This window comes from Rhizobium sp. R635 (assembly GCF_002211285.1).
In the GTDB taxonomy this organism is placed as follows: domain Bacteria; phylum Pseudomonadota; class Alphaproteobacteria; order Rhizobiales; family Rhizobiaceae; genus Rhizobium.
Window position 1 is genome coordinate 1 of the sequence record NZ_LOKX01000017.1, and the last position, 57,671, is coordinate 57,671.

Annotated in this window: 45 protein-coding genes and 2 tRNA genes (1 of these 47 running past the window's edge); 25 read left to right on the top strand and 22 right to left on the bottom strand. The window is 60.9% G+C overall.

Features of this window, described 5'->3' with window-relative positions:
* The first annotated feature begins 352 nt into the window (after positions 1–352).
* Positions 353–429, top strand: a tRNA-Met gene (locus tag ATY78_RS14750).
* A 201-nt stretch (positions 430–630) separates the two neighbouring features.
* On the opposite strand, the gene ATY78_RS14755 is transcribed toward ATY78_RS14750, so the two are convergent.
* The 7 genes from ATY78_RS14755 to ATY78_RS14785 all read right to left on the bottom strand — a co-directional run bounded on the left by ATY78_RS14755 (position 631) and on the right by ATY78_RS14785 (position 13,298).
* Positions 631–4,011: an AAA domain-containing protein gene (locus tag ATY78_RS14755; protein ID WP_088683068.1), complete on the bottom strand. Its 3,381-nt coding sequence runs from the start codon at positions 4,009–4,011 to the stop codon at positions 631–633.
* 124 nt (positions 4,012–4,135) lie between these two features.
* Positions 4,136–5,788: a GNAT family N-acetyltransferase gene (locus tag ATY78_RS14760; protein ID WP_088683069.1), complete on the bottom strand. Its 1,653-nt coding sequence runs from the start codon at positions 5,786–5,788 to the stop codon at positions 4,136–4,138.
* Between the two features lie 155 nt (positions 5,789–5,943).
* Entirely contained in the window at positions 5,944–6,435 is a 492-nt protein-coding gene (locus ATY78_RS14765; RefSeq protein WP_088683070.1) for a hypothetical protein, read from the bottom strand.
* A gap of 113 nt (positions 6,436–6,548) precedes the next feature.
* Positions 6,549–7,895: an HlyD family type I secretion periplasmic adaptor subunit gene (locus ATY78_RS14770; protein WP_088683071.1), complete on the bottom strand. Its 1,347-nt coding sequence runs from the start codon at positions 7,893–7,895 to the stop codon at positions 6,549–6,551.
* Between the two features lie 5 nt (positions 7,896–7,900).
* Positions 7,901–10,195 carry a type I secretion system permease/ATPase gene (locus ATY78_RS14775; RefSeq protein WP_088683072.1) on the bottom strand — a complete coding sequence of 765 codons (2,295 nt, stop codon included), beginning with the start codon at positions 10,193–10,195 and terminating at the stop codon, positions 7,901–7,903.
* A gap of 23 nt (positions 10,196–10,218) precedes the next feature.
* Positions 10,219–12,240 carry a hypothetical protein gene (locus ATY78_RS14780; protein ID WP_088683073.1) on the bottom strand — a complete coding sequence of 674 codons (2,022 nt, stop codon included), beginning with the start codon at positions 12,238–12,240 and terminating at the stop codon, positions 10,219–10,221.
* Positions 12,241–12,383: 143 nt separating this feature from the next.
* Complete coding sequence (locus tag ATY78_RS14785) at positions 12,384–13,298, bottom strand: fibrinogen-binding protein (RefSeq protein ID WP_088683074.1); 915 nt, start codon at positions 13,296–13,298, stop codon at positions 12,384–12,386.
* A gap of 825 nt (positions 13,299–14,123) precedes the next feature.
* Between ATY78_RS14785 and ATY78_RS14790 the strand changes: the two genes are divergently transcribed.
* Complete coding sequence (locus ATY78_RS14790; RefSeq protein ID WP_088683075.1) at positions 14,124–14,909, top strand: response regulator transcription factor; 786 nt, start codon at positions 14,124–14,126, stop codon at positions 14,907–14,909.
* 89 nt (positions 14,910–14,998) lie between these two features.
* Here ATY78_RS14790 and ATY78_RS14795 read toward each other — a convergent pair whose 3' ends face one another.
* Positions 14,999–15,319, bottom strand: coding sequence for a hypothetical protein (locus tag ATY78_RS14795; protein ID WP_088683076.1), 321 nt, complete (start codon positions 15,317–15,319; stop codon positions 14,999–15,001).
* A 387-nt stretch (positions 15,320–15,706) separates the two neighbouring features.
* On the opposite strand from ATY78_RS14795, the gene ATY78_RS14800 reads away from it, so the two are divergent.
* Genes ATY78_RS14800 through ATY78_RS14820 form a run of 5 tightly spaced genes read left to right on the top strand, consistent with a single transcriptional unit; the run spans position 15,707 to position 21,119 of the window.
* Positions 15,707–16,729, top strand: a complete 1,023-nt coding sequence (locus tag ATY78_RS14800) for a UDP-glucuronic acid decarboxylase family protein (protein WP_088683077.1) — start codon at positions 15,707–15,709, stop codon at positions 16,727–16,729.
* A gap of 1 nt (position 16,730) precedes the next feature.
* A complete protein-coding gene (galE, locus tag ATY78_RS14805) occupies positions 16,731–17,714 on the top strand; it encodes a UDP-glucose 4-epimerase GalE (RefSeq protein ID WP_088683078.1) in 984 nt (327 codons plus the stop codon).
* Positions 17,711–19,579 (top strand): glycosyltransferase family 2 protein, encoded by a 1,869-nt coding sequence (locus ATY78_RS14810; protein WP_088683079.1) that lies wholly within the window; start codon positions 17,711–17,713, stop codon positions 19,577–19,579. Before galE ends, ATY78_RS14810 begins: the two co-directional genes overlap by 4 nt.
* A gap of 37 nt (positions 19,580–19,616) precedes the next feature.
* On the top strand, positions 19,617–20,144 hold the full coding sequence (locus ATY78_RS14815; RefSeq protein ID WP_088683080.1) for a DUF995 domain-containing protein: 528 nt from the start codon (positions 19,617–19,619) through the stop codon (positions 20,142–20,144).
* A gap of 3 nt (positions 20,145–20,147) precedes the next feature.
* Entirely contained in the window at positions 20,148–21,119 is a 972-nt protein-coding gene (locus ATY78_RS14820; RefSeq protein WP_088683081.1) for a glycosyl hydrolase, read from the top strand.
* A 66-nt stretch (positions 21,120–21,185) separates the two neighbouring features.
* Here ATY78_RS14820 and ATY78_RS14825 read toward each other — a convergent pair whose 3' ends face one another.
* Complete coding sequence (locus ATY78_RS14825) at positions 21,186–22,472, bottom strand: ABC transporter substrate-binding protein (protein ID WP_088683082.1); 1,287 nt, start codon at positions 22,470–22,472, stop codon at positions 21,186–21,188.
* 146 nt (positions 22,473–22,618) lie between these two features.
* On the opposite strand from ATY78_RS14825, the gene ATY78_RS14830 reads away from it, so the two are divergent.
* The 3 genes from ATY78_RS14830 to ATY78_RS14840 are packed head-to-tail and all read left to right on the top strand — an operon-like array spanning position 22,619 to position 26,518.
* Positions 22,619–23,665, top strand: coding sequence for a LacI family DNA-binding transcriptional regulator (locus tag ATY78_RS14830; RefSeq protein ID WP_088683083.1), 1,047 nt, complete (start codon positions 22,619–22,621; stop codon positions 23,663–23,665).
* Complete coding sequence (locus ATY78_RS14835) at positions 23,655–25,511, top strand: DUF2264 domain-containing protein (RefSeq protein ID WP_088683084.1); 1,857 nt, start codon at positions 23,655–23,657, stop codon at positions 25,509–25,511. Before ATY78_RS14830 ends, ATY78_RS14835 begins: the two co-directional genes overlap by 11 nt.
* Positions 25,508–26,518, top strand: coding sequence for a hydroxyacid dehydrogenase (locus tag ATY78_RS14840; RefSeq protein WP_088683085.1), 1,011 nt, complete (start codon positions 25,508–25,510; stop codon positions 26,516–26,518). The genes ATY78_RS14835 and ATY78_RS14840 overlap by 4 nt, the downstream gene beginning before the upstream one ends.
* Positions 26,519–26,539: 21 nt before the next feature.
* On the opposite strand, the gene ATY78_RS14845 is transcribed toward ATY78_RS14840, so the two are convergent.
* The 5 genes from ATY78_RS14845 to ATY78_RS14865 all read right to left on the bottom strand — a co-directional run bounded on the left by ATY78_RS14845 (position 26,540) and on the right by ATY78_RS14865 (position 31,841).
* A complete protein-coding gene (locus ATY78_RS14845) occupies positions 26,540–27,817 on the bottom strand; it encodes a Gfo/Idh/MocA family oxidoreductase (protein ID WP_088683086.1) in 1,278 nt (425 codons plus the stop codon).
* A gap of 41 nt (positions 27,818–27,858) precedes the next feature.
* Positions 27,859–28,689, bottom strand: coding sequence for a sugar phosphate isomerase/epimerase family protein (locus ATY78_RS14850; RefSeq protein WP_088683087.1), 831 nt, complete (start codon positions 28,687–28,689; stop codon positions 27,859–27,861).
* Between the two features lie 27 nt (positions 28,690–28,716).
* A complete protein-coding gene (locus tag ATY78_RS14855; RefSeq protein WP_088683088.1) occupies positions 28,717–29,880 on the bottom strand; it encodes a dihydrodipicolinate synthase family protein in 1,164 nt (387 codons plus the stop codon).
* A 3-nt stretch (positions 29,881–29,883) separates the two neighbouring features.
* Positions 29,884–31,032, bottom strand: coding sequence for a Gfo/Idh/MocA family oxidoreductase (locus ATY78_RS14860; protein ID WP_088683089.1), 1,149 nt, complete (start codon positions 31,030–31,032; stop codon positions 29,884–29,886).
* 131 nt (positions 31,033–31,163) lie between these two features.
* Positions 31,164–31,841 (bottom strand): TetR/AcrR family transcriptional regulator, encoded by a 678-nt coding sequence (locus ATY78_RS14865; RefSeq protein WP_088683090.1) that lies wholly within the window; start codon positions 31,839–31,841, stop codon positions 31,164–31,166.
* A gap of 203 nt (positions 31,842–32,044) precedes the next feature.
* Between ATY78_RS14865 and ATY78_RS14870 the strand changes: the two genes are divergently transcribed.
* From ATY78_RS14870 to ATY78_RS14900, 7 genes are all read left to right on the top strand, one after another.
* Entirely contained in the window at positions 32,045–33,331 is a 1,287-nt protein-coding gene (locus ATY78_RS14870; RefSeq protein WP_088683091.1) for an ABC transporter substrate-binding protein, read from the top strand.
* 6 nt (positions 33,332–33,337) lie between these two features.
* A complete protein-coding gene (locus tag ATY78_RS14875) occupies positions 33,338–34,297 on the top strand; it encodes a sugar ABC transporter permease (RefSeq protein WP_190237463.1) in 960 nt (319 codons plus the stop codon).
* 1 nt (position 34,298) lies between these two features.
* Complete coding sequence (locus ATY78_RS14880) at positions 34,299–35,177, top strand: carbohydrate ABC transporter permease (protein ID WP_190237467.1); 879 nt, start codon at positions 34,299–34,301, stop codon at positions 35,175–35,177.
* Positions 35,177–36,274 carry a Gfo/Idh/MocA family oxidoreductase gene (locus tag ATY78_RS14885; RefSeq protein ID WP_190237464.1) on the top strand — a complete coding sequence of 366 codons (1,098 nt, stop codon included), beginning with the start codon at positions 35,177–35,179 and terminating at the stop codon, positions 36,272–36,274. The genes ATY78_RS14880 and ATY78_RS14885 overlap by 1 nt, the downstream gene beginning before the upstream one ends.
* Before the next feature lie 26 nt (positions 36,275–36,300).
* On the top strand, positions 36,301–37,377 hold the full coding sequence (gene ugpC, locus ATY78_RS14890; RefSeq protein WP_088683094.1) for a sn-glycerol-3-phosphate ABC transporter ATP-binding protein UgpC: 1,077 nt from the start codon (positions 36,301–36,303) through the stop codon (positions 37,375–37,377).
* A gap of 65 nt (positions 37,378–37,442) precedes the next feature.
* Positions 37,443–38,318 carry a phosphotransferase gene (locus tag ATY78_RS14895; protein WP_088683095.1) on the top strand — a complete coding sequence of 292 codons (876 nt, stop codon included), beginning with the start codon at positions 37,443–37,445 and terminating at the stop codon, positions 38,316–38,318.
* Complete coding sequence (locus ATY78_RS14900) at positions 38,319–40,769, top strand: FAD-dependent oxidoreductase (protein WP_088683096.1); 2,451 nt, start codon at positions 38,319–38,321, stop codon at positions 40,767–40,769. It begins immediately after the preceding gene.
* A 75-nt stretch (positions 40,770–40,844) separates the two neighbouring features.
* On the opposite strand, the gene ATY78_RS14905 is transcribed toward ATY78_RS14900, so the two are convergent.
* Together ATY78_RS14905 and uxaC are read right to left on the bottom strand one after the other, a co-directional pair.
* On the bottom strand, positions 40,845–42,302 hold the full coding sequence (locus ATY78_RS14905; RefSeq protein WP_088683097.1) for a mannitol dehydrogenase family protein: 1,458 nt from the start codon (positions 42,300–42,302) through the stop codon (positions 40,845–40,847).
* Complete coding sequence (gene uxaC / locus ATY78_RS14910; protein ID WP_088683098.1) at positions 42,299–43,714, bottom strand: glucuronate isomerase; 1,416 nt, start codon at positions 43,712–43,714, stop codon at positions 42,299–42,301. Before uxaC ends, ATY78_RS14905 begins: the two co-directional genes overlap by 4 nt.
* Before the next feature lie 167 nt (positions 43,715–43,881).
* Here uxaC and ATY78_RS14915 point away from each other — a divergent pair, with 167 nt between their 5' ends.
* The 3 genes from ATY78_RS14915 to ATY78_RS14925 all read left to right on the top strand — a co-directional run bounded on the left by ATY78_RS14915 (position 43,882) and on the right by ATY78_RS14925 (position 46,622).
* The gene (locus ATY78_RS14915) at positions 43,882–44,091 is read left to right on the top strand and encodes a SlyX family protein (protein WP_088683099.1); all 210 of its coding nucleotides are present in this window, start codon (positions 43,882–43,884) and stop codon (positions 44,089–44,091) included.
* A gap of 143 nt (positions 44,092–44,234) precedes the next feature.
* Entirely contained in the window at positions 44,235–44,861 is a 627-nt protein-coding gene (locus tag ATY78_RS14920) for a ribonuclease D (protein WP_088683100.1), read from the top strand.
* A 225-nt stretch (positions 44,862–45,086) separates the two neighbouring features.
* A complete protein-coding gene (locus ATY78_RS14925) occupies positions 45,087–46,622 on the top strand; it encodes a hypothetical protein (protein WP_088683101.1) in 1,536 nt (511 codons plus the stop codon).
* A gap of 77 nt (positions 46,623–46,699) precedes the next feature.
* Here the strand turns inward: ATY78_RS14925 and rpsA are convergent, their stop codons facing one another.
* Positions 46,700–48,403 (bottom strand): 30S ribosomal protein S1, encoded by a 1,704-nt coding sequence (gene rpsA, locus ATY78_RS14930; RefSeq protein WP_088683102.1) that lies wholly within the window; start codon positions 48,401–48,403, stop codon positions 46,700–46,702.
* Positions 48,404–48,579: 176 nt separating this feature from the next.
* Positions 48,580–49,227, bottom strand: coding sequence for a (d)CMP kinase (gene cmk / locus ATY78_RS14935; RefSeq protein WP_088683103.1), 648 nt, complete (start codon positions 49,225–49,227; stop codon positions 48,580–48,582).
* Between the two features lie 340 nt (positions 49,228–49,567).
* Between cmk and ATY78_RS14945 the strand changes: the two genes are divergently transcribed.
* From ATY78_RS14945 to ATY78_RS14965, 4 genes are all read left to right on the top strand, one after another.
* Positions 49,568–49,948: a TIGR02300 family protein gene (locus tag ATY78_RS14945; RefSeq protein ID WP_088683128.1), complete on the top strand. Its 381-nt coding sequence runs from the start codon at positions 49,568–49,570 to the stop codon at positions 49,946–49,948.
* Positions 49,949–50,097: 149 nt separating this feature from the next.
* Positions 50,098–50,173: transfer RNA gene (locus ATY78_RS14950), tRNA-Ala, on the top strand.
* Positions 50,174–51,806: 1,633 nt separating this feature from the next.
* Positions 51,807–52,448: a hypothetical protein gene (locus ATY78_RS14960; protein WP_190237465.1), complete on the top strand. Its 642-nt coding sequence runs from the start codon at positions 51,807–51,809 to the stop codon at positions 52,446–52,448.
* Positions 52,449–52,733: 285 nt separating this feature from the next.
* Positions 52,734–53,891: an alpha/beta hydrolase-fold protein gene (locus ATY78_RS14965; protein ID WP_088683107.1), complete on the top strand. Its 1,158-nt coding sequence runs from the start codon at positions 52,734–52,736 to the stop codon at positions 53,889–53,891.
* A gap of 81 nt (positions 53,892–53,972) precedes the next feature.
* On the opposite strand, the gene ATY78_RS14970 is transcribed toward ATY78_RS14965, so the two are convergent.
* Entirely contained in the window at positions 53,973–55,004 is a 1,032-nt protein-coding gene (locus tag ATY78_RS14970) for an AraC family transcriptional regulator (RefSeq protein ID WP_088683108.1), read from the bottom strand.
* Positions 55,005–55,242: 238 nt separating this feature from the next.
* Between ATY78_RS14970 and ATY78_RS14975 the strand changes: the two genes are divergently transcribed.
* Entirely contained in the window at positions 55,243–56,394 is a 1,152-nt protein-coding gene (locus ATY78_RS14975; protein WP_088683109.1) for an ROK family transcriptional regulator, read from the top strand.
* A gap of 14 nt (positions 56,395–56,408) precedes the next feature.
* On the opposite strand, the gene ATY78_RS14980 is transcribed toward ATY78_RS14975, so the two are convergent.
* The 3 genes from ATY78_RS14980 to ATY78_RS14990 all read right to left on the bottom strand — a co-directional run.
* Positions 56,409–56,768 (bottom strand): carboxymuconolactone decarboxylase family protein, encoded by a 360-nt coding sequence (locus ATY78_RS14980; protein ID WP_245313582.1) that lies wholly within the window; start codon positions 56,766–56,768, stop codon positions 56,409–56,411.
* A 190-nt stretch (positions 56,769–56,958) separates the two neighbouring features.
* Positions 56,959–57,501 carry a YbhB/YbcL family Raf kinase inhibitor-like protein gene (locus tag ATY78_RS14985; protein WP_088683111.1) on the bottom strand — a complete coding sequence of 181 codons (543 nt, stop codon included), beginning with the start codon at positions 57,499–57,501 and terminating at the stop codon, positions 56,959–56,961.
* Between the two features lie 38 nt (positions 57,502–57,539).
* A protein-coding gene (locus ATY78_RS14990) for a helix-turn-helix transcriptional regulator (RefSeq protein WP_088683112.1) crosses the window boundary here: on the bottom strand, positions 57,540–57,671 show its 3' end. 720 nt of this gene lie beyond the right edge of the window; 132 of the gene's 852 nt are visible here — the last part of the coding sequence; its start codon lies off the right edge, out of view; its stop codon occupies positions 57,540–57,542.

A 57,671-nucleotide genomic window follows, 5' to 3' on the forward strand; every position in this document is an offset into this window, starting at 1 on the left:
GCGGGAGAGTAGGTCGCTGCCAGGTCTGCAAAACGCAACTAAATAATCTTCTCAAAACAAACCAACGGCCCAAAGCCGAAAAAAGGGCCGCCCGCAAAGCGGCCTTTCGTGTTATGATGAAATAAGCTGCCAAGGAAACACGAGACAAATTGCAAGCAATTTGTTCGGGCAGTACGCGTAAATCGCCAAAGGCGCTTTACGCAGCCGCGACAAATCCAAAGGATTTGCGCTGGACGCGGGGTGGAGCAGCCCGTTCGGCCTAAGATCGATCCACTGGATCGATCTCTAACGGCCTCACCTCGTCAGGCTACGCCTGACAGCGCTCCCGGGCAGCACGTCCGGAATGAAATATCGCGGGGTGGAGCAGCCCGGTAGCTCGTCAGGCTCATAACCTGAAGGCCGCAGGTTCAAATCCTGCCCCCGCAACCAAACAAATTGCCCGCCATCAAGGCGGGCTTTTTGTTTGGTAACGGGTCGAGGATTTAACGCCTCATCAGGGGCCCCCAAGGAGGCAAAGCCGACGCAGAGGGACAGAAAAACTACAAATCCTGCACCCACAACCAAATCTCTTCTCAATTCCCTCATCACAAATAGCCCGCTGAAAAGCGGGTTGTTTGATTCTAAAAGACATCACACAAACAAGTCCGCTTGCCTCAGAAACGTCGAGGCTGAAACCGTCGCCAAAGCGGCGACTGTCTCCCTGAAATAGGGCAATCCTTCCCAAACAGCTCGATCCCCAACCACATAAAAACGACGCTTGGCGCGCGTCAGGGCTACGTTCAACAGATTCGGCTTCGATGCAGCCCAGCTGGCGGCTCCCCTGTGGTCGGCATCGGCGCCGAGCACCATGAAAACGATGCTCTCCTCCTTGCCCTGGAAGGTATGCACCGTGCCGATGCGTTCCTGCAGCCATTTCGACAGCTTCGGCGGGGAGTAGGTATGTCCGCCCGGATCGACCCATTCCGCGTGGGCGAGAGCCTGCTTCAGCCTGTTTTTGACTTCCTTGAACGGCGAGATGATGTAGAGATCGGGCAGCGTGCCGTCCCGGGCATAAGTGGCGGTGAGGAGATCGACGATGAAGTCGGTCTGTTCCGCAACGGCTTGTTTGCCCGATACCCTGCCCTTGATGTCGATCCAGGTGCTGTCGCCGTAAAACGGCGGCGCGTCGCCGGCCGGCCGGCGCTCTCTGAGCCCGAATACCATCTTGTCCTGATAGGCGATCCGATTGGCGAGGCTGAACATCGGATCGATGCAGCGCCGGTGCACCCTGAGAGGGCTGCCGACCCAGAGCCCGCCCGCCTCTTCGCTTGGGATGGTCGTCCCATAGCGGTTGGCGGCATCGGCCAGCATCTGCACCGACGTCTTGTTCGGTGAATATTCTCCCTCCGCGGTGTGCGGCGAAAGGGCCGAGGCGGCGTTGATCAATGCGCTCGGAAGCGTGAAGACCGGTTCGATCTGCTGGGGATCGCCGATCACCATGACCCGGCGCGCCCGTAACATTGCCCCGACTGTCGCCTGCGGCACGGCCTGGCCGGCTTCATCGATGAAAACCCAGCCGATCGAGGCGGTTCCGAGACCATGGAACTGCCGGGCGAAGGACGCGAAGGTCGTCGAGACGATCGGGACGATCATGAAAAGGCTCTGCCAGATCAGCGCGACGTGCTCGCCGTCGGCAGGACTGTTGTTGGACAGCAATTTGGTGATGGCGACGATGTTTCCGCCAAAACCTCCGCCCTTCCTGCCGACATCGGCCAGCCACGCCTCATGCAGCGTCAACGCCGCTTCCAGCAAGGACGAGCGCAGACCAGCCATTTCGTCCTGATGCCATAGTCCGTCGATCTGGAAGCGGTCCGTTTCGAGGTCGGCAAGACGTTCGGGTAAAACGGGATGGCCGAGGATCTCCCCGAGCCGGTCGAATTCGTTTCTGTTCTTGGACCAGGTTTCCCGTTGCGACCGCAGTGCCTGTTCGGCCCGCTTCCGTTCCCGCAAAGCTTTTTCCATCGCAGGGCGATGCGTGCTGGCGAGCCGATGTTCGCATTCCGCCAATGCCTTGCGCAGTTGCAGCTGTTTGCGCGCATTGGCGACGACATTCTGCCGATGCTGCCGTACCGCTTTGGTCGGCAGCGCTCTTTCCCACCATGAGGGAGCGCTACGGTCTAGCAGCTGTTCTTCCTCTTTATGATGAGACAGTTCTTCCTTGAAACCGAGCATTTCGCCCGTGGCCACGTCACATCGCTCCTGAGCATGCCGGAGATCGGCCGATGCTGCCTCGACTGCTTCAAGCGCCTCGCGGCAGAATGCATCCTGGGAAACGAAGGCGATTTTGCCGTAGAGATCGGCATAACGCACATATTGGCCGATCTTATCCCTCACCGCCCCGTCGGCGGCGTGAAATGCCACCGACGCTTCGGCGAAGGTCGGTCCTTCATAGCCCTTCAGCCATTCCCAGATGGTCTGCGGTTTGGCCGCGCCGGACCAGCCGGGCTTCGGCCTGTCGGCGATTTCCATGAAGGCGAAACGTTCCTTGAAGGCCCTGCGGTTGCGGGAGTTGCCGAGCGCGCAGGCGATCAGCCCCCATGGCCGGTCCTCCTCGGAGAGCTTGATAACGGCCCCATTGTTCTTCTGGCAGGCGATCTTGTGGGCGACCGTCTGGAGATATTGGAATGAAGAGGTTTCCGCGATCGAGCTCCGCTTGGGCAGGTCTCGCGAGATATTCTCCACCGCCGCATTATTCGAGGAGGCAACGACCATTTCGAATCCTGAAAGGGCCGGGATCAGCGCTGATAGCGAAACCGTGCTCCGATCCGTGAAGATCGCACGGCGCGGCGGCCCGTCAAAGGCGTCGCGCGCCGTCTTCAACGAGGCGAGAACACGGGCGCGCCGAACGATATTGTCTGCGAACAGGTCGCGCAGCAGCGTGGTCTTTCCCGTGCCCGGCGGGCCGTTGACGGAGAACAGCCCCGTTTCTCTGAGATCTCCGATCGCCGAATTGATGGCGAATTGCTGCATCAGGCTCATCGCATGGTGGGGTTCGCTGAGCCAGCGCCCGCGGTTGAGATTGCCGGGATGTAAGGCCCGAACGATCGCCCGGCGTCCATTCTCCGAATAGAGGTCGATCCGCTTCTCATGCGCGAGTGGGCTGAGGTATCGTCTGAGCGGCTCCGGGATCTCGCCCTGCTTGATCGAGGTCATCGCCCGCTCGATATCCTCGATGAAGAAGCTGTTCAGGATGCCGATCTCGTCTTTAGCGTTTTCGCTTTCGTCCTCCTCGTCTTCGCCGTTCAGCGCATGGTTTTCCTGCGGCGCCGGCAAGGGGATGAGATCGGCTTTCTCCCGCTTGTCGCGATAGCGTATTTCAACGGCGGCGATGGGCTTTTCCTGTTGCGAGGCAAAGCCGGCCCAATCGCGGAGCAATTCATAGAGCGTCTGGATTTCGGCGGCATTGATCGGTTGATCGGCCGTATCTTCGGAAGATGAAGAGCTCAGATGCCGTTGTGTGCGAAAGTTTTGCAGCAATTCAGCGAGCCGCCGCTTGCTGTCGGCAAAAGCTTCGGAACTCAAAGAGGAGAGGCCGGATTTCCGCACGCGTCCGAGAGCCCAGGGAAGCGTTGAAACCGAGAAGGTCTCGAAGATCGGCTGTCCCAGCGGGTTGAGCTGCAGGCTGGCAAAGCAGGTATCGCCGTCGAGATCGCTGCGTTCGGCATCCTCATACTCGTTGATATCAGCCGCGGCGCCGTCGAAATACCGGCGGATATCTGCAATTTCGGATTTGTCGAAAACGCCGAGAAACAGCGTAAAGCCCGTGATCTGCTTTTCCTCGGGTATGACGGGATGGCTGAGTGCTACGCCGTCATCCTCCAATGTTTTGGCATGCAGCCAGAAAACGCTTCGTCCTTCATCAGGAACGACGCGGCTGGAGAGATCGTAAGGAATGAAGAACTCGATCTTGTGCCAGAAATCGAGAACGGCAAGAAGCCGTTTCCTTTCGGCGTCATCTGCATTGGTCTGCATGACTTCTCACTGAGGAGTTGCAAATAGGCTCTTGCCTCTTTTAACAACGATCCCAGCTCAAAATCAAAGAGCATGCGGTTCTGCGTGAAACCGTCCGAACGCATTCCCCGAATGGCAAACCGCGTCAATGCAGGCGCGGCCGGCGCTTTTCGCCGAGATAGCGCCCCCGGTTCCAGCGCTCGATGGTTTCCGGCGGGATGTCCGTCTTGTGCGGGGCCGGTTCGGTGACTGAGCGGATACGTTCGAGGGCGATACCCGCCTTGGCGGCATAGTCGAGTGCGGTGGGATCGTCTGAATGCACCTCGCAGATCGCCGCGAAGACCGCTTCCGCCTCAGTCAGACGTTTGCTGGCAGCAAGCGCGATGCCGCGCTTGTAATGCGCCTGGACGAGATGCGGTCCGATCTGGCCGATCTGCCGGAAAGTCTCCGCCGCCTGGTCGTATTGATGCAGGGCAAGCTGCGTGTCGCCAAGCCGCATCTGGATCGGGCTCGGATCGGAAGCCCGCTCGACCAGCGTCTTATAGGCGGTCAAGGCCTCCGTCAGCTTACCTCGGTCGAACAGCAGGTTGGCGAGCCCGAATTCCGCGCCGGTATGGCCCGGAGCCGATTGCAGCACTTGATTGAAAGCGATCTCGGCTTTGCCCTTGGCGCCGTTGCGATACATGTCGAGCGCCTGTTCGTAGACGAAACGAATGCTGCGCGGGTTGAGCGCCCCATGCAGATTGACGCCGCTGCGGGTGCGGAAGAGGGTGCAACTGATCCGTCTTTCCTCGACGCCGAACATATATTTGTAAGGTTCGTTTCCGCGCAGGAAATCATAGGTCTTGAAGCCGTCCTCGATCGCCCGCCGGATGCAGTAGCCATGCAGGATGAGGCCGGGCGACGGCGTCTTCCAGCTTTCGTCGCGGCCGGTGATGTAAAAGAGGATGGCCTTCTTCTGCCGGTCGACGATATTCGCCAGCGCCCCGAGCGGCTGGTCGCCATGCCAGAGGACCGGCACGTCGAGATTGCCGCTGTTGAAACAGTCCATCAGCATTTCGCGCGTGGTGACGATCAGCCGTTCGGTTCGTTCCGCCCCCTTTCGCTCGCTCCATTTGATACGCCAGAGATTGAAAAGGATGTCGAGATCGCGGTCGATGGTCTCAGCGGTCGCCATCGTGATCCGGTAGATGTCGTCGCCTTCGACTTTGCGCAGGAAACGGCGGAGTTTCTGGCGCGTCTGGCTGCTCATGCGCTGTTCGAGATAGTCGTCGAAGCTCGCCGGCAGTGAAACGATAGGGCAGATCGTATTGTCGATATTCTCGCTGTTCTTGGGCGAACTGTCGTGAAACATCACCTCCGGCCCCTGCAGCGCCCGGATCATCTTCTCGCGCCGGCCGGCAGGGCCGCTGAAATATTCGAGTTTCAGCTCCGTCCAGTTCTGATGTCTGAGAAACGAGGCAAAGCCGGCAATGGCATGGTGTTCGTAGTCCGGCTGGACGATGAAGCCGGTATAATCGGCCGAGAAATTCCCTGCCATCATGATCTCGTCGTAGAACAGCCCCGTCTTCTCGTTGAGATGAGTGATGAGCCGCAGCGGAAAGAAAGCGACATAGGGTGCTTCGGGATCGCGCTCGCGCAACGCGAGGATGAACCAGCGGCGCCGGCGCGAGAGATAATTCCTGAGCCAGGTCCAGGAGAGGAAATGCTGCGCATCGGGATCTGCCATGAAGACCTGATCCCAGTTGTCGTGTACCGCCTCCAACCCGGCAATGGTATCGATGATATCTATGCGCATGCTGCCCCCAATACCCCAAACGCCACTCGGGAAATTTCATTCTAGTGGGAAACATCGATCTTCAAATAAACCGTCCGGATGATTTGCAGCGCTTAAATAGGGCTATTCATTAGCCGGCACATAAATCGGAGGCCCGCAGTCGCGCCTGCTGCCCTTCAGAGCTCTCCCGCTATCCGCGTGCTCGCATGAATGAAGGCCCAGAGCGTCCGGCTGATCGCGACGATTTCGGCGATCGACTTTTCCAGAAGATCGAGCTCGCGCTCGTCCATCTGCTCGATCTTGCCGTAGCGGATCTCCTTGTCGTCCTCGACGAGCCGCATCAGCTGGGTGCTCGATATCTCTCCTCTCTCGTCGAAGGAATAGATGCAGTGATTGTATTTGTTGCGCGTCTTGGATTCCTTCTTCAGCCGCGACATGGCTGAAAGGATTGCCTTGCGGTCGGCAGGAGAGGTCGAGGCGAGCTTGGCAAGCCTTTCGACGAGATCGATCCGAGCGCGCGTCGTGTTGAGGGTCAGGAACACGACGATGGCCGCCTCCTTCTCCACCCGGAGAAGATGGGCGATGATATAGATCAGCAGGCTTTCGGTATTCGTCCAGACATAGTTCAGGCGGCCGACCCGCAACAGGACATCGGACATCGCCGCCATGCCAGACCTCTTTCTCCCCGAAGGGTGCGACCCATCCCAAGGGATGCAGGCCGTCATTATAGCAGAACCGCGGATGATCCGTCATATCGGCGGACCGCTCGGATGAAGAGCGATCAGCGCTCCTTGAAGGCACGGGACATGCTGTCGGTGATCGGTTTGCTCAAATATTCGAAGAAGGTGCGCTCCGACGTCTGGATCAGCACTTCCGCCGGCATGCCGGGAACGGGATGGAAATTATGCACGCGCGCAATTTCGGAATCCGGTATTTCGACGCGCACGATATAGACGTCCTTGACCGAGAGGCCGGCATTCTCCTCGATCGAATCGGCCGAGACGTAGAAGACCCTACCCTCGAGAACCGGGGTCGTGCGCCGGTTGAGCGCCGTCAGACGGATCGAAGCCGTTTCCCCCTCGCGCAATTGATCGATGGAAGTGCGCAGCACCTGTGCTTCCAGGATCAGCGGCACATGCGCCGGCAAGATTTCCATGATCGGCTTGCCCGTCATAATGACGCCGCCGGCCGTGTGGAAATAGGAGCGCACCACCGTGCCCGATACCGGCGAGCGGATGACGGTGCGTTCAAGCACACCGGCGGCCTCGCGCATTTGCTCCCGCACGCTGTCCAGGTCGGATTCGGCGGTCTCGAGCGCATCGAGCGCCGCCTGCTTGTTCGAATTGACGGCGATGACGGCTTCCTGGCGGAATTTGGCGATTTCGGCTTCGCTCTCGTTGATCTCGCCGTTCAGCCGCGAAATGTCGCCCATCGCATCGGCGATCGCCCGCTCGATCGCCAGCAGATCCGTCTTGCGCATATAGCCGACCTTGACCAGCCGGGCCTTGGAATCGCGTTCCTCGGTCAGCAGCGCCAGCTGCCTTTCAAAGGATTCCCGCTGGCCCTTATAGCCGTCGAAGCGATATTCCAGCGACTTGATGTTCTTCTCGATCAGGTTCAGCTGCTCTTCGAGCTTGATCTGCTTGCTGTGGAAGACGACGTTCTGGCTCTGGATGATCGCGTAGATATCGGGATCGCTCACTTCCTTGGTGACGATGTCGGGAATGTGGAATTGCTTGAGGCCCTGCGCTTCGGCGCGAAGCCGCGCGACGACGGCCTCGAGGCGCAGGCGGCGAAGCTGCAGCATCCGTTCGTTCGAGCGTGATGCCGTGGGATCGAGGGTCAGCAGGATATCGCCCTCCCTAACCGTGTCACCTTCGCTGACGCGCATCTCCTTGATGATGCCGCCTTCCAGATGCTGGACGATCTTGTTGTTGCCGGTCGCGACGAAGCTTCCCTGCGCGATGATCGCCGAGGCGAGCGGCGCGGTTGCGGCCCAGAAGCCGAACCCTCCGAAGGAGACGAAGAGCACCGTCAGGCCGACGATGCTGTGCAGACGGATCGAGCGCGGCACCTCGCTATACCATTCGATCTGCGAGGAGCCGGATGCCTCCTGTTTTTTCCCCATGTCGTTCATCCCTCGATGCGAGGCGGTTGTTGGCCGCCATTGGCGTTGTTCTTGGAAAGCGCCTGCAGCACCTCGATCCGCTCGCCGAACATGGCGACCGTGCCATCCTTGAGCACGAGGATCTTGTCGACGCATTGGAGCAGAGCGGGGCGCTGGGTGATCGTGACGGTGGTGATGCTCTGCTTCTTGGCGTGGATCAGCGCCTTGGCGAGCGCCGCCTCGCCCTGCGTATCGAGGTTCGAATTCGGCTCGTCGAGCACCACGAATTTGGGATTGCCGAAAAAAGCGCGCGCCAGCGCGATGCGCTGCTTCTGGCCGCCGGAAAGCGGAGCGCCGTCGGCCGCCACGACGGTTTCGTACCCTTGCGGGAAGCCGGCGATGAGCTCATGCACATCGGCGAGCACGGCAGCGTCATAGATCTGGTGATCCTCGACGTCGTCGCGCATGCGGCAGATATTGGCCTTGATCGTACCGGGAAAGAGCTGCACGTCCTGCGGCAGATAGCCGATGCTTTCGCCGAACTGGCGCTGGTCCCAGTTGCGCAGATCCATCAGGTCGAGGCGCACATTTCCCGATGTCGGAACGATGGAGCCGACGAGCATCTTGCCGAGCGTCGTCTTGCCCGAACCGGAATTGCCGATGATCGCAAGCGATTCTCCCTTTTTGAGCGAGAAGGAGATGCCGTTGAGAATGACCTTCTTCTGCGGCGGCGGCACGAACAGAATGCGTTCGACGTCGAGCCGGCCTTCGGGATTGGGAAGGCGCAGGCGCGGGAAGTTCAACGGCGAGTTCAGGAGCAGGCTCTTGATCCTGGCATAGGCGGCTGCCGATTTGTTGAACTGGTGCCAGCCTTCGATGGCGCCTTCGATCGGCGCCAGCGCCCGTCCCGAAATGATCGAAGCCGCGATCACCATGCCGCCCGTCAGGTCGCCCGCGAGCGACAGGTGGGCGCCCCAGCCCAGGAGCGTCACCTGCGTGATCATGCGGCAGGCCTTCGAGATGCCTGAAAAGATGATGTTGCGGTCCTGCGCTTCGACTTGCGACTTCAGCGATCCCGCCGTTTCCCTGCCCCACATCTTCACGGCCTCGGGGATCATCGCCATGGCATTGATGATCTGCGAATTGCGCGACATGGAGTCGAGATGGAAATTCGCGCGGCTGAGATAGCCGTTGGATTCTGCGAATTGCCGGGCCGTGAATTTCTGGTTCAGGTAAGCGATGAGGAAAAGCACCGCGCAGCAGGCCATGATGATGATGCCGAGATGCGGATGGACGAAATAGACGACCACCACGAAGAACGGCATCAGCGGCGCGTCGAGAAATGCGATCAGCGTGCCCGACGTCAGGAAACCGCGTAGGAGCTGCAGGTCCTGCAGCGTCTGATAATCCTTGCCGCTGCCATGGAGCGATGCCCTCGCCGCGGCGCTGAGGATCGGCGCGCCGAGCTGCACTTCGAGCTCAACCGCGGTGCGCATCAGAATGAAGCGCCGCACCGAATCCATGAAAGCCTGCAGCAGCACGGCGCCGAGCACGGCGACCGAGAGCATGACGAGCGTGTCGATCGACCGGCTGGTCAGCACCCGGTCGGATATCTGGAAGAGATAAAGCGGGATCGCCAGGAGGAGGACGTTGATCGCGATCGTGAACACCATCACGATCACCATGTTCCTTCGTACCGCCGCAATCCCGCGGGCGAGGCTGGCGGCGAAATTCACAGGCTCGCTGCGCTTGTGAAAACCGCCGCCACTGCCGCCCCCGCCTCCGCCCCCGCCAAGATCGGTATCCCTACCGTTTCCGCCGCCCCCCGCCCGGGCGCGCCGGTCGTTCTCGATGACCGGGCCGCTCTCGCCGTCTATGGTCTTGCCGAACGGCATCGTCGGGCTCGATTTGAGCTCGGTCCTTTCCTTCGGCCCTTCGGGGGCCGCCCTCGCCTCGGTCTGTGGCCGGACAGGCGCTTCCGCCGGCTTTGTAGTCGCCGGGCTCTCCATTGCCGGGGCAGGACGCGCCGTTTCCACATTCGAGGCTGCCGGCGCCACCGTCTTTTGCGGGAGTGGGACCTCTATCGTGACTGCGTCTTCGGGATCGCTCTCGCGTGCCGCAATTTCGACCGTTCCCTTGGTGCGCCCAGCCTGCGACGTGCCGGCGCCGCTCATCCTGCGGAGATTCTCGACCGCCTCGTCGATCGCGGAAATGCAAAGATTAACCGTCGCCTTGTCCGACGGGGCAGCGGAGGGAATAGTGCCGGACCTAAGATCCAGCGCGCTGCCCGCCGCAAAGATTTGTTTCGAAATCTGATTCATAGTCATTCCTCAATACTTTAAGGTCAGGCGACCATGGCCTGCATGACGTCGGCCGGGTGCGCCGACGACCATGAGAGATCATTCCCCGCATTGATCACGGCATCGTCGGAGCTCGACGGATCGTCGTCGTCGAGGAAGGCGATGACTTCGTTGGCGAGCCTGTCGTTGAGCGGCTCCGGCTGTGTCGTGTCATGCTCCACCAGCCCGCCCTGAATGAGGATGGCGTCTGAGTACAGCTGGCCGGCGAGATAAGTCGTCTGGCCGAAACTGTCGTAGTCGATGATCTCGGCGATGTTGACGAGCGCGTTGCTGCCTGTGTCGATCGTAACCGTTGCACCGGGATTGCTGTCGAGGAGTGTCGAGGCGGCCTGGATCACATCGTCGGAATCGCCGAGGATGCTGACCTGCTTGATGATGGTCATGTCATAGAGATTGCCGGTGATGTAGAGCACGTTGAGACCGGCATATCCCTGGAAATTGGCGTTGAACGACAAGCCTTCCGGCATATTCGGATCGCGATCCTCGATCGCCTTCTGCGTCTCGAACATGTAGTCGGGCATGACCTCGAACGGCGCCCCGGTCCCGACATTGTGGATCGAGGCGAAATTCCAGATCAGGTTGTTGCCGGTCTGTATGTCGGCGCCGGGATCGAGATCGTCCTCAGCCCGCACCCAGTCATTGTCGTAGAGCAGCGAGATCTGCGTGATGCTGTTGATATCGAGCACATTGCCGCCGATGATCACCAGATCATATTGCAAGCCCATCTGGAAAAAGGAGGAGAAGTTGATCGCGGTATTGCCGCCCGTCAGAACCGTGGCTTCGGACCCGGAGGTGGTCACCGTCATCGTATCGTTGTCTGTGATGAACTGATATTGCTCGATCCACTGCACGAAGGAGACGTCGCCGTCGATGACGTTGACGCGCCAGCTGTTCGGGAAGGTCGGATCGGCAGGATCGGGCTCGGCATGGCTCGATGGTTCGAAGGTGCTTTGCTCGAAGACGGCGATATTCTTGGCGATCGTTCCCGCTTCCTCGGCCGAATGGCTGGATGAGCGCAGAGCCGCGTCGATTTCGTCATTGTCGCTGTAGACGAAGGCTTGGGAGACCGCGTCGATCTGGTGGTAGTTGCCCATCACGGCGGAGACCGAAGCGATGACGCCGGTATGGATCACCGCGGCGACATTGACGACGACATTCGCGCCCGCAGTCACATCGAGGCTGTTGCCGGCGGGCTCGTCCCGTTCGACCGATGAATTGCTGTCGCCGGGCTCCTCCGGGAGCTTGGCAAGGCCGCGGTCGGGCAGGAAGTCGTCGAGGATAGGTATTTCGGCCTCGATCTTGCCGTTGACGTAGGGGCCGCCGTTGACGATGGGATCGACGGTGACGAAATCATGCGTGGCGTCGGTGCCGAGCGAGGTCGCCCCGCTATCCCTGGCATTCTGGATGTAATTCTGAAGATCTTCGGCGATCTTCAGGGCGCCGTCATAGGTATCGGTCCGGTGGAGGCTGGAAAAAGGCGTGAAAATCTCGGCCTTGCTGCTGAAATCCGCGAGCCGCTCGATGACGAAACTCGTGTCCCGCGCGGCATGGAGGCCGTCCGTCATGTCGAGATAGTCGTCGTCATAGAGAACGTTGACCTGCAGGACGTGACTGATCGACGAACCAGGCCCGGCATAGACCGTCAGCTCCGGCTCATCCGACAGCTCGACATCCGTAAACGAGCCGAAATGCGGTAGCGGAATGTCCTTTGCCGCAATCGCCGCCAGCTTCTCCAGGCTCTCTTCGAAAACGCGGCCCAAATGGCGCGCCGGACCAAAGTCCATATCGTAGCTGCCGCTTTTGTATATAATACCGGGATCGTAGTCCTTGAGCTGCAGAACGGAAGAGAAGGCGGTGCTGAAGCCCTCCTGATCAGGCAGCACGGGTCCATCGTCGAGCGGGCCTTGTCCGTCGGCATATTTGGTGCGCGCCCTCATCTCATCGAAGGTCATCTCGAAGAGACCGATGAAGTGTGCGACAATTTCCGAAATCTTCTCGACATGCATGGTTCGGCCCTCCCACTCGAAATGACGATCGGCCTTGAGCGCCTCCTCGCGGGAGCTGCGGTGTGGTCGTCAAAACGTTTTCAAGCAGTCAAGCTGCACCGGCCGGAGCCGGTGCAGCTGGTCTTGGTCATTGGAGGTCGGTGTCAGGTGCCGGTATCCTCGCCGACGTCGGAGACATGAGAATTGCCGCCGATGACGCTGGAGTCGACCGTGTTGCTGAGCAGGTTCGCGCCCTGAACGAGTTCGAGATGGAAGCCGGAATTGGCAAGGATCGCCGAAGCGTCGGCCGTGCTCGAGCCGGAGGCATCGTCGCCGGCCTTGAGATCCCAGCCCCTGCCGTCCATCTCCATGCCTTCTGCGCTGTCGGCGGTGCCGCCATTGGAATTCAGGTGGTTCTGGGCTCCTTCGTTCTCCATCTTGATGTTCCAGGCGCTGTCCTGGTCAGCCAGATGGTTTGCCTGCACGGCGCTGAAGCCGCTGTCGTTGCCTTCGCCGCCCAGCGAATTGTTGAGGATGCTGTCGACATCAAGGGTGAAGGAGAAATCGTCGCCGAGGTTGAAGGTGAGGTCATGCCCGGCAACGCCGAGGTTGTCGAAGTCCTTGACGTCTTCGATGACGGCGAAGTCCGTGTCCGTCTTGTTGAAGCTGTCGGACGTGTTGTAGCTGTCGGTGACCGTCTTGGTGTCCGTATCCGTGATGGTCTTGGTATCGGTGTCCGTAATGGTCTTGGTATCGGTGTCCGTGATCGTCTTCGTGTCGGTATCGGTGATGGTCTTCGTGTCGGTGTCGGTAATCGTCTTGGTGTCGTTGTCGCTGTACGACTTGCTGTCATAGCTCCAGTCGTAATCGTTGTCGCGGTTGTCGCCGTTGTTGGCGGAGACATCGAGGTCGGCGTTGACGTCCACGTCGACGCTGTTGTCCTGGTTGTCGCGGTTATCGCCATTGGCAACGCCGACATAGCCGGTGGAGCCGTCGTCGACTTCCGTTGAATTGACTGCGCTGTTTGCAAAGCCGTCGGCAAGCGCCCCGACCTTCTTGATTTCGATGTCGTCAGACATTGCACTTCTCCAGAAAAACCGGAGCAGCTTTTCGAAATCCCTCTCATCTCAAATGGGATTTTACTCGCGCTTGCTCCGATACGGTTAAAATCGGCAGATGGATTCGATACTAATCATCTGCGGTTTCATCGCGATTTGCCGCTCAAATCGGCATTGGGAACGTACGCACACAGTACAAGGCCGCACATATCCAGTCCCATATCCAAGAGTGGATATGGAATTTTCATGCTTACTTTTTCTTGACTTCCCTCAGAGGAGGCCCTGTATCACGAAAGACATGACGATACCTGGCTTTCCCATGCCGCCATTTGGCTGACGATCACAGATTGCTGTAAAAATTTTTGAGCCGATAGATATCAATTCGGGTGAAGCTGGGTTGCAGCAGCAAAATAATCCCACCGACAAGTAGATTCCGCAGAGGTCTTCAGACTTGTGCGGTGAAGGAAACTGCGGGTTACCTCTGTCGCTATCGGGACGTGCAACTATCTCGACGGCTTTTCTGTGATGAATCCAAGTATCTCCGCGCATGACCGATTCATGACAAACTGTAATGAAATATTACGCTTCGTGAGTTGCCTATAGTGGGACAGGCAGTACCGTTGAAGTACTCACTCCAGTAAAAATACAACCAAGATGTTGTAAATCGTGGTTTTCACTCCCTAAAACTAATTACTTTGGGCCATTTCCTTCCTTCTAAATCCGTATTAACATAATTAAGAAATGTCTAAAAAATAACGCGGTGACATCAGGGGCCGGCATTTCACAATATCCAGTACCCGCCATCGCTGAACGTCTTAGTAAAGTGTAACGCTAGGGGAGGCGTATATGTTCATGACAGGCTCAGGAATGGAGAATGCGGACCAGGGCCGAAAGTTGGGAACCTCCGCAAATACTATCATGGTGGTGGCCAGAGCAGATCTGTTTTCAGAATGCATGGTGGAAGCACTTGCAAAGAAATTTGCAAACTGTGAAGTAGCAAGTATAACGAGCACAAGGCCGATGCTGGAGAAAGATACCAGCGATATGAAGCTCGTTTTATTCTATCATATACCCGGTCCGGAGCTCCATGAAGCGCTGCAGGCCGTCCGCGAAAATCACCCGGAAACATCGATCGGTCTCGTCGTCGAAGCAATCGATATGCTGGAACCCTATGTCAGCCGGCTGGTTGAAGCAAGGATCATCGACGGCGTTCTGCCGCTCAACCTGCGGCTCGACGTGTTCATGGCCGCGGTGGATCTGCTGATGAAGGGTGGCGAGCATTTTCCATCGGCGCTTCTCAATCGCCTTGCCAACAAGAACGCCCAGCTCGAGCCTTCTCTGTATCAGACGAAGTCGGTCGATGCGGCGCGCAACAACGCGCTCAAGCTGCGACGCGACAGCATCTCCTCATTGACGACCAGGGAGGTTCAGATCCTGGACCTCATCTGCAAGGGGACGCAGAACAAGATCATCGCCGACAAGCTGCATCTTTCCGAAAACACCGTGAAGGTTCACGTCCGCAACATCTATAAGAAGATGAACGTCCGCAACCGCACGGAAGCGGCTTCCCGCTTTTTCAACGAGCATCCCGTCGGCGAAGACGACATGTCGGGCGCTCGCTGGCGCAACTGACGCAATGCCCTGCGGCGGCGCGCCTTCTTCAGAGGCGCAAAGGAATGATTCCTTAGATCGAAGTCGATTTGAGGAATCCTGTAGCAGGCTCAGGTCGAGGGACGCGCAAAGCAGCGCGACTTTTGTCCAAAGCCGCTCGGAGAACAGATATAGGGCGCAGAGCCGTGATAGCTTACGACGCCGACCGTTGCCGCAGCCGGACGATCGGCGCGGCTGGCGGGATAGGCGTATGCCTTCGTAACGCGCGGCGCTTCGGCCGCCACGATCTTCTTTTTCGCGATCACGGCGACATCGTCGTCAACGGCCGAGCATGACATCGGCCCGAGCGCGAGAAGCACTGTTCCCCATACGCACACGGCCAAGCGGAGGCGCCCGCCCTTCAGTCGCGTGTCATCTTGATTTTTCAACATACAGAACCCCTCGCACATGGCATTTCCGGATGCAAGACCGGGGCGCCCCGTCCAGCGCGGCCGACCCTCTCCTCACCTTCGTATATTAGCTTCGTTGAGTGAAGCTGGAGATGAGGACGGAAGGTCTTATAGCAGAAGATCGTTCGGAATGATTAATCATTTGTTACTTTAAAGAATAGTTACGTAATTACTTCGGGTATTTGTAATTTTTAAAGTTGACCGCGGTAACAAACGTCTTATCATTTTAATAGTAAATCAGTTGTGCGAAGAATAACTCAAAAGTTATTCATGCTTTGGATGGTCGGTAAAATGAATATCCAGGGCGGATAAAGGGGAATTGAGCGCATAACTAAATCAAAAAGACTAATATATGGGAAGGGGTTTGTAATGCGTAGTTTCGTTCCCAGCGAGGGTCATTCTGAAATATCGAGAGTACCGGTGCGTCAGGGGGTACGTACGGTGCTCGTGAATGGCGGGGCCGGCTTCCTCGGTTCCCATCTCTGCGAGAGGCTCCTGCAGCGCGGTCACCGCGTCATATGCCTCGACAATTTTTCCACTGGCCGCCGTTCGAATGTCGATCACCTTCTGTCGAACGCTCGCTTCCACATCGTCGATCACGATGTTCGCCAGCCCTTCGATATCGAAGCATCGCTCATCTTCAACTTCGCTTCTCCTGCTTCTCCACCCGATTATCAGCGGGATCCCGTGGGAACGCTGCTGACCAATGTGCTCGGCGCCGTCAACACCTTGGATTGCGCACGAAAGTCCGGCGCGACCGTCGTTCAGTCGTCGACCTCCGAGGTCTACGGCGACCCGAACCAGAGTCCCCAGCGCGAATCCTATTGCGGCAATGTCAACCAGATCGGGCCGCGCGGCTGCTACGACGAAGGCAAGCGCAGCGCCGAAACCCTGTTCTTCGATTATCACAGGACTTACGGCGTCGACATCAAGGTCGGCCGCATCTTCAACACCTATGGGCCGCGCATGCGTCAGGACGACGGCCGGGTGGTCTCCAACTTCATCGTCCAGGCCCTGCGCAATGCCGACCTGACGATCTATGGCGATGGCGAGCAGACCCGTTCTTTCTGCTATGTCGACGACCTCATCGAGGGTTTCCTCCGGTTTTCGGCCGCCGGCAGCGCATGCATCGGCCCGATCAACCTCGGAAACCCGCTCGAGATCACCGTTCGCCGGTTGGCGGAAATCATCCTGGATCTGACGAACTCGCGCTCCAGGATCGTCCACCTGCCCAGGGTCATCGACGACCCTCGCCAGCGGCGGCCGGATATTTCCCGAGCCATGACCGAGCTGGACTGGCAGCCCCGCGTCGGTCTCGAAATCGGCCTGGCGCGCACCGTCGACTATTTCGACGGGTTGCTTGCCAGTGAAGAGAAGGCGGAGGCGATATGAGATGCCCCGCTACATTCTCGTCACCGGCGGCGCCGGTTTCATAGGCAGTCATATCTGCAAGGCGCTGTCGCGCGCCGGCATGGTCCCCGTGACCTACGACAATCTCTCGACGGGGCATGCCGACAGCGTCCGCTGGGGGCCGCTCATTCGCGCCGAACTCGCCGATGCCGCCGCGCTGCGCCGGACGATGGCGGAGTTTTCTCCGGATTGCGTCATCCATTGCGGCGCCAATGCCTATGTCGGCGAATCCGTCGACATGCCCAGGAAATATTACCGCAACAATGTCGTCGGCAGCCTGACGCTGCTCGAAGCCTGCCTCGACCAGGATATCGAGAGGATCGTCTTTTCGAGCAGCTGCGCCACCTATGGCGTTCCGGCCACGCTGCCGATCCGCGAGGAAAGCCTGCAGCAGCCGGTGAACCCCTATGGCCGCACCAAGCTGATCTTCGAGATGGCGCTCGAGGATTTCGCTGCCGCCTATGGCATCCGTTTCGCCGCGCTGCGTTATTTCAACGCGGCCGGTGCCGATCCGGACGGGGAGCTTTCCGAGCGTCATTTCCCGGAAACTCATCTCATCCCTCGCGCCCTTCTCGCTGCCGCCGGCAAGCTGGAGAGGCTCGATATCTTCGGCACCGACTACGCGACCGAGGACGGGACCTGTGTCCGCGACTATGTCCATGTCAGTGATCTCGCGCAGGCGCATCTGGCCGCCGTCAATCATCTGATGGCGGGCGGCAGCTCGCTCAGCGTCAATCTCGGCTCCGGCCGCGGCACTTCGGTCCGGGAGATTCTCGAAGCGATCCATCGCACGACCGGCCGTGAAGTTCCCGTCCGCTATCGCTCCCGCCGCGTCGGCGATCCGCCGATCCTCTTTGCCAATACCGCAAGAGCGCAGGCGGAACTCGGCTTCGTGCCGGCTCTTTCGGACATCGATACGATCATCCGCACGGCCGGGCCGACCTTCGGGCTGGAGGTGAGGGCATGAGCGATATCTTGCACATCGGCCATGGCATCAAAACCGCCAAGGCCGCCGCCCCGGATATGTTCGATCCCGTCTTCACGGGCTGGAAACGCGCCGCTTATGGCTTCGGCATTCTCTGCTGGCTGGCCTCGCTTGGCTATTTCTGGATCTGGTGGTGCCAGTCCGCCCATATCATTTCCTGGACGGCCTTCGTGCTCATCACATCAGTTCTTGCCTGGATCACGCTCGTGCCGGCTTATTTCATCCTGATCTTCGTCGATGCGAGGACGGTCAGCCCGCTGGCGCGGCTGCCGCAGGGGCGGGTAGCGATGGTGGTCACCAAGGCGCCGTCCGAACCCTTCGCCGTCGTCCGCACGACGCTTCAGGCGATGCTCAATCAGGTCGGCGTCGATTTCGATGTCTGGCTGGCCGACGAGGACCCATCGGAGGAAACCCGGCGCTGGTGCGGGGAGCATGGTGTGCTCATCTCCACCCGGAAGGGGGTGGCGGAATACCACCGCACGAGCTGGCCGCGCCGGACGCGCTGCAAGGAAGGCAACCTCGCCTATTTCTACGACCATTTTGGCTATGCGCGCTACGATTTCGTCGCTCAGTTCGATGCCGATCACGTGCCGACTCCGACCTATCTCCGGGAAATACTGCGCCCCTTCGCCGATCCTGAGATCGGTTATGTCTCCGCGCCCAGCATCTGCGACGCCAATGCGGGGACAAGCTGGGCGGCGCGCGGCAGGCTCTATGCAGAGGCGAGCCTGCACGGGTCGCTGCAGACGGGGTATAATAATGGCTGGGCGCCCCTCTGCATCGGCTCTCATTATGCGGTTCGCACGTCGGCCCTTCGCCAGATCGGCGGCCTCGGCCCCGAGCTTGCGGAAGATCATTCGACGACGCTCATGATGAATGCCGGCGGCTGGCGCGGCGTGCATGCCGTCGATGCGGTCGCCCATGGCGACGGCCCGGCCAATTTCGCCGATCTGGTCGTCCAGGAATTCCAGTGGTCGCGCAGCTTGGTCACCATCCTGCTGCAATATTCCCGCCACTATGTCCCACGTCTGCCCTGGCGGTTGAGATTCCAGTTCGTGTTCTCGCAGCTCTGGTATCCGCTCTTCTCAGCCTTCATGGCCGTGATGTTCCTGCTGCCTGTCGCCGCCTTGCTGACGGGCCATGGTTTCGTCGACGTGACCTATCCGGATTTCCTGCTGCATTTCGTGCCGATATCGGTCGTGCTGACACTGTTTGCCTTCTTCTGGCGCGCGACGGGAACCTTCAGGCCGAACAATGCGAAACTGTTCGGCTGGGAGGGCTTGGCCTTCATCTTCCTGCGCTGGCCTTGGTCGCTCGCCGGCAGCCTTGCCGCCGTTCGCGATCATATCTCCGGTTCCTTCGTCGATTTTCGCATCACGCCGAAGGGAAAGCAGCAGCAGCGTTGCCTGCCGCTGCGCGTCATCGCGCCCTATATCGGGCTCGCCGGCCTATGCGCCGTCGCCATGTCGCTCGCCGGCGAGGCCGCAGCCGCCCAGGGCTTTTACGTTTTCGCCGCGATGAACCTTTCGATCTATCTGGCGCTGACGGTGCTGATCGTCGTGCGCCATGCGATCGAAAACGATCTGTCGATGCTGCCGCAATCGCGCGGCCTGTGGCTCGCCACCGCCATGGGACTTTCGATCTGCGTTACCGGCGGCATGCAGGTCGGCAATCATGGCCTGCGCAGCCTCGAGGCGCTTTCCCACGGCCAGACGATCGTCAGTTTCAGTCAAACGCAATTTGCCGTGGCCGGCGCCGGCCTCGGCGGCGGCAAGACCAGGATCGTGAAGTTCCGGCTCAAATGGAATGGGTTCGGAAACACGGGACGGGCCGAACAGGGTGTGTGAGCCGGCGGAACCGGCGGGTGTCGAGAAGGAGAATGTAATGAGTATCGGATCGAGACTATATGGCGCAGCTCTTGCGCTCAGCCTGTGCCTGCCGCTGGCGGCACATGGCGCCGAGGCAGCCGGGAAGAAGACGCCGGCGCCGACGCCGCTCAGCGCCTTTGAGCTCTATCGGATCTATGGCGACAGGACCTGGGTCTGGAACACCGGCGGCGGCCGCTTTTTCGACGATGGCCGGCGGTTCGTCGCCTGGACCGACGACAAGGGCAAACAGTCCTTCGCCGAAGGCAAGTGGGTGGTCGACGATCTCGGCCAGCTCTGCATGCGCGCCACCTGGACCAATGCCGAGGGTGCGGCCCGCGCCAGCACATGTTTCGGCCACCGCAAGGTCGGCAACACGATCTATCAGCGGCGCCAGCCGGACGGCAACTGGTACATTTTCCGTCATGCATCGGTCCAGCAGGACGACGAGTTCCGCAAGCTCGTTCCCATCGATACCGTCAGCGCGAAAGCGCGTGACCTGAAGCAGGTCCTGGCGAACCAGGAAGTAGCCCGAAAAGGAGGGTGAGCCATGAAGAAGCTGATGAACAAAAACCTCTCGACCGCCGCGATCGCGCTGCTTTTCTTATGCGTTGCGGATCTGCCGGGCCGAAGCGAGGTGCAATATGCGGGCATTGCCCCGAACCCGGCGGCGAACGTGCGCACGATCCTCGACAAACGCCCCGTCCTTCATGGCGACGGCATCAAGTTCGGCGCCTACGATCCGCACGGCGATTTCGGCGGGCAGTCGAATGTCTCGACCGAAGCCCTGTTCCTGCCGTGGGAGGACGTCGACCTGGAGACGCTGCGTGTCGCCGACGCCTATGCGCTGGCCAGGGGCCGCAACCTGCTGATCACGGTGGAGCCGTGGTCCTGGGACGTCGAGTGGCGGTTGAGCTCCGCCCAGCTTCGCGCAAAGGTTCTGCGCGGCGACTACGATGTCAACATGCGGGCGATCGCGCAGATGATATCCCAGCTGAAAAGCCCGGTGATCGTCCGCTGGGGGCAGGAGATGGAAGACAAATCCGGCCGGTTTTCCTGGGCCGGCTGGAGCCCGCAGGACTACATCGCGGCCTACAGGCGGATGATGGACATCGTCCGCGAGGAAGCGCCCGGTACCCAGGTCATGTGGTCGCCGAAGGGTGAGCCTGGCCTGCAGGACTACTATCCCGGCGACGATTATGTGGATCTCGTCGGACTCTCGGTCTTCGGGCTGGAGCGCTACGATGAGCTCGCTTACAGCAAGCATCGGACATTCTCCGAAGCGCTGAAGCAGGGCTATGATCTCGTCGCCGGCTACGGAAAGCCGATCTGGGTGGCGGAACTCGGCTACCAGGGCGGCGACGCCTATATGAAGCCCTGGATGGAAACCGCGACGCTGAAGCAGAGCGCCTTCCCGAACCTGCAGGAAGTCGTCTATTTCAACGACCGCGACGTGCATGCCTGGCCGTTCGATCTCGGCCGGCCCGACTGGCGTGTGGTCGAAAGCCTGGCGGCCAACTGATCATCGCTCAAAACGGAAAGGCCCGCCGGGGTTTTGCGGGCCTCTCCTCTCATATCAGGTAACCGATCATCCTTTGATCGTTGCCTTACCCTCTTCGACGAGCCGGGTCGCCGCCTCGGCGGGCGAGGTCCGTTCGAAGGCGAGTTCGTCGCAGATCGGGCGCAGCACCCGCTGGTCGAACTGGGTCGCGCCCATCGGCACCGGCGGCGGATATTCGCCGACCTGATCCTTGAGCAGGTTGACGTATTTGACCGTTTCCTGCTCCGTCGGGTTGAGCTGCGGCAGGATGGCTTCACGCACCGTCGGCGACATCGGAACGCCGCGCTCGACGCCGAGAATCTTGCCGGCCTCGACATCGTTGACGAAGAAATCGATGAATTTCGCGGCCGCTTCACCGTTCTTCGTCGTGGCGCCGACGCTCCAGATCAGCGCCGGACGATAATAGTGGCCGGAGGGGCCGCCCTTCTTCTCGCGCGGCAGCATGGTGATGCCGAGTTTGTTCTTGATGATCAGCTGATAGCCGACCATTTGGTTGGAATAGGCCATGCCGATCACCGATTTGCCGAGACCGAGGCAATTGGTGTCGATGGTGTTCTGATCGAGCGTCTGCACGTCGGCGGCAACCGTGCCGCCCGCCTTGCGCAGCTTCTCCCAATAGTCGAACCATTCCGTCGCATCGTCAGCCGTGAAGCCGAGACCGACGCTTTCCCTGGCGAAGAGGCTTTTGCCGCGCTGGCGCAGCCAGGCGTCGAACACATAGGCGTAGCGCGCCGCATAGGGGCCGCCGCCCTTGCCGGAGGACTTGGCGAGTTCTACCGCAAGCTTGGCATATTCGTCCCACGTCAGGTCGGGTGTCGGCAGAGGAATGCCTGCCTTTTCGAATTCGACCGTGTCGAAGAACATTGAAAACGAGTTGAGACCGAGGCCGACCCCATAGAGTTTGCCGTCGATCGTGGTCAGTTTCAGCATGTCGGCGCCGAAGCTGTCGACCTTCAGCGTGGAAGGGACGAATTCATCGAGCGGCAGGCAGGCGCCGCGCTTCGAATAGTCGGAGATCGTCCCTGGCTCGAGCTGCAAAATATCCGGGATCGCGCGGCCGGCCATCTGTGTTGCGAGCTTCGTCCAGTAGCCGTCGCCCGAAAGCGATTCACCGACGATCGTGACGCCTGATGTCTTCGATTGATAGAGCTTGGCGACATCGAGCGTGCGCTTGGCGCGGTCGTTGGATCCCCACCACATGGCGCGCAGCTGGGCGTCCTCGGCAAAGGCCGGAACGGCGCTTCCCGCGCCGAAGGCAAGGCCGGCGGCCGCACCGGCTGAACCCATCAGGAATGAACGGCGAGTGACCTGCATGATATCCTCCTTGTTCCCAATATGCCCTCTGCCATCCTCCAACGGCGTGCCGGGGCATTTCGGCGGATAGAGTACGCAAAAATATTTCTAATGCAAGAAATAATGAATATCTTGCAAATTTGCATTATTTGCATAATGCTTGCCCCATGAACGATCAGAAAATCAGACGGCCGCGTCAGGCCGATATCGCCACGCTCGCCGGCGTCTCCGTTTCCACGGTATCACGCGTGCTTGCCAATGAACCCGGCATCAGCGAAGCGGTCCGCCGCCACATCCTGCAGGTGGCGGCCGAGCACGGCTATCCGATCAAATCCGCCACTGACGCCGTTGCCGGCGGGCTGGCGCTGATTGCCAGCGACGGCGTCACGGGCGGGCTCAGCGTCTTTTACGAAGCGATCGTCGAGGGCTTGCGCGCCGGGGCTGCCGAGGCGGGCATGCCCTTTGAAATCCGGCTGGTCCGTGAGGATCGCACAACGCCGGACGCCGTGCGCGAAGCCATGCTGTCCGCTGGCGCCGAAGGCCTGTTTCTCGTCGGCATCGATCCGAACGAAAGGCTGCGCGACTGGCTGAAAACCAGCGTGACGCCGACCGTTCTCGTCAACGGCACCGATCCCCAAATGCAGTTCGACGGCGTTTCTCCGGCTAACTTCTTCGGCGCCTATGAGGCGACCGGCCGGCTGACGAAAGCCGGCCATCGCCGGATACTGCATCTGACCGCCTCCCACCGACATACGATCCGTGAGCGTATCCGTGGTTTCGAAGCGGCGATCGCCGCCGTGCCGGGCGCTGAGGGCCGGCTCGTGCCCCTGGTTCTTCAGGGGAGCCCGAGCCGCGAGGCGCATGAGCGCACGGCTGCGATCCTTGCCGAGGATGCCGGCTTCACCGCCGCCTTCTGCATGAATGATTTCATCGCCGTCGGCGTGCTCGAGGCCGCCACCGAGGCCGGCCTGCGCGTGCCGGAGGACTTCGCGATCGTCGGCTTCGACGATCTGCCCTGCGCATTGATGACCAATCCGCGGCTTTCCACCATGCGCGTCGACCGCGCCGCTCTTGGGCGCGAGGCTGTCTCACTGATGCTGTCCCGATTCCGCAGCAGGACGGCCGCGGCGCGCCACATCTGCCAGGCGGTCGTTCCCGTTCCAGGGGGAACCGTTCCGAATGCCGAACCCGTGAGAGATGCCGATGACCTATGATCCCGCCAGCGCCAACCCGCTTGCCGGCAATCCGCTGGAAACCCGCGCCGATATGAGCCGGGCCCTGCTTTCGCTCTTCGACCCGCTGCTTGCCAGTTTCTCCGAGGGAAATGCCCGCGTCAGGCTCAATGGCGCCGCCGCCCATTTCGACCGTGCGGCGGCCGATCTCGAAGGTTTTGCCCGTCCGCTCTGGGGATTGGCGCCGTTCGGCGCTGGCGGCGGAGAATTTGCCCATTGGCATCGTTTCGCCGAAGGCCTCGCAAACGGCACCGATCCCGCCCATCCCGAATATTGGGGAACGGTCAATGGCCGCGACCAGCGGATGGTCGAGCTCGCCGCTCTCGGGTTTGCCCTGGCGCTGGTGCCGGAAAAGATCTGGGAACCGCTCGATGCACGCGCTCGCGGCAATGTCGTCGCCTATCTCAAGCATGCCAGGCAGTTCGACTATGCCGACAACAACTGGAAATTCTTCCGCATCTTCGTCGATATCGCTCTGGATCGCCTCGGCGCCGATTTCGACCGCAGCCTGACGCGGCGATATCTGCAGGAGCTCGAAGGCTTCTATATCGGCGACGGCTGGTATCGCGACGGAAACGTGCGCCGCGTCGATCACTACATTCCCTTCGCCATGCATTTCTACGGGCTGATCTATTCAAAGCTCGTCGACGACGATTATGCGAAACGCTACCGCGAGCGCGCGATCCTCTTCGCCCGGGATTTCCGCCACTGGTTTGCCGCCGACGGCGCGACGATCCCTTTCGGCCGCAGCCTGACCTATCGCTTCGCCTGCGCCGGCTTCTGGTCGGCACTCGCCTTTGCCGATGTCGAGGCTCTGCCCTGGGGCGAGGTCAAGCATCTCTGCCTGCAGCATCTGCGCTGGTGGAGGGACAAGCCGATTGCCGATCGCGATGGCGTTCTGTCGATCGGTTTCGGCTACCCGAACCTGTTGATGTCGGAGAGCTACAATTCCGCCGGCTCGCCCTATTGGGCTCTCAAGGCCTTTCTGCCGCTCGCAATCGCTGGGGATCATCCCTTCTGGACCGCCAGCGAGAAGGCGCCGGAGCCGGCGCCCGAGGTCGTTCCCCAGCGTCATCCCGGCATGGTTCTGATGCGGGCGGGCGGCGATGTCGTGGCGCTGTCATCAGGCCAGGAAAACCTGCAGATGCGTTTCGGCACCGAGAAATACGCAAAATTCGCATATTCGGCCCGGTACGGCTTCAGTGTGGAGTCCGATGAACGCGGCTTTGCGCTGGCCGCCTTCGATTCCATGCTGGCCTTCAGCGATGACGGCCTGCACTACCGCGTGCGTGAAACGAATGAGGAGGCCCGGCTCGCGGGTGATGTGCTTCATTCGAAATGGTCGCCCTTCCCCGATACCGAAGTCGAAACCTGGCTCGTACCCGCTGCCCCCTGGCATATCCGCCTCCACCGGATCAGGTCGGGCCGGCCGTTGCGGATTGCCGAAGGCGGCTTTGCCATCGGCCGCCGCGACTTCGAGCAGGATAGGCTGTCGGCCTCGGAGGGGGCAGCCTATGCGATCGGCGAAGCTGATTTCACCGGCATTCTCGACCTCGGCTCCTCGGTCAAACGTGCCGGACTTGCCCAAAAGGCCCAGCCCAACACCAATGTGATCGTCGCCAAGACCATCGTGCCGCAACTGCGCGGTCAGATTCCGGCCGGTGAAACCATCCTGGTGACGGCGGTGTTGGCGCTCGACGATCCCGCCGCCGTTTCATCCGCCTGGACGCGGCCGCCGAAAGCGCCTGATATTGCGGCGCTGGAGGCCCTGGTGCGGGAAAAGGGCGTGACCGTCAGCGCCATCGAAGCGCCGGGTCAGATGCCATGAGCCGTCCGGCAATCGTCCTTGCCATGGAGCCGTCGCGCACGGAGCATGTCCTGCCCGATGAGATCCTGCGCCGGCTCGATGCTATCGGCCGCCTGCTCGATCCAGAGCCGCTGCAGCGGTTGGACGACGCGCGGGCAAGACGCCTGCTTTCAGAAGCGGAGATCCTGATCACCGGCTGGGGCGCGCCCTATGTCGGGCCTGAGATTCCGGTTGCCGCGCCACGGCTTCGGCTCGTCGTCCATGCGGCCGGCACGGTCAAGGGCATCATCGACGACGCCATCTTCGAAGCCGGCATAGCGGTCAGCCACGCGGCCGAGGCCAACGCCGTGCCCGTTGCCGAATTCACGCTTGCCGCTATCCTCTTCGCCGGCAAACGCGCCTTCCGTTTCCGCGATCTCTATGTCGCCGACCGCAACCGCGACCGGACCTATCCGATGCAGCGCGAAGCGATCGGCAACTATGGCCGTACCCTCGGCATCGTCGGCGCCTCGCGCATCGGCAGGCGGGTGATCGAACTCCTGAAGCCCTTCGACTACAGGCTGCTGCTGTTCGATCCCATGCTCGATGCCGCCGAGGCCGCCGGATTGGGAGCGGAAAAGGTCGATCTCGACGAATTGATGGGCCGAGCCGATATCGTTTCCCTGCACGCGCCGTCACTGCCGTCGACGCAGCATATGATCGATGCGCGAAAACTGTCGCTGATGAAGGGCGGGGCAACGCTCATCAACACCGCGCGCGGCATCCTCATCGATGAAGCCGCCCTGCTTTCGGAGCTGAAGACCGGCCGCATCGACGCGGTCATCGATGTGACCGATCCGGAGATTCCAGACGCGGGTTCGGCCTTCTACGATCTGCCCAATGTTTTCCTGACGCCGCACATTGCCGGCGCCATCGGCCTGGAACGGGCGCGTCTCGGCGCGATGGCGGCGGATGAGGTCGAGCGTTTTGTGACCGGCCGGCCGCTGCTCTACCAGATCAGCCGCGAAAATCTCGAAAACATCGCCTGAGGCGTCGCGCCGGCGCTGCGGTCAGCGTGGCGCCCGCAACGAATTGGGCGAACCGTCATTGGCAAGCTCGGGCATCAGATCGGCGATATCGACCACCTTGCCGGTGCGCGAACTCGTCAGCGCGGCGATGCCGCAGAGCACGGACATGGCGCCCGCCCGCGTGCCGGCGCGCTGGCCGAGCCTATCTTCCATATCGGGCTTGAAGATCATGTTGCGCATCCGGTCGTCGCCGCCGTAATGGCCGCCTGTGAAATGCGGCACGACGATGCGCTCCACGGCCTCCCTGCCGTTCGGGAAATTGCGGATGAGCAGGATCGTATCCTGCTTCGGCTCTTCCCAGGGCTGAGCCTCGTACTGGCGGATTTCGATACGGCCTTTCGTTCCGTTGAAGGCGAGATGATGGCCTTCGATCGGCTGGAAGGTATTCAACGAATAGGAGACATGGACGTTGTTCCGGTAGCGGATGGAAACGACCATCGTATCGGGAATGTCGATGTCTTCGCGGAAAACGCAGCCGTCGCGGAAATAGCCGTCGATTTCAGAGGGGTCTTCGTAGAGCTGATCGAGGAAGGGATCTTTTTCGAGATCGAGATAATAGTCGCATTCATGCGTATGCGGACAGAGCTTGCAGCGGGGGCCGCGGAATGGGCCCTTGCGGCCGTAGTTCTGCAGATCGGCGAAAGAGGTGACGGCCTCGGGATCGCTGTCGAGATACCAGTTCAGCAGATCGAAATGATGGGTGGCCTTGTGAACGAACAGGCTGCCGGAATTTTCGGTATAGGCATGCCAACGGCGGAAATAGTCGGCGCCGTGTTTGGTGTTGAGATACCAGTGGAAATCGACCGAGGTCACGCGGCCGATCTCGCCGGCGTTCAGCAGTTCCTTGATCTTGGCGGCCGTCGGCGCGTAGCGATAGTTGAAGGAGACGTCGACCCGGCGGCCGGTGCGCTTTTCGGCGTCGAGAATCCGGCGAATTTTCTCGATCGAGGTGGTCATCGGCTTTTCGGTGATGACGTCGATGCCGGATTCCAGCGCCCGCACGATGATATCGTCATGCGTATGGTCGGGCGTACAGACGATGGCGAGATCCGGCTTCTGCTCGGCGAGCATGGAGTCGATATTGTCGTAAAGCGGCGCATTGCTGCCGATCATGTTGCGGGCGCGCTCGCCGCGCAGCGCGTTCTTTTCGACGATGGCGGTGAGGTCGACATGTTCGCGCCAGCCGGCAAGCAGGTCCTTGCCCCACATGGTAGTGCCGCGGTTTCCGGTGCCGATCAGGGCAAAACGGCGTTTCTCCATCGGATGATCTCCTTCACACGTGATGAAACAAATACTGAAAATCAGATCTGGCAGCAGCTTCGGAAGCGCTCGACGCAGGTGGCGATTACCTCGTCGGCCGGACGCTTCCACCAGTTTTCGGCCGAAAAGATCTCCACCTCCTGCGCGCCGTGGAACCCGGCAGCCTCGATCATCCGTCTTATGCCTTTGAGGTCGATGACGCCATCGCCCATCATGCCGCGGTCGAGCAGCATGTCCTTGGTCGGTGCCAGCCAGTCGCAGATGTGATGGGCGAAGATGCGTTTCATCCGGCCGGCGCGGGCGATCTGCCCGGCAAGATCGGGATCCCACCAGACATGATAGACGTCGATCGCAACGCCGACATCCTCGCCGAGCGGTTCGCACATATCCAGCGCCTGGCCGAGCGTGTTCACGCAGGCCCGGTCGGCGGCATACATCGGATGCAGCGGCTCGATCGCGAGTTTCACGCCGGCAGCCTGCGCATGCGGCAGCACGGCGGCAATGCCGTCGAACACCATCTGGCGGGCCGCGACGATATCCTTCGAAGCACCCGGCAAACCGCCGACGACGAGCACGAGGCAATCGGCGGAAAACGCCGCTGCCTCGTCGATCGCGCGTCTGTTGTCGTCGAGGTTCTTCTGCCAGTCGCTTTCGGTTGCCGCCGGAAAGAAGCCGCCGCGGCAAAGCCCTGTCAGCTTGATGCCGTTCGACTTGACGATGCGCACCGCCTCGTCGAGACCGGCCTTGGCGACCTGGTCGCGCCAGGGCGCGATCGATGTGATGCCATGCTTCAGGCAGATATCGACGGCCTCGGCAAAGCCGCATTGCTCGCGGATCGTCGCCAGATTGATCGAAAGTCCTTCGACCTGCATGTCATTTCCTCCCGTGTCCGCCGGTGCTCAGTGAACGCCGTGGACGGCAAGCACCTGTTTCATGCGATCGGTCGCGAGTTCCGGATCGGCCAGAACGCGGGCCTTGTCGGCCAGCCGGAAGAGTTCGGCCAGATGGGACAGCGAGCGGGTGCTCTGCTGGCCGCCGACCATGGTGAAATGGTCCTGCAACCCGTTGAGATAGGCGAGGAAGACGACGCCGGTCTTGTAGAAGCGGGTCGGCGCTTTGAAGATGTGGCGGGACAAGGGAACGGTCGGCTCGAGCAGGTCGAAGAATTCGTGATTGCTCTTGCGTCCGAGCGCGTCGAGCGCGGCCGAAGCTGCCGGCGCGATGGCGTCGAAGATGCCGAGCAGCGCGTCCGAATGGCCCTCTTCGTCGCCGGCGATCAGTTCGGCATAGTTGAAGTCGTCGCCGGTATACATGCGCACCGCTTTCGGCAGTTGCCGGCGCATGGTCACTTCCTTCTCCTTGGAAAGCAGCGAAATCTTGATGCCGTCGACCTTCGTGCTATTCGCTTCGATCACCTGCAGACACGTTTCCATGGCCTTGAGGTGGTCGCCGTTGCCCCAGTATCCCTCGAGCGCCGGGTCGAACATTTCTCCCAGCCAGTGGATGATGACGGGTTCCCTGACCTGGCGAAGGATGCGGTCATAGACCCTGATATAGTCGTCCGGCCCCTTGGCCGCGACGGCAAGCGCCCGGCTTGCCATCAGGATGATGCGGCCGCCGGCCGCCTCCACCGTTTCGATCTGCTCTTCATAGGCCCTGATGATCGTGTCGACGGTCACGTCGGGACCAGGCGACAGATGATCGGTGCCGGCGCCGCAGGCGATCAGCGCGTCCTTGCGCCCGGCCGCCTCTGCAAGTGCCCGGCGGATCAGGTCGCGCGCCTCCGGCCAGCCGAGGCCCATGCCGCGCTGCGCCGTATCCATCGCTTCGGCGACGCCGAGGCCGAGATCCCAGAGCCGGTGCCGGAAGGCGAGCGTTCGCTCCCAGTCGATCGCCGGCGTCAGCCAGGGATCGTTGTCGGCGAGCGGATCGGCGACCACATGGGCGGCGGCAAAGGCGATGCGCGGAAAACTCTTGGCGTCGCGTTTCTTCAGTTCGATCGGCGTGCCGGCAAGCGTGTAGGGAACGATCTTGCCGTCGAGGGGAAGATTGATCGTCGTCACGGCTTAAAACTCCAACGTGGGAACGTCGAGCCAGCGGCGCTCGGCCCAGGATTTCAACCCGAGTTCGGCAAGCTGCACGCCCTTGGCGCCGGCTTCCAGCCCATAGGGCCACGGCGCATCTTCGACGACATGACGGATGAACATTTCCCACTGCGCCTTGAAGCCGTTGTCGAAGGCTTGCGTATCCGGCACCTCGTCCCAGGTCTTGTAGAAGTCGATGGTCTGCGGCTGGTCGGGGTTCCAGACCGGCTTCGGCGTGTTGACGCGGTGCTGGCTCCAGCATTTCGTCAGGCCGGCGACGGCCGAGCCATGCGTGCCGTCGACCTGGAAGGTGACGAGGTCGTCGCGGCGCACGCGCACCGCCCAGGAGGAATTGATCTGCGCGATCGCGCCGCCTTCCAACTCGAAAGTCGCATAGGCCGCATCGTCGGTGTCACAGTCATAAGGCTTGCCCTGCTCGTCGATGCGGCGCGGAATATGCGTGGCGCCCAGGCAGGAAACGGACTTTACTTCGCCGAACAGGTTGTCGAGCACGTAGCGCCAGTGGCACAGCATATCGAGGATGATGCCGCCGCCGTCGCCCTTGCGGTAGTTCCAGGAGGGGCGCTGGGCCGGTACGCCCCAATCGCCTTCGAAGACCCAGTAGCCGAATTCGCCGCGCACCGAGAGGATCTTGCCGAAGAAGCCGGAATCCCTGAGCAGCGCCAGCTTGCGCAGGCCGGGCAGGAAGAGCTTGTCCTGCACGACGCCGTGCTTCAGCCCGGAGCGGCGCGCCTTGCGGGCGAGATCGATCGCCACCTGCAGGTCGTCGGAAATCGGCTTCTCGCAATAGACGTGCTTGCCGGCGTCGAGCGCCTTGGACAGAAGCTCGGCGCGCATCAGCGTCGTGCCGGCGTCGAAGAAAATCGTATCGTCGGGATTGGCGAGAGCGGCGTCGAGATCGGTCGACCAGCGCTTGATGTCATGCTTCTTCGCCAGCTCTTCCATCTTGGCGCCGTTCCGGCCGACGATGATCGGGTCGATCTCGAGTTTCTCGCCCGATTTCAGCGTGATGCCGCCCTGGTCGCGGAAGGCCAGGATGGAGCGCACCAGATGCTGGTTGTAACCCATGCGGCCGGTGACGCCGTGCAAGATGATCCCCAAGCGTGCCATTTTTTCCTCCCTGCAATCTTTTGCGGCGGGAGTGGGCATCCAGGCCCGGCCCTCCCAAGCCGGTAACTAAACAGTTACTTGATGGCAGAAGAGCGGCGAGCCTGTCAATAGTCAAATCCTGCTTTCTCTGTTCAGCGCTTGATCGAGGCGAGCGTGACGTGGACGATATGCCTTTCCCAGGCATTGAGATGGGCCGGCTCGATCAGGTCGCGGCCGAAGATCGTCGAGAGCGTGTACTGGTTGGAAAGATAGAAATAGCCGAGCGAGGCGATTGTCAGATAGACCTGCAGGGGATCGGCGGTCTCGATGAAAACACCCTGTTTCTTTCCCTGCTCCAGCACTTCGGAAAGCTCGCCGATCAGATGCGAATGCAACTCCTTGAGCCGGATGGACTGGCGCAGCCAGCGGGCGCGGTGCAGGTTTTCCGTTCCGAGCAGGCTCAGGAACTCCGGATGCTGGAGGAAATAACGCCAAGTGAAGAGCGCCAGTTCCCCGATGCCTTCCTCCGGGCTGTGATCGCCGATATGCAGCGCCCGCTCGGCCGTACGGATGCCGACATAGGCCTCTTCGAGCACCTTGAGGTAAAGCTGCTCCTTGTCGCCGAAATAGTGGTAGAGCATGCGCTTGTTGGTGCCGGCGCGCTCGGCGATGGCGTCGACACGAGCCCCGCCCATGCCGTTTTCGGCAAACTCCCGGGTCGCCGCTTCCAGGATCGCGGCGCGTGTCCGCTCCGGATCGCGTTGGCTCGTCCGCTCCTGAGATGGGCGCCGAGGCCGTTTCCTTTCCGCATTCCCCCCGCTGTCGTTCATCGCTCCACCCTCCGTCTTCACGTGTTGCGCTCATAAGCCTTCGGTGCGAAATTGTAAAAACCGAATTTGAAGGCCGGCTCGCGAGCCGATACACCGCTTGACACGCTTGCCGCTTTGCTCGTAGCTTGTAACCAATTAGTTATTTGCGCAAGCAAAACTAGTTTGGAAGCGTGTGGAGGCGCTTCCCTTTGGAGGAGGAAAAAATGACTCTACGTGTAAGCAGACGTAATTTCGTTGCGGGAAGCGCGGCACTTCTGTCGCTCTCTGCGCTCGGAACCAGCGCCTTGGCACAGGAAACGCGCCTGCGTCTCCTGTGGTGGGGTTCGCAGCCGCGCGCCGACCGCACCAACAAGGTGTCGGAACTTTACAAGACGAAGAATGCCGGCACCGCCATCACCGGCGAGTTTCTCGGATGGGCCGATTACTGGCCGCGACTTGCAACCCAGGTCGCCGGCCGCAACGCGCCGGATATCATCCAGATGGACTACCGTTATATCGTCGAATATGCCCGGCGCGGCGCCCTCGCTCCGTTGGAATCCTATATTCCGTCGAAGCTGCAGCTCGAGGATTTCGATCCAGCGCAGATCGAAGGCGGCAAGGTCGATGGCCATCTCTATGGTGTCAGCCTCGGCGCCAACTCGGCCGCAACCGTTTTGAATACCGTGGCCTTCCAGGAAGCCGGCATCGATATGCCGACGCAGAAGACGACGTGGGAAGAATTCGGCAAGATCGGTGCCGAGATGACCAAGGCCGGTAAGCGCAAGGGTTATTTCGGCTTTGCCGACGGCAGCGGTGTCGAACCGGCCCTTGAAAACTACCTCCGCCAACGCGGCAAGGCGCTCTACACAGCGGACTCCAAGATCGCTTTCGGTCCTGAGGAAGCTATCGAATGGTTCGATATGTGGGCTAAGTTCCGCGAAGCTGGAGCTTGCGTCACTCCTGATATCCAAGCTCTGTATAAGGATACGATCGATACCAGCCCGCTCACGGTCGGCAAGGCTGCCTGCGATTATGCACACAGCAACCAATTCGTCGGCTATCAGGCCATGGTCAAGGACAAGCTGGCCCTGACCAACTACATGCGCATCGCCCCGGACTCGAAGGGCGGCCATTACCGCAAGCCGTCGATGTTCTTCTCCGTCTCGGCACAGTCGAAGGTGATGGATCAGGCGGTCGACTACGTCAACTTCTTCGTCAAGAATCCGGATGCCGCGGTGATCCTCGACGTCGAGCGCGGTATTCCTGAATCAAAGGCAATGCGCGACGTCGTCGCCACCAAGCTCGACGAAACCGGCAAGGTGCCGCTTGACTATGTTGCCGGTCTCGGTGATCTCGCAGGCCCGCTGCCGCCCCCGCCACCGACCGGCGCAGGCGAAGGCACTCTCATTCTGCGTAACATCGCCGAGCAGGTCGCCTTCGGACAGATATCTCCTTCCGATGGCGGCAAACAGCTTGTCGACGAAATTACGCAAGTTCTCGCACGAGGCTGATCCCGTATGAGCAATGCGATGCGCACGCCCGCAGGGGCCATCACCGTGGAAAGATATCAGGGGGCCGTGGCCGAAGGACGCTTCCGGCGTCTCTGGAATGCCAATGCTCCCGGCTATCTCTTCCTGCTGCCATGGCTCGTCGGCTTTTTCGGGCTGACGCTCGGGCCGGCCCTGATTTCGCTCTACCTCTCCTTCACCGACTACGACATGCTCCAGTCGCCGCGGTGGATAGGAATGGCGAATTACGTGCGCATCGCCACGGCGGATGCGAAATTCTCGGCCGCCATGCACGTCACCCTGACCTATGTCGTCTTCTCGGTGCCGTTCAAGCTGACCTTCGCCCTGCTGGTCGCCATGGCGCTGAACCGCGGCCTGCGCGGCTTGACCGTCTATCGCGCTATCTTCTATCTGCCGTCGCTCCTCGGCGGCAGCGTTGCGATCGCCGTGCTCTGGCGTCAGCTTTTCGCCAGCGACGGCCTCGTCAATGCCGCGCTCTCGCATTTCGGCATCGAAGGCCCGAGCTGGATCTCGCATCCGAATTATTCGATCTACACGCTGGTGGCGCTGTCCGTCTGGCAGTTCGGCTCGCCGATGATCATCTTCCTCGCCGGCCTGCGCCAGATCCCGCAGGATATGTATGAGGCCGCGAGCCTCGACGGCGCCTCGAAATTCCGGCAGTTCTACAAGATCACGCTGCCGCTTCTGACACCGGTGATCTTCTTCAACGCTGTCGTGCAGACGATCGAAGCCTTCAAAGCCTTCACGCCGGCCTTCATCATATCAGGCGGCACCGGCGGCCCGATCAATTCGACGCTCTTCTACACGCTCTATCTCTATCAGGAGGCCTTCGGCAATTTCCGCATGGGCTACGCCTCGGCGCTCGCCTGGATCCTGGTGGTGATCATCGCGATCTTCACCGCCTTCTCCTTCCTGACCTCGCGTTACTGGGTGCACTACGATGACTGAGATGACCGCTTCCGTCACCGCGGCCCGGCCGCCATCGGACATTACCAAACGCAGCCTGCCGGCTTCGCTCCTCATCCACGCACTGCTGATCGCCGCCTCGCTTCTCATGCTCTATCCGCTTTTGTGGATGGTGTCGGCATCGGTCAGGCCGGAAAACGAGATCTTCTCGTCGACGTCGATCATTCCATCGTCGATCGACTTTTCTTCCTATCTGCGCGGCTGGACCGGGCTCGACGTCAGTTTCGGCCGGTTCTTCTGGAATTCGCTCGTCATTTCGCTGCTGGTGGTGACGGGCAATGTCGTCGCCTGCTCGCTGACGGCCTATGCCTTCGCGCGGCTGCGTTTCGCCGGCCGGAGCTTCTGGTTCGCGATCATGCTCGGCACGTTGATGATCCCCTATCACGTGACGCTGATCCCGCAATATGTGCTCTTCCTCGATCTCGGCTGGGTAAACACGATCCTGCCGCTCGTCGTGCCGAAGTTCCTGGCAAGCGACGCCTTCTTCATCTTCTTGATGGTGCAGTTCTTCCGCGGCATCCCGCGTGAACTCGACGAGGCGGCGATGATGGATGGTTGCAGCGCCTGGCGCATCTATTGGAAGATCATGCTGCCGCTGTCGCTGCCGGTGCTGGCGACCGCCGCTATCTTCTCCTTCATCTGGACCTGGGACGATTTCTTCGGTCCGCTGATCTATCTGAACGACATGAATACCTACACGATCCAGCTCGGCCTGCGCACCTTCGTGGATTCCACCAGCGCATCGGACTGGGGCGGCCTCTTCGCCATGTCGACCTTGACGCTCGTGCCGGTGTTCTTCTTCTTCCTGTTCTTCCAGCGCCTGCTGATCGAAGGCATCGCCACGACGGGCATGAAACGCTGATGGCGGCAATGGGAAAGAGTGACATGAGCATCAAGACGGTCGCGATCGTCGGCTGCGGCATCGGACGCTCCCACATCGTCGAAGGCTACTTGCCGCATTCCGACAAGTTCAAGGTCGCGGCGATCTGTGACCTCAACGAACAGCGCCTGGCTGCGGTTGGAGACGAGTTCGGCATCGAACGCCGCACCACCTCTTTTGCGGAGCTCTTGGCCGACGACACGATCGACATCATCGATATCTGCACCCCTCCCGGCATCCATCTGGAGCAGGTGGTCGCAGCCCTTGCCGCCGGCAAGCACGTCGTCTGCGAAAAGCCGCTGACGGGCTCGCTTGCCGGCGTCGATACGATCATGGAAGCGGAAAAGGGCGCCAAAGGCGTGCTGATGCCGATCTTCCAGTACCGCTACGGCGACGGCATCCAGAAGGCCAAGCGCATCATCGATGCCGGCATCGCCGGCAAGCCCTATACGGCGACTGTCGAAACCTTCTGGCTGCGCAAGCCCGAATATTACGCCGTGCCCTGGCGCGGCAAATGGGCGACGGAGCTCGGCGGCGTGCTCGTCACGCATGCGCTGCATCTGCACGACATGCTGATGCATCTGATGGGCCCGGCGGCAAGGGTCTTCGGCCGCGTCGCAACCCGCGTCAACGATATCGAGGTCGAGGACTGCGCTTCCGCCAGCCTGCTGATGGAAAACGGCGCCTTCGTCTCGCTGTCCTGCACGCTCGGTTCGCAGGAGCAGATCAGCCGGCTGAGGCTGCATTTCGAAAACGTCACCTTCGAAAGCACGCATGAGCCCTATACGCCGGGCAAGGACCCCTGGAAGATCATCGCCGCCAATGACGACGTGCGGGAAAAGATCGACCGGGTGGTCGGCGACTGGCGGCCGGTCGCGCCGCGCTTCACCACTCAGATGGGCGAGTTCCATGCCTTCCTCAGCGGTGAGGGGCCGCTGCCGGTGACGACGAGGGATGCGCGCCGCGCGCTGGAACTCGTCACCGCCATCTACCAGTCTTCCGACAGCGGCGCCGAAGTGCCGCTGCCGGTCGGTCCCGACAGTCCGAAATACGCCGATTGGCGCGCAAGAACGAAGTAACCTGTAAAAGAGAGGGTTTTGAGAAGATGGCAACCAGTGTCGTTCTTCAGAAGGTCGAGAAGCGCTACGGCTCGCTGGATGTGATCCATGGCATCGACCTGGCGATCGATCCCGGCGAATTCGTCGTTTTCGTCGGTCCCTCCGGCTGCGGAAAATCGACCCTTCTGCGCATGATCGCCGGTCTTGAGGAAATATCAGGCGGCGCGCTGCTGCTCGACAGCGAGCGCATGAACGAGGTGGCGCCGGCCAAGCGCGGCATCGCCATGGTCTTCCAGTCATATGCGCTCTATCCCCATATGTCCGTTTACAAGAACCTCGCCTTCGGGCTGGAGACGGCGGGTTACAAGAAGGCCGAGATCCAGCCGAAGGTGAAGCGCGCCGCCGAAATCCTGCAGATCGAGAAGCTTCTCGAACGCAAGCCGAAGGCGCTCTCCGGCGGCCAGCGCCAGCGCGTCGCGATCGGCCGCGCCATCGTGCGCGAGCCGCGCATCTTCCTGTTCGACGAGCCGCTGTCCAACCTCGATGCCGAACTGCGCGTGCAGATGCGCGTCGAGATTTCCCGCCTGCACCGGCAGCTCGGCAACACCATGATCTACGTCACCCATGACCAGGTCGAAGCCATGACGATGGCGGACAAGATCGTGGTGCTGAATTCCGGCCGCATCGAGCAGGTCGGCGCGCCCCTCGATCTCTACAACAATCCCGCCAACCGCTTCGTCGCCGGCTTCATCGGCAGCCCCAAGATGAATTTCCTCAAGGCCCGCATCGAGCGGTTGGGCGAGGCTGAAACCAGCATCAATGTCTGCGGCAATTCCGTTCACCTGCCGCGCCGGCTGCAGGGCGAGGCCGGCCAGGACGTCACTTTCGGTATCCGCCCCGAGCATCTTTCGCTAGCCGGCGGCGCCATCGCGCTTTCGACCGTCAATGTCGATCTCGTCGAAAATCTCGGCGGCGCCACCATGCTCTACACCACGACGCCGGACGGCCAGCTCCTGACCGTGGCGCTCGACGGCCAGCAGAAGGTCGAGCGCGGCACCAACGTCACGACCTTTTTCGATCCGGTCCGCTGCCACGTCTTCGATGCCTCGGGCAAGACGATCTGACAGCCCTGCTTGACAGCCGATCCTCCTCTGTCCCATCATTTCGGTGATGGGCGAGGGGGATAAGCATGACGCCTGAGGATAGGATTCATGCGCTTGGCATCTGGCAGGGCCCGATCGACATTTCGCCGATAACAGGCGGCATCACCAACAGGAATTATCTGGTCAGCGATGCGGTCGCGCGCTGCGTGGTCAGGCTCGGCACCGATATTCCGATCCACCACATCAGCCGGCAGAACGAGCTTGCCGCAAGTTATGCCGCCCATGCGGCGGGCATATCGCCCGCCGTCATCCATCATTCGCCCGGCGTACTGGTGCTCGAATATATCGAGGCGAGGGCGCTTTCGCCGGACGACATCAGGGCGCCGGAGATGCTTTCCCGCGTCATCCCGCTGGTGCGCGCCTGCCATCGCGATATCGCCCGGTATTTCCGCGGCCCGGCGATGATCTTCTGGGTCTTCCACGTCATCCGCGATTATGCCGCCAGCCTGAAGGCATCCGGAAGCGCCTATCTTTCCCTGCTGCCGGAACTGATCGATAGGGCCGAGATGCTGGAACAGGCGGCAGGACCTTTCGAGATCGCCTTCGGCCACAACGACCTGCTCGCCGCCAATTTTCTCGACGACGGCAAGCGGCTTTGGCTGATCGACTGGGACTATGCCGGCTTCAACACGCCGCTGTTCGATCTCGGCGGACTGGCCTCCAACAACGAGTTTTCGCAAGCGGCCGAGCGCGCCATGCTGGAAACCTATTTCGAGCGGCCGCTGACATCAGATCTTGTCAGGCGTTACGACGCGATGAAATGCGCTTCGCTGCTGCGCGAGGCGCTCTGGAGCATGATTTCGGAAATCCATTCCACCATCGATTTCGATTATGCCGCCTATACGGCCGAAAATCTCGCGCGCTTCGAGCGCGCCTATCAAGCCTTTGAACAGGATCGATAAATGACGAGACAATTACCGAAGACGGCAAAAGCCGTGGTCATCGGCGGCGGCATCATCGGCTGCTCGACAGCCTATCATCTCGGCAAGCTCGGCTGGACCAATACCGTGCTGCTCGAACGCAAGAAGCTGACCTCAGGCACGACCTTCCATGCCGCCGGCCTGGTCGGCCAGCTGCGCACCAGCGCCAACATCACCCAGCTGCTCGGTTACTCCGTCGATCTCTACAAGCGGCTGGAAGAGGAAACCGGCCTCGGCACCGGCTGGAAGATGAATGGCGGCCTGCGGCTTGCCTGCAACGAGGAGCGCTGGACGGAAGTCAAACGCCAGGCGACCACGGCCCAATCCTTCGGCCTCGAAATGCAGTTGCTGACGCCGCAGGAGGCTTTCGATCTCTGGCCGCTGATGACGATTGACGATCTCGTCGGCGCCGCCTTCCTTCCCACGGACGGTCAGGCCAACCCTTCCGACATCACCCAGGCGCTGGCGAAAGGCGCGCGAATGTCCGGTGTTTCGATCTTCGAGGATACCGAAGTCCTCGATCTCGAAATCGACAAGGGAAAGATCCGCGCCGTCATCACCGCTGAGGGGCGCATCGAATGCGAGCGCGTCATCGTCTGTGCCGGCCAGTGGACGCGCGCCTTCGCCGCCCGTTTCGGTGTCAACGTGCCGCTGGTCTCCGTCGAGCATCAATACATCATCACCGAATCCTTCGGTGTGCCCTCTAACTTGCCGACGCTGCGCGATCCCGATCGCCTGACCTATTACAAGGAGGAGGTCGGCGGCATCGTCATGGGCGGTTACGAGCCGAACCCGATTGCCTGGGCGGAGAAAGGCATTCCCGAAGGTTTTCACTACACGCTGCTGGACAGCAATTTCGACCATTTCGAGCAGATCATGGAACAGGCGCTCGGGCGCGTTCCGGCGCTGGAGAATGTCGGCGTCAAGCAGCTCTTGAACGGCCCGGAAAGCTTCACGCCCGATGGCAATTTCATTCTCGGCGAGGCGCCGGAACTCAAGAATTTCTTCGTCGGCGCCGGCTTCAACGCCTTCGGCATCGCGTCCGCCGGCGGCGCAGGCATGGCGCTTGCCGAATGGGTGACGAAGGGAGAGCCGCCCTACGATCTCTGGCCGGTCGACATTCGCCGCTTCGGACGTCCGCATTTCGATACCGACTGGGTGCGCACCCGCACGCTCGAAGCCTATGGCAAACATTACACGCTGGCCTTTCCCTTCGAGGAATATGCGAGCGGCCGCCCCTGCCGCAAGTCGCCGCTCTATGACCGGCTGAAGGCGCAGGGCGCCTGTTTCGGTGAAAAGCTCGGCTGGGAGCGGCCGAACTGGTTCGCCGATCTCTTCGCCAATGAGGAGCCGAAGGATATTTACAGCTACGCCAGACAGAACTGGTTCGAGGCGGTCGGCCGCGAGCACAAGGCGGTGCGTGAGGCGGCGGTCATCTTCGACCAGACCTCGTTCGCCAAATTCGTGCTGAAGGGCAGGGATGCCGAGGCGGCGCTCTCCTGGATCGCTTCCAACGACGTCGCAAAACCGGTGGGCTCGCTCATCTACACCCAGATGCTGAACGACAAGGGCGGCATCGAATGCGATCTGACCGTCGCCCGCATCGCCGAGGACGAATATTACATCGTCACCGGCACCGGTTTCGCCACCCATGATTTCAATTGGATCGCACGCAATATTCCGGCGGACATGCATGCCGAACTGGTCGACGTCACCTCAGCCTATTGCGTGTTGTCGCTGATGGGACCGAACTCCCGCGCCGTGCTGGAAAGGGTGACGGGCAGCGATGTTTCGAACGCGGCATTCCCCTTCGGCCAGGTGAGAACCATCGGCATATCGGGCTGCCCGGTGCGGGCGCTGCGCATCACCTATGTCGGCGAACTCGGCTACGAACTGCACGTCCCCATCGAATATGCGACCACGGTCTATGACGTGCTGATGGCCGCCGGCGGCGAGTTCGGCCTCATCAATGCCGGCTACCGCGCCATCGAGAGCTGCCGCCTGGAAAAGGGCTATCGCGCCTGGGGCTCCGATATCGGCCCCGACCATACGCCTGTCGAGGCCGGTCTCGGCTGGGCGGTGAAGACGCGCAAGAAAATTCCCTTCCGCGGCCGCGAGGCGATCGAGCGGCAGCTTGCGGGCGGCGTGAAGAAGCGCCTTGCCTGCTTCGTTCCCGATGATCCCGATACCGTGCTGCTCGGCCGCGAAACGATCTATCGCGACGGCAAACGTGTCGGCTGGCTCTCGAGCGGCGGCTTCGGTTATACGGCGGGCAAGGCGATCGGTTACGGCTACATCCGCAACGCCGATGGCGTCACGGAGGATTTTGTTCTCTCCGGCGCCTATGAGCTCGACGTCGCCAGGGAGCGTATCCCTTGCAAGGTCTCGCTGGCGCCGCTCTACGATCCCGACATGTTGCGGGTGAAGGGCTGATGACGCAAAGTGACGAAAAGAGAGGGCGTACCGTGTGGCACCCCCCTCTCTTCTGCTGAAGAAAAGATCAAGCTCTCAAAACAGCGGCAACCGATCGTCCTGGATCAGAATCTCCAGCTTGTCCGATACATCCTGCGTCCACGCCCGATGTCCTGTCAAAGCTGACGGGAAAAGTCCCGGAAGGGTGAAAAGCGCGGCCGAGAGCGCCGGGCCGGTGCGGGGTACATCGGCGATGAGGGCGGCGATTTCCTGAGCGCGGGGATCGCGCAGTTCGTAGCGTTCGCCATTGCCGTGTTCGCCGATCGCATAGCGCATCCATGCCGCGACGGCGATCGCATAGGTCTCCGCCCGGTCGCCATGGGCCAGCGCTTCGCATGCCGGCTCCAGCAGCCGCTGCGGCAGCTTTTGCGTGCCGTCCATGGCGATCTGGTAGGTGCGGTGCGCGATCGCCTTATTTGCAAAGCGTGCTATCAATTCATTGGCGTATTCATCGAGATCGATGCCCGGCACGGCATCGAGCGTTCTCGCGGCCGCGTGCATGTGGCGGTAGGCCAGGGCGGCAAGGGCCGCATCGTCCATCACGTCACGGATGAATTCATAGCCGCCGATATAACCGAGATAGGCAAGCAGCGAATGGGCTCCGTTCAGCATCCTGAGCTTCATCTTTTCGTAAGCCGAGACGTCCTCGACCATCAGCGCGCCGCGCACTTTTTCCCAGGCCGGCCGGCCATTGACGAAATGATCTTCGATGACCCATTGCGTAAAGGGCTCCGTCTCGATCGCCGCCATGTCGCTGCGTCCGGTCAGCCGTTCGGCGTCGGCATAGGTCGCTTCGGTGCTTGCGGGCGTGATGCGGTCGACCATCGTCGACGGGAAGGGCACATTCGTCTCGATCCAGCGATGCAGGTCGGCATCGATGCGGGAGGTGAATTCCAGCACGAGGCGCTTCAGCACCGCGCCGTTGCTCGGCAGGTTGTCGCAACTGAGCGGCGTGAAGGGCGCGACACCCTTCTGCCGGCGGCGTGCGAGGCCCTCGACGAGATAGCCGATGACACCGCGCGGCGCATGCCGGTTGGCGAGGTCGGCGACGATATCGGGATGTTTGAGGTCGAGGCCGCCCGTTGCGGGATCGAAACCATAGGCCTTTTCCGTCACCGTCATGCTGACGATGCGGATAGCAGGGTCTTCGAGCCGCGCCAGCAGGCCGGCCGGATCGCGCGGCGCCACATGCGCCTTCAGGATCGAGCCGACCACCTCGGCCGCCGTGCCCGCGCTGTCGCGGATCAGCATCGTGTAGAGCCCGTTCTGGGCGGAGAGATTGTCCGCGACATCGGGCGTGCGCAGGCTCGCCACCTCGATGCCCCAGTCGCCGCCCGCGGCTGCGAGCGCAGCATCCGTGAAGGGCGCGAAATGGGCGCGGAAGAAGGCGCCCGGGCCGAGATGCAGGATGCCGGCCTTCAGCGCATTCCGATCATAGGCGGGAAGCTTCGCCGTCGGCGCAAGGCCGGTCACGTTCTGCAGTCTGTCGCTCACAGCTTGTAGGCCTTCTTTGCATTGTCATAGGAGAGTTCGCGCGCGACGATCTCGGCTTCCTCTAGGGAAATCCGGTGCTCGGCGGCGAGCTGCGCCAGGAAGCGGCAGACTTCGCGCCGCCAGACGTCGTGGCGGGCAGGAATGGACAGCAACGCGCGCGTATCGTCGTTGAACCCGGCGAGATTGGCAAAACCGGCCGTCTCCACCACCTGGTCGAGATAGCGGCGGATGCCGAGCGGGCTGTCATGGAACCACCAGGGCGGTCCGACCATCAGGCAGGGCCAGTGGCCGGCCATCGGCGCGAGTTCCCGGGCATAGGTCGTCTCGTCGAGCGTGAAGAGCAGGATGCGCAGGCCCGGCGCATGGCCGTATCTGGAAAGCAGCGCATTCAGGCCGCCGACCCAGTCCGTGCGTGTCGGGATATCGGCGCCCATATTGGGGCCGCGGGTCGCAAAGAGCCCGCTGTCGGTATTGCGCCTCGATCCGGCATGGATCTGCATCACCATGCCGTCCTCTGCCGAAAGGCCGGCCATTTCGGTCATCATCTGGCCGCGGAAAAGCTCTGCGTCGGCAGTCGAAAGCGGTCCTTTCAGCGCCTTGTCGAGCAATGCCTGCTTTTCGGCAAGCGGCAGGTCTGCGGTAAAGGCCGTGGGTACGCCGTGATCGGTCGCGGTCGCGCCGAACTGGCGGAAATAGGCGCGCCGGCGCCGATGCGCCTCGATCAGGCCGTCCCAGCGGGTCACGTCAGCGCCGGTGATCTCTCCGAACTTGACGAGATTGTCGCGGAAGCCGACGGCATCGGGATCGGTGACGCTGTCCGGCCGGTAGGTCGTGCGCACCTTGCCGATCCAGCCATCGGCAGCCATCTTCTGGTGATGGACGAGCGGGTCGAGCGCGCCTTCGGTGGTCGCGATCGTTTCGATGCCGAATCGCTGATGCAGCGCCCGCGGGCGGAATTCGGGAAGGGCGAGCTGGGCGTTGATGTGGTCGTAGAGCGCGTCGGCATTGTCCGATGTCAGCGGCTCGGTGCAGCCGAGCACGGCCGACATCGCGTGGTCGACCCAGAGGCTCGAAGGCGTTCCACGGAAGAGGTGATAATGCGCGGCAAAGGCCCGCCAGATCGCCCGCCCCTCAGCCACCGGCTTACCGTCGAGCCTGGGAACGCCGAGCTCGTCCAATGTCACGCCGACGCTGTGCAGCATGCGGAAGAGATAGTGATCGGGAATGACCAGCAGGGAAGCCGCATCTTCGAAGGGCTTATCGTCGGCGAACCATGAGGGTTCGGTATGCCCATGCGGGCTGACGATCGGAAGACCGCGCACCGTCTCGTAGAGGTCTCGCGCGATGGTCCGTATTGCCGGGTCGGCCGGAAAGAGCCGGTCCGGATGAAGAAAGCCGTTCCCTAGATCCATCAGTATTCCTCCCTGATGGATAAGGGCCTATCCCACAACATCAGGCGCGGCAAGGTCTTTCAGTAACCAGATGGTGCATTTTGCGCGGGCCTCGAAAGCATTGACGCGGCGACCTATTTCCGGTTTGGGAGAACCATCTGTTCTGCCGTTCCGACGAAGGAGGATCGATGTCCGAGGAGACGCACCGCATCACCCGGCTGGAGGAAATGCTGGCCCACCAGGCAAAGACGATCGAGGAGCTTTCCGATCAGCTCGCCGAGCAATGGAAAATCGTGGAGCAGATGCGCACCAAGCTCGATCGCTTGACCGAACGCTTCCTGTCGCTCGAGGAGCAGTCGCTGGAAGCCCCGGCGATCACCCGCCCGCCGCATTATTGACACGCGCAGGAATGCCGCCTGTTAAAATGCTGGAGCGTGCGTCCCGTGAGGGCTCGCGGCGTTCGAGCGGCCGGAAAGCGGTTTCGCATTTTGCGCCTTTGCGCTATAGCGCCAGGGGAAGCATTCGAACGAAAGACAGTCTCATGGCGGCCACCATACGTTATCACGAAGGCGATATCTCCGCGGCCGATGCCGCCCGTTATACCGGCGCGGTCGCGATCGACACCGAAACGCTCGGCCTGGTGCCGCGGCGTGACCGGCTCTGCGTCGTCCAGCTGTCGCCGGGTGACGGCACCGCCGATGTCATCCGCATCGCTGCCGGCCAGAAAGAGGCCCCCAATCTCGTCGCCCTGCTCGAAGATCCCACCCATCAGAAGATCTTCCATTACGGCCGCTTCGATATCGCCGTGCTCTTCCATACTTTCGGCGTCACGACGACGCCGGTCTTCTGCACCAAGATCGCCTCGCGGCTCAGCCGGACCTATACGGATCGGCACGGCCTCAAGGACAATCTCAAGGAGATGCTCGACGTCGATATTTCCAAGGCGCAGCAATCCTCCGACTGGGCGGCCGAGACGCTGTCTCCGGCGCAGCTCGAATATGCCGCTTCCGACGTGCTTTATCTGCACGCCCTGCGCGACAAGCTGACGGCACGGCTGATCCGCGACGGCCGGTTCGAGCATGCCACGGCCTGCTTCGAGTTCCTGCCGACCCGCGCCAAGCTCGACCTGCTCGGCTGGGAAGAGGCCGATATCTTCGCCCACAGCTGAGCGAATTGCCTTTCTGCCTGCTGACGATCGCCGTGGATGTGCCCGTCCGCGGCTGTTAGCGTTTCGTTAAGGTGTCTTTATTAAAATTCATTTTAATTTTTATGCATTCGTTGACGCCGGAATTGCGTCATGCGGACAGGAGGATCTGCGGGGATGCAAGGGACCGGATGAGCGCGGTCCTTTTATAGAGCCTGCTTTCATCGTCACTTTACGAAAGGGCATGCCATGTTGTCTCCCGTTCGTGCAGCGTCCAATGCAAGCTTTTCGTCCCAGGGTCAGACTGCGGCGATCGCCGCGGGCGGTCTCGGCCGGTCGGTGATCGCGCCGGCGCCCGTCAACGCGGTCGAGGCGGCTGACTTGAATTCCGCCATCGCCGGCAAGCTCAACATTCTGTTGCTTGCCGCGCGCGAGCGCATGGTCGATGCCCTGTTCGATGTCATCGATGCGGCCGGCCGCTCGATTTCGCTGGATCGCGGCGAGGACGAGACCAATCTTGCCTTTGCCTCCCGGCTTGCCGATGCGATACGGCAGCTGCCGGCCGCCAGGATCGACGCGGTCGAGCGCCAGCTGACCGCGCAGGGCCACAGCCTGCCGCTCCGGATGATCGCCGAAGCGCTGAAGAACCCGACAGGGCCGGAAGCCGCCCGCATCGTCGCCTATCTCGAGATCGTCCGCTACAAGGATCGCGATCTCGCCGCCCGCGCCGTCATGCGCTCCTATGGCCAGAACGATGCTTCGCCGATGCGCCCCGAAGCACGTCCGGAAATACAGCTGCACGAGGGCAGCCTGCCGGCCGCCACGCGTCAGCCGGCAGAGAAGGCGCCTGCGCCAGCCGATCCGCTGATCGAGGCCGAAATGAACGCGGCTGCCGAAGAAGCAGTCGTCGCCGAAGCCGTGGAAGCCGCTGATCCGGAAACGCCGCGGCCGGAAAACCGGGCTCAGTCCGCTCCGGTAACGGTAAGGGAAGCGGCCCCGGAGAAATCCGCGACCCGGGAGATCGAAACCCGCGAAGCTCTGCCGACGGAGACGACCGCGGCCGAGGAGATGACGGAAGCGCCCGTCGCCCAGCCGCGCACGACGTCGGAAAAGCTTGATCCCGTCATTCCCAGGAACTGGGCGGGAATTGTCGCCTCGATGACCGAAGAAGTCTCGGAGATGATCGCGACCATCATCCGCGAGCAGGATATCGAAGCCGTGGTGGAGGATGGTCCCGTCGAGGCGGCGGTGGAGATCGATGCGATCCTCGATGAAGCCGTCATCAGCGACGCGACCGAAACCTTGACGCGGCAGCCGGCGGAGCTTGCAATGCCCGATGCGCGCCAACCCGCAGCACCTCGCCCGCCGCAGATGGATATGGACATAGCGGCTGCGGCCGCCCGCCAGCCGAAAGACATCGCCGCGCAGCCAGATCCGATGCCGATGCCCGCTCCGGCCGAGGCTCCCTACCTGCCGCTGCAGGCAAGAATGCCCGAGGGACTTCCCTATGCCCCGCTGCCCTATCAATTCGCCAAGGATATGCCGGCGAATGAGACGGCCGGCGAAACGCACCACCAGCATCAGCATCATCGTGATGATGCTCCGGAGGATGAGCAGCAGGCGCAGTCCGGCGGCGAGGATGCCGAGCCCGATGGGGAAGAGACCGAGGCTCAGCCGGCACGCAGGACGCCAAGGATGATCGACGCCGAGCCGACGCCGCATCAGGCAAGCGCGGTCGCCGATCCTGTCTACGCGCTCTATCAGCGCATGGTCGGCTGGGAGTAGCAGGTTTTATCGTCTGAAAATGAAGAACCCGCCGGATTGCTCCGGCGGGTTCTTCAATTCAGAGACGGTTACGAGGCTTATTCGCCGCCGCGGTTCTTGAGCGCTGCGCCCAGGATGTCGCCGAGCGAGGCGCCCGAGTCGGACGAACCGAACTGAGCGACGGCTTCCTTCTCTTCCGCGATCTCCAGAGCCTTGATGGACAGCATGATCTTGCGGTCCTTCTTGGAGAAGTTGGTGACGCGGGCGTCGACGACCTGGCCGACCGAGAAGCGCTCAGGACGCTGCTCGTCGCGGTCGCGGGCGAGGTCGGCGCGACGGATGAAGGAAGTGATGTCCTCGTGGCTGACGAGCTTCACTTCGATGCCGCCGTCGTTGATGGCGATAACTTCGCACGAAACGACTGCGTTCTTGCGCAGGTCGCCGGAGGCAGCGGCTTCGCCGACAGCATCCTTGCCGAGCTGCTTGATGCCGAGCGAGATGCGTTCCTTCTCGACATCGACGTCGAGAACGACGGCCTTGACGACGTCACCCTTGTTGTACTCCTCGATGACCTGTTCGCCCGGACGATTCCAGTCGAGGTCGGAGAGGTGCACCATGCCGTCGACATCGCCGTCGAGGCCGATGAACAGGCCGAATTCGGTCTTGTTCTTGACTTCGCCTTCGACTTCAGTGCCGGCCGGATGGCTGCGGGCGAATGCTGCCCACGGGTTTTCCAGCGTCTGCTTGAGGCCGAGCGAGATACGGCGCTTGGACGGATCGACTTCGAGAACGACGACTTCGACTTCCTGGCTCGTGGACAGGATCTTGCCGGGGTGAACGTTCTTCTTGGTCCAGGACATTTCCGAGATGTGGATCAGGCCTTCGATGCCCGGCTCCAGCTCGACGAACGCACCGTAGTCGGTGATGTTGGTGACGGTACCGGAAATCTTCTTGCCTTCCGGATACTTGGCCTGGATGCCATCCCACGGATCGGACTCGAGCTGCTTCATGCCGAGCGAGATGCGGTGGGTTTCCTGGTTGATGCGGATGATCTGAACCTTGACCTGCTGGCCGATGTTCAGGATTTCCGACGGATGGTTCACACGGCGCCATGCCATGTCGGTGACGTGCAGCAGGCCGTCGATGCCGCCGAGGTCGACGAACGCACCGTAATCGGTGATGTTCTTGACGACGCCGTCGACAACCTGGCCTTCTTCGAGGTTCTGAACGATTTCAGAACGCTGCTCGGCACGGGATTCTTCCAGAACCGTACGGCGCGAAACCACGATGTTGCCGCGGCGCTTGTCCATCTTGAGGATTTCGAAGGGCTGCGGGTTGTGCATCAGCGGAGTGACGTCGCGGATCGGGCGGATGTCGACCTGCGAACGCGGCAGGAAGGCGATCGCACCGTCGAGGTCGACCGTGAAGCCGCCCTTGACCTGGTTGAAGATCACGCCTTCGACGCGCTCGCCGGCTTCGAACTTGGCTTCGAGCTTGATCCAGCTTTCTTCGCGGCGAGCCTTCTCGCGCGACAGAACGGCTTCACCAAGCGCGTTTTCGATGCGCTCGACATAGACTTCGACTTCGTCGCCGACCTTCAGCGAACCGTCCTTGGCGCGTGCGCCGAATTCCTTGAGCGCGATGCGGCCTTCGACCTTCAGGCCGACGTCGACAACGGCGACATCCTTTTCGATGCCCGTGACGATACCCTTGGTGACATAGCCTTCAGCCAGATCGTTCTTGGCAAAGGACTCTTCGAGAAGGGCCGCGAAATCCTCGCGAGAGGGAGTTGCTACTGACATAAAATCTCCTGCGTGGCCTTCGATAGCTTCAAGGCCCACGTATGCGCCGGTTGGTTCGTGTTGAATGGGCCTGAACCCAGTCCGCCCTCTTTCACGAAGGCAATCCGGCGCTTGGACGGAATTTCAGGCTTGCTTTGCATGAGCGTCCCGCGCACGAAGCGCGGAAAACCGCTTATTTAGGCATTTCGGCTCAAGGCGGCGTCGATGATCGACTTAGCGGCTTGAAACGCGGCCTCTATACTCATTTCCGACGTATCAAGCAAGTGCGCATCATCGGCTGGTTTCAAAGGGCTGTCGGCCCGCCCCATGTCCCGTTCGTCGCGTCGCTTGACGTCTTCGAAGATCGCATCGAAATCCGCCGTCCCCCCCTTGCCGAGGATCTCGTCGTAGCGGCGTCTGGCACGCACCTCCGGCGACGCCGTCACATAGAGCTTCACCGGCGCATCGGGGCAGACGACCGTGCCGATATCGCGTCCGTCGAGCACCGTTCCCGGCGTCTTTGCCGCAAAACGGCGCTGCGCTTCGACCAGCGCCCGGCGCACCGGCGGCATCACCGCGATCTTCGAGGCGGCTTCGCCGATCTCGTGCTTGGACAGCATATCGCGATCCAGCCCCGCCAATTCAACCTCCCGCGCGATCTTTTCCGCCACAGCCTCGTCGTCGAACGGCAGGCCGGCATCGAGCAGCGCCTTGGCCGTGGCGCGATAGGTCAGGCCGGTATCGAGATGATGGAAGCCGTACTGCTCGGCGATGCGGCGCGACAGCGTGCCCTTGCCGGCGGCTGCCGGCCCGTCGATGGCGATGGTGAAAGTCTTCAGTGTCATGCGATCAATCCCTGCGGCGGCTGGTCCGGGCGGTGGCGGCTTGGGCCGGGAACCGAGCGACATTCCAGCAATCCTCTGTAAATGCGGCGCATTTCCCGGCAACCGTGACCTGGTCGGCGGCAATCTCGGCGCGGATTCTACCGCTGCCTCGGCTCGTTAACATGAACGTGTCGGCCGGTCATCCGCCGGCATGTGAAAAACCAGCGGCGCCGATCATAAAGTTTGGCTTTGACATGGGAAGCCGCAGCGATTAAGGGGACCGGCTTATAAATTCCGATGGAAAGCCGGCTTGAACGGCATTTGCCGAATCTTGGGTTCGGCCATTCTCACGAGGCTTATAGTGGCGAAAGCGGAACTTGGAACCAAGCGTACCGATCCGGAAACCGGCAAGAAATTCTACGATCTGAACCGGGATCCGATCGTCTCCCCTTATACCGGCAAGTCCTATCCTCTCTCCTTCTTCGAGGAAACCTCGGCGATCGCCGACGTTGCCGAGGAAGACGAGGTTGCGGAAGTCGATACCGAAAACACGGAAGTCGAACTGGTTTCGCTCGAGGACGCCGAGGACGGCGCGAGCGGCGACGACATCCCCGACATGGGCGATGACGACGTCGAAATCGAAGGCGATGACGACGACACCTTCCTCGAGGCCGACGAAGACGACGATGACGACGACATGAGCGACATCATCGGCGTGACCGGCGACGAAGACGAAGTCTGACGGCTGCATTTCGGCCCGGACGATAAAAATTATCCCGGGCCGATTTTTTAGGCTTGCCATCTGCGAAAACCGCAAGTAATAAGCCGCCACTCCAGAGGAAACGCCCTCCGGAATATCCCAGGACCGGCCCACGCCGGACCACCCTTGATGGGGCTATAGCTCAGCTGGGAGAGCGCTTGCATGGCATGCAAGAGGTCAGCGGTTCGATCCCGCTTAGCTCCACCAAATTTCCCGATATTCAAAGTTATGCAATAAATACAAATCGTTGCGTTCGCCATTCTCACTTTCGAGTGCCCAAGAAAGTACCCATAACGTGCACCCAGAGGGTTTCGGTACCAACTGCCAAACGCCGGTCACTGTACGCGCTAAGCCATCCGACACACTAAAAGCGACCGTTCGTGAACATCGCATCATCCCGAATAAATACCCAAAGTGTGATTCTATGGATGTGGTGCCGTTGAGTTGCAGCTTTGAAGCTCAATGAGGCCCCGCGCCGACACAATTTCCTAAAAGCTCCACAGAGCACTTCACACCCCCAATTGCCATAAAGACCTCAAGAGGCTTTTGGTTGATTAGGAGCGCTAATCTATAGGCTACCAGCCGCCACAGGAATGGCAGGGTCTCTTCGGAGGTGACAAAATTTCGGGCAGAGCGCATCTTGCAGCGACCGCCGCCTTCCTCCGTTTCGAGTGGTGATGTCCTTCCAGAGGTGAAGTCGAGGCCGCGCAGCGGTCTTTGGTGTGCAGACAAGGAGGCAGCCATCCGGCCCATTCCCCCCCCCCCTGAAATGTTCTTATTATGTTCCCATTTGGAAGGAATCAAGATCTCGAATGCAAGCATCGCTCAAGATGCCAAATGATTCGATCTCAATCTTTTCAAGCACTTGGAATCGTAGGCTTTTATTCGGCAAGCACCATTTCAGGTGCCGCGCGGCAGCTGATCCGAGGACAAAAACAGCTTGCTAAATTGACCTATATGTGCCTATGCCGAATCTGTAGGCTGTAACTAATTGAAAAGAAAGATATATTTTATCCTATGACCCGATGCAAATTAAAGTTAACAAACTCGCTTCTTGTCAAGGGGCATAGAAAGTAGTAAGAAAATGCTGTTCCGAGGGATACCTTGCGAACAAAAAAGGCCCCGCCTAAGCGGAGCCAATTGGGGTGAATATCCGTTCTGGGTTCTAATGGCTCTGACTGCGCGCCTAACGCGGCCAGCGCCTGCAGTGTGAAGCAACATGCTCCCACTGCCCCAGGCGGAACCGCCAGTAGTTCCTTACGGACACTGGCCGGTGTAGGGGACATGCGATGCGCATAGCATCCTCCTTCCCGTAAGAAAGCGGATAGGCCAGCTCGCCTCTTCGACAGGTGCTCCGCCGAAGCTCAACGCCTCCCAAGGTACTTGCGTATAGCAAAGCTCCGGAAGAGTTGTCCCGACTCTTTATTAGATCAAATTTGACGATTCTGCAAGGCGCCCCCTATGGATGTCGCGCTATTCGCTCATACGGGACCGCTGGCGGCGGTTTCGAGATGGAAATGGCGTTGACTCCGTGCGGACGAGAATCCGCGCCTATGGCCATTTATTTTAATTTTTAGGCCGGTCCATTTGTGCTGTACTCGACATACGTGGGGTGATTGTGGGAGCGCTTTGGCAAACTTCAATAGATTTATGGGTCGCGCACCTCAGAGGTCACCTACGTGCCAGACCGCGCGATTCCCTCGGTACCCCTTGATGGGCATTTCCGCTGCGAAATGCCGCTTCGGCCGCACCTGAGATCAGCGCAATGGCATTGGTAGGTTGCGGATCATGGACTCCCATGGCTAATCTTGATTGTGCCGAGAGAGGGGTAACGAACACCATGACGGACGAAGCCAGCGGTCAACTTATCAGCTATGGAGCAGCTTTCGCTGGCGATCTCATTTCGCTGCTAGTGCCCGGAGGAGGTCTCTTTAGCAAGCTAGCTGATGGATACGTGGCAAAGCGTCGACAAGAGGCAATCGAGGTATGTCTTGAGGAGTTGTCTCGCGGAAAGGAGGAATACGTCGAGGCAGATATGGAGCCTTTCGTCGTCATATTGCTACGCTACTCGAAAGCCGTGGCCGATGGCGCAAGCATGAAAAATCTTCGGATACTTGCCCAGATTATTGCTGGTCTGAAAAAGAACAAGGCATTGAGCGGCGACTTATTCCAGAGGTGGGCTGGCATTCTTGAGCATATGACCCGCGACGAACTTATGCTAATCGGCCAAGGGATAATCATAGAGCAGACATCTGGGTCAAATGTTCAGGACCTTAATAAGGACTTCTGGAATCTGATAACAGAGAAGATGATTACCGGGGGGTACAGCAAAGAGGAACTTTCTGCGCTAGGAGCTTCCGTGAGCAGATACGGACTACTGGTACCCGTCAGTGCATGGGACGGCATCCTCTACGTCCCGAGCCCGTGGCTCGCAGATCTTGCTCGTTTGGTTGACCCCACGACAATGACGAACGTGGATTAGTTCGCGGGCATTAATCTCAATAGGGCAAGCTTTTGTGAGCACTCGCGCGGCTCTCTTTAAACAGCTCCACATAAGTGCCCCTGAATTTCGAGGTTGTTGGTCGCAATCTGTGTGAGACCCTGGGGGTACCTATGGCTGGTCACACTACACCAGGCCCCTTCACGTACTAGCGCCAAAGGCGCAATCTGTTTAACGTCACCACCTGTCCGAGCGCCATGCCGGACAGGCCGCAGGCCTATCTTCCATGGACCAAGCAATTGAAAAATTTTTGGAGGAGATGTTATCATGCGCGTGTTCCTGCCCGTATTGCTTCTTGCCGGTGGCATTTTGAGCCAGCCCGCCTCAGCCCTTGATCTTCCCGCTACGCCGCCTGCGGATCGGCCGCTGAAGGAATTCGTCACGTCGGTCGAAACCGACGGGTCGATCACCTTCCGCCTCTATGCTCCCGCGGCAAAAGCTGTTGCCGTGGTTCTCGGCGCGCGCGATCCGCTTGCGCTCAAGCGCGGCGAGGACGGCGTATGGAGCGTCAGGACCGAACCGCTGAAGCCCAATCTCTATGAGTATTATTTCAATATCGATGGGTTTCGCAGCATCGATACCGGCACCAACGCACCCAAGCCGCAACGGCAGGTGAACACCAGCCTCGTCCTGGTGCCCGGCGGCATCCTCGACATTCGCAATGTTCCGCACGGCGACCTGCGGCTGGTGACGCTGCATTCGGAGGCGCTCAATGCGGAGCGGCAGATGTATGTTTATACGCCGCCCGGTTACAGCGACGCTTCCAAGCCTCTGCCGGTCGTCTATCTCTATCACGGCTTCGGCGACACGGTCGGCTCCTGGGTCGAGCAGGGCCGGGCGCCGCAGATCCTCGACAATCTTCTGGCGGAGCAGAAAATCGAGCCGATGATCGTCGTCATTCCGGACACCGAAACCGATGTGCCCGGTGCGATTCCCGAGGATTTCCCCGGCGCCGACCGTCGGAAGAACTTCTATCCCAAAAACGCTGAAGCCGCGGATCGCGAGCTTGTCGAAGACCTCATTCCCTACATAGAAAAACATTATCGGGTGCGCAACGATGCGGACGGGCGCGCGGTCGCGGGACTGTCGCAGGGCGGATATCAGGCGCTCGTTTCCGGTCTTTCACACCTCGGCACCTTCGGATGGATCGCGACATTCAGCGGGGTCAGCACGACCACGGTGCCGAACGAGGCGGTCGAGGCTGCGCTGAACGATCCCGACAGGATCAACAAGGCGCTGCGCGGCTTTACCGTGACGGTGGGAACGAAGGATCAGGTCACCGGCACTGATATAGCCGGCCTCAAGGCGATACTGGACGAAAGGAAGATCGCCCACGACTACCAGGACTATCCCGACCTCCAGCACGAAATGGATGTCTGGCGGCCGTCGCTGATAGCCTTCCTGGAGAAAGCCTTCAAGAAATAGAGGGGCTCGCTCGGCGCAACCTCAGGAGTGGCATGAAACAGGCGCGTCGCAGGAATCACGTTCGTTGCGACGCGCTGGAATTCATGCCGTCGCGCCAAAGCTCACGGCAGCCCGCAGACGCGTATCTCTGGGGCTTTCCCCAAAAGCGCTGCGGTAGATCGCTGAAAACCGACCCGGATGAAAGAAGCCCCAGGTCGTACAGATGTCACGCAGGGTTTGCTGGTTCAGGGGATCGCGCAGCTGGTCGTGAACGGCTTTCAGCCGGATCGTGCGCAGGTAGGCGCCTGGCGAGGTTCCCCGGAAGGTCTTGAAGCCGGTTTGCAGCGCGCGCAGTGAAATTCCGACGTCGTCGGCCACCATCGACATGGTGAAAGGCTCGGCGATGTTGGCGTGCATGTAATCGATCGCGCGTCGGACATGCCATGGGGCAACCGCGGATACTTTCTTCCTCTCGAAATGACCGGAAAGACGGTGCTGGGCGAAGCGGATCACCAGATCGGCCAGCGCCTCGCTCATCGTCGACAAGGCAAGCGGGGAGGAAAGGAGCGGCCCGCCATTGCGCATGCCCTGTATGATCGTCTGCGTCAGGTTGCCGATGAGCCGGCCTGCCGGGGTTGTGAGGTCCACGACGGGCTCGAGGTCGAGCGATTCGAGGGTCGGCGTTTCCAGGAGCGAAAACAGCGTCCGCCTCATCACCTTCCAATCCAGGAAAAGCACGTCCGAGCAATGCGGACCATGGACCACCCGATCGTCGGCCTCATGATTGTTGGCCATGAGAAGCCGCCCCGGTCCGCCGTTGACGCTCTTCTTGCCAACGGTCAGTTCAATGGATCCCGCGTGGGGAATGAAAAATGCAAGATGCTGCGGGCTCTCGTCGAGCGTCCGGATTTTCCAGGATGTCGGATAGACCGAGTGAAGCGATGTCAGCGGCCCGCCGGCTCTCAAGTCCCCCGCCCAGTTGAAGGCTCGCTCGTCACCCAGCGGCTTCGCACCGAAGACTCCGTAACTCGACGTGAAGGCCTGCACCATCGATTCGAAGTCGCTGCCTTCATGGGTCGGCACGAAGCCGTAGTCACGCTCGCGCCGCGAACTATCAGATCTTAACCATACCATACAGCTCGGCTCTTTCCGTTTTCCACAACCCGCCGGTCCAAACGCCCTCTTCTATCTCGGGCGGCATGGTTATATCCTTCCCTTCCAACGCTCAGAATCAGTCTCCCTTTCTCTTCCCCAAATGCTCATCCCGGCTGGCTCGGCCAATCTTGATGCGACAGGCAGGACCTCGGTTTGGCAGAAGCAAAGCACTTCCGACGAGTTTCACACCCCCAGTGTAAATCAAAATGATCCGAAAATGAAGTACGTCCCTCTAGACCATGTCGCACCGCATTTCCTGCGGGACGCTCAGCCTTTGCGGGTGGCCTCCCGCAATGAGCGGGATCTTTTGCGACTGATCTGGAAATCGCCCGGCATCGAACGCTCCGACCTGACCGAGCCGCTCGATCTCACCCAGCAATCGCTGCACAGGATCGTCGGACGGCTCCATGATCGGGGAATGCTCGTCTTGTCGCCATCGGAAAGCCGGCGCCCCGGGCCGCCGAGCCCGGAGCTCTCGCTCTGCAGGGATTGGTGCCTGACGCTCGGCATCTCCGTGAACGTCGGTTCGATCGGCCTCTGCCTCATGGGGTTCGGAGAACCTCTGGAGAATATGGAAATTGCCCAGTCGGGATCGTCGCTGGCCCTGGAGATGGAGCGGATCGAAGCGGCGGTCGAAGACCTTCTCGCCCGCCGCGGCGCCAAACGGCGCGACATTCTCGGCGTCGGTCTCGCGGTCGCCGGCCACCGCATGCTGGAAACGGCCTTCAATTGCCCGCTGCCGCTCGCGCATTGGTCATTGATCGATCTCGCGCCTCTGCTCGGAGAGCAGCTCGGCTTGCCGGTCTGGGCAGACAATGTGGCCAGGACCGCGGCTTTGGCGGAGGCGATTTTCGGTGTCGGCCGCGATGTCGCGGATTTCGCCTATATCGCTCATCTTCACGGATATGGCGGCGGCCTCGTTTCCGGCGGCATGCCGTTTCGCGGCAGCTTCGGCAATGCCGGCGAATATTCCGTTCTGTTCGGGCGTCAGGACTATGACGACCGTCCCGCGCTCAGCGTCTTGCTTCGCGACCTCCATGCCAGGGGCCGTCCCGATTTGACGCTGAAGGATCTGAAAAACGAAAATCTGGTGGAGTGGGACGGCGTTGCCGAGTGGGTCGACCGCGTCACGCCTGCGCACAACCGCACCATCAACGCGATCTGCGCGGTCTTCGACCCGGCATTGATCGTTCTTGGCGGCGAGCTTCCGCATTCGCTGGCAAGGATGCTCATCGAAAGGACCGAATTCAACAACCTGCCTCGCCACGGCGCGTTGCGCGATGTCCCGCGGCTGGCCGTGGCGGAGGTCATCGATGCGCCCGGTGCGATCGGCGCGGCCCTGATCCCCTTGTTCGAGACCGTTTTGTAGCGAGGCGGTGGTGCTCACCGCTCGGCGGTGATCGCCCCTTCGGCAATAAGAACCTCATGGGCGGCCTTGAAGGCCTCCAATCCGGCCGGGATTCCGGAATAGACGGTGGCGTGGAGAAGGATTTCCTTTATCTCCTCGACGCTCACGCCGTTTTGGAGTGCTCCCTTGACGTGCAGCTTCAGTTCCGAAGGTTTCGAGAGCGCCGTCAGCATCGCGAGATTGAGCATGGAGCGGGTCTTTCGGTCCAAGCCCTCGCGGGTCCAGGTGGAGCCCCAGCACCATTCCGTCGTCAGTCGCTGGAAGGCCATCATGAAGTCGTCGGCCCTCTCCATGCTTCTGTCGACATATTCGGCGCCGAGCACGGCGCGGCGCATTTCCAAACCCTTTTCGAAAAGCTCGTTTTCAGCCACGTTATTCTCCTGGATTGAGAGGTTTCGGAGGGGCAGGTTCAGTGGGGCGACGAGATAGTCAAGGAAAAACATCCGTGATCCGGAACTGCCGACGGCTCTGCGGGCGCATCTGGCCGAGGCGAGCCGCCGCGGCCAATAATAGGCGGGGCCAGTCTCAGCGGCCGTAGGTGACCTCGAGCGACGCTTTAGCGAGCGTATTGGCCCTGACATAGAAGCCGACCATGGCGCCAGGCGCCGTATCCGGCAGGGGAAGCTTGTCCACCGACAAGGCATAGACGGTGAACTGATAATGGTGCGGCGCATCGCCGGCCGGCGGGCATGCGCCGCCATAGCCCGAGGTGCCGAAGTCGGTGCGGCCTTCCACGGCGCCGTCCGGAAGCTTCTTGTCGCCGCTTGCGCCGGTGGCGATCTTCGAGGCGTTTGCCGGAATGTTGAACACTGACCAGTGCCACCAGCCCGAGCCTGTGGGAGCATCCGGATCGTAGGCCATGATGGCGAAGCTCTCGGTGCCCTCGGGAGCGCCGGACCAGGCGAGATCGGGCGAAACGTTCTTGCCCGAGCAGCCGAAGCCGTTGAAGACCTGCGCGTCGGCCATCGGCTTGCCCTGGGTCAAATCGGCGGAGGTGAGCTTCATTTCGGCCTGTGCGGCGGTGGCGCCGAGAAGGGACGTGGCGAGAAGTGCTGTTACGAAACGCATTTTGCTTTCCTGCGGTTGATGACGCCGCAGAGCTATCGTCACCGGGAAAGCACGTCTGCCCCGCTATGCTCAACTTCTGTCCCGATCCGCTCAAACGGCTCCGATCCGTTGCGCACATGGCGCGGACTGACGCCAAACCGCTCCTTGAACCGCGCAGCGAACTGGGATGG

Bases quoted from the DNA above. Each gene is read 5' to 3' on its own strand.
- ATY78_RS14755 (WP_088683068.1), bottom strand. From the start codon at position 4,011: ATGCAGACCAATGCAGATGACGCCGAAAGGAAACGGCTTCTTGCCGTT.
- ATY78_RS14760 (WP_088683069.1), bottom strand. From the start codon at position 5,788: ATGCGCATAGATATCATCGATACCATTGCCGGGTTGGAGGCGGTACAC.
- ATY78_RS14765 (WP_088683070.1), bottom strand. From the start codon at position 6,435: ATGGCGGCGATGTCCGATGTCCTGTTGCGGGTCGGCCGCCTGAACTAT.
- ATY78_RS14770 (WP_088683071.1), bottom strand. From the start codon at position 7,895: ATGGGGAAAAAACAGGAGGCATCCGGCTCCTCGCAGATCGAATGGTAT.
- ATY78_RS14775 (WP_088683072.1), bottom strand. From the start codon at position 10,195: ATGAATCAGATTTCGAAACAAATCTTTGCGGCGGGCAGCGCGCTGGAT.
- ATY78_RS14780 (WP_088683073.1), bottom strand. From the start codon at position 12,240: ATGCATGTCGAGAAGATTTCGGAAATTGTCGCACACTTCATCGGTCTC.
- ATY78_RS14785 (WP_088683074.1), bottom strand. From the start codon at position 13,298: ATGTCTGACGACATCGAAATCAAGAAGGTCGGGGCGCTTGCCGACGGC.
- ATY78_RS14790 (WP_088683075.1), top strand. From the start codon at position 14,124: ATGTTCATGACAGGCTCAGGAATGGAGAATGCGGACCAGGGCCGAAAG.
- ATY78_RS14795 (WP_088683076.1), bottom strand. From the start codon at position 15,319: ATGTTGAAAAATCAAGATGACACGCGACTGAAGGGCGGGCGCCTCCGC.
- ATY78_RS14800 (WP_088683077.1), top strand. From the start codon at position 15,707: ATGCGTAGTTTCGTTCCCAGCGAGGGTCATTCTGAAATATCGAGAGTA.
- galE (WP_088683078.1), top strand. From the start codon at position 16,731: ATGCCCCGCTACATTCTCGTCACCGGCGGCGCCGGTTTCATAGGCAGT.
- ATY78_RS14810 (WP_088683079.1), top strand. From the start codon at position 17,711: ATGAGCGATATCTTGCACATCGGCCATGGCATCAAAACCGCCAAGGCC.
- ATY78_RS14815 (WP_088683080.1), top strand. From the start codon at position 19,617: ATGAGTATCGGATCGAGACTATATGGCGCAGCTCTTGCGCTCAGCCTG.
- ATY78_RS14820 (WP_088683081.1), top strand. From the start codon at position 20,148: ATGAAGAAGCTGATGAACAAAAACCTCTCGACCGCCGCGATCGCGCTG.
- ATY78_RS14825 (WP_088683082.1), bottom strand. From the start codon at position 22,472: ATGCAGGTCACTCGCCGTTCATTCCTGATGGGTTCAGCCGGTGCGGCC.
- ATY78_RS14830 (WP_088683083.1), top strand. From the start codon at position 22,619: ATGAACGATCAGAAAATCAGACGGCCGCGTCAGGCCGATATCGCCACG.
- ATY78_RS14835 (WP_088683084.1), top strand. From the start codon at position 23,655: ATGACCTATGATCCCGCCAGCGCCAACCCGCTTGCCGGCAATCCGCTG.
- ATY78_RS14840 (WP_088683085.1), top strand. From the start codon at position 25,508: ATGAGCCGTCCGGCAATCGTCCTTGCCATGGAGCCGTCGCGCACGGAG.
- ATY78_RS14845 (WP_088683086.1), bottom strand. From the start codon at position 27,817: ATGGAGAAACGCCGTTTTGCCCTGATCGGCACCGGAAACCGCGGCACT.
- ATY78_RS14850 (WP_088683087.1), bottom strand. From the start codon at position 28,689: ATGCAGGTCGAAGGACTTTCGATCAATCTGGCGACGATCCGCGAGCAA.
- ATY78_RS14860 (WP_088683089.1), bottom strand. From the start codon at position 31,032: ATGGCACGCTTGGGGATCATCTTGCACGGCGTCACCGGCCGCATGGGT.
- ATY78_RS14865 (WP_088683090.1), bottom strand. From the start codon at position 31,841: ATGAACGACAGCGGGGGGAATGCGGAAAGGAAACGGCCTCGGCGCCCA.
- ATY78_RS14870 (WP_088683091.1), top strand. From the start codon at position 32,045: ATGACTCTACGTGTAAGCAGACGTAATTTCGTTGCGGGAAGCGCGGCA.
- ATY78_RS14875 (WP_190237463.1), top strand. From the start codon at position 33,338: ATGAGCAATGCGATGCGCACGCCCGCAGGGGCCATCACCGTGGAAAGA.
- ATY78_RS14880 (WP_190237467.1), top strand. From the start codon at position 34,299: ATGACCGCTTCCGTCACCGCGGCCCGGCCGCCATCGGACATTACCAAA.
- ATY78_RS14885 (WP_190237464.1), top strand. From the start codon at position 35,177: ATGGCGGCAATGGGAAAGAGTGACATGAGCATCAAGACGGTCGCGATC.
- ugpC (WP_088683094.1), top strand. From the start codon at position 36,301: ATGGCAACCAGTGTCGTTCTTCAGAAGGTCGAGAAGCGCTACGGCTCG.
- ATY78_RS14895 (WP_088683095.1), top strand. From the start codon at position 37,443: ATGACGCCTGAGGATAGGATTCATGCGCTTGGCATCTGGCAGGGCCCG.
- ATY78_RS14900 (WP_088683096.1), top strand. From the start codon at position 38,319: ATGACGAGACAATTACCGAAGACGGCAAAAGCCGTGGTCATCGGCGGC.
- uxaC (WP_088683098.1), bottom strand. From the start codon at position 43,714: ATGGATCTAGGGAACGGCTTTCTTCATCCGGACCGGCTCTTTCCGGCC.
- ATY78_RS14915 (WP_088683099.1), top strand. From the start codon at position 43,882: ATGTCCGAGGAGACGCACCGCATCACCCGGCTGGAGGAAATGCTGGCC.
- ATY78_RS14920 (WP_088683100.1), top strand. From the start codon at position 44,235: ATGGCGGCCACCATACGTTATCACGAAGGCGATATCTCCGCGGCCGAT.
- ATY78_RS14925 (WP_088683101.1), top strand. From the start codon at position 45,087: ATGTTGTCTCCCGTTCGTGCAGCGTCCAATGCAAGCTTTTCGTCCCAG.
- rpsA (WP_088683102.1), bottom strand. From the start codon at position 48,403: ATGTCAGTAGCAACTCCCTCTCGCGAGGATTTCGCGGCCCTTCTCGAA.
- cmk (WP_088683103.1), bottom strand. From the start codon at position 49,227: ATGACACTGAAGACTTTCACCATCGCCATCGACGGGCCGGCAGCCGCC.
- ATY78_RS14960 (WP_190237465.1), top strand. From the start codon at position 51,807: ATGACGGACGAAGCCAGCGGTCAACTTATCAGCTATGGAGCAGCTTTC.
- ATY78_RS14965 (WP_088683107.1), top strand. From the start codon at position 52,734: ATGCGCGTGTTCCTGCCCGTATTGCTTCTTGCCGGTGGCATTTTGAGC.
- ATY78_RS14970 (WP_088683108.1), bottom strand. From the start codon at position 55,004: ATGGTATGGTTAAGATCTGATAGTTCGCGGCGCGAGCGTGACTACGGC.
- ATY78_RS14975 (WP_088683109.1), top strand. From the start codon at position 55,243: ATGAAGTACGTCCCTCTAGACCATGTCGCACCGCATTTCCTGCGGGAC.
- ATY78_RS14980 (WP_245313582.1), bottom strand. From the start codon at position 56,768: ATGCGCCGCGCCGTGCTCGGCGCCGAATATGTCGACAGAAGCATGGAG.
- ATY78_RS14985 (WP_088683111.1), bottom strand. From the start codon at position 57,501: ATGCGTTTCGTAACAGCACTTCTCGCCACGTCCCTTCTCGGCGCCACC.